General features: G+C 71.9%; 53 protein-coding genes (1 of these 53 cut by a window edge). 13 read left to right on the top strand and 40 right to left on the bottom strand.

What is annotated here, in order from left to right:
* Positions 1-231 precede the first annotated feature (231 nt).
* Genes C1N81_RS36170 through C1N81_RS36140 form a run of 7 tightly spaced genes read left to right on the top strand, consistent with a single transcriptional unit; the run spans position 232 to position 4971 of the window.
* Positions 232-1116, top strand: coding sequence for an STAS domain-containing protein (locus C1N81_RS36170; protein WP_394435579.1), 885 nt, complete (start codon positions 232-234; stop codon positions 1114-1116).
* Positions 1113-1523 carry an STAS domain-containing protein gene (locus tag C1N81_RS36165; protein ID WP_394435577.1) on the top strand — a complete coding sequence of 137 codons (411 nt, stop codon included), beginning with the start codon at positions 1113-1115 and terminating at the stop codon, positions 1521-1523. Before C1N81_RS36170 ends, C1N81_RS36165 begins: the two co-directional genes overlap by 4 nt.
* Positions 1513-1968 carry an ATP-binding protein gene (locus C1N81_RS36160; RefSeq protein WP_394438462.1) on the top strand — a complete coding sequence of 152 codons (456 nt, stop codon included), beginning with the start codon at positions 1513-1515 and terminating at the stop codon, positions 1966-1968. Before C1N81_RS36165 ends, C1N81_RS36160 begins: the two co-directional genes overlap by 11 nt.
* Positions 1965-2978, top strand: coding sequence for a SpoIIE family protein phosphatase (locus C1N81_RS36155; protein WP_394435576.1), 1014 nt, complete (start codon positions 1965-1967; stop codon positions 2976-2978). Before C1N81_RS36160 ends, C1N81_RS36155 begins: the two co-directional genes overlap by 4 nt.
* Positions 2975-4216: a PP2C family protein-serine/threonine phosphatase gene (locus C1N81_RS36150; protein WP_394435575.1), complete on the top strand. Its 1242-nt coding sequence runs from the start codon at positions 2975-2977 to the stop codon at positions 4214-4216. Before C1N81_RS36155 ends, C1N81_RS36150 begins: the two co-directional genes overlap by 4 nt.
* A complete protein-coding gene (locus C1N81_RS36145; protein WP_394435573.1) occupies positions 4213-4596 on the top strand; it encodes an STAS domain-containing protein in 384 nt (127 codons plus the stop codon). The genes C1N81_RS36150 and C1N81_RS36145 overlap by 4 nt, the downstream gene beginning before the upstream one ends.
* A 9-nt stretch (positions 4597-4605) precedes the next feature.
* Positions 4606-4971 carry an ATP-binding protein gene (locus C1N81_RS36140; RefSeq protein WP_394435572.1) on the top strand — a complete coding sequence of 122 codons (366 nt, stop codon included), beginning with the start codon at positions 4606-4608 and terminating at the stop codon, positions 4969-4971.
* A 31-nt stretch (positions 4972-5002) separates the two neighbouring features.
* On the opposite strand, the gene C1N81_RS36135 is transcribed toward C1N81_RS36140, so the two are convergent.
* The 4 genes from C1N81_RS36135 to rpe form a co-directional block, all read right to left on the bottom strand.
* Complete coding sequence (locus tag C1N81_RS36135) at positions 5003-6445, bottom strand: GuaB1 family IMP dehydrogenase-related protein (protein WP_394435571.1); 1443 nt, start codon at positions 6443-6445, stop codon at positions 5003-5005.
* A gap of 156 nt (positions 6446-6601) precedes the next feature.
* Entirely contained in the window at positions 6602-6856 is a 255-nt protein-coding gene (locus tag C1N81_RS36130) for a barstar family protein (RefSeq protein ID WP_394435570.1), read from the bottom strand.
* A complete protein-coding gene (locus tag C1N81_RS36125; protein ID WP_394438460.1) occupies positions 6849-7829 on the bottom strand; it encodes a sugar-binding transcriptional regulator in 981 nt (326 codons plus the stop codon). The genes C1N81_RS36130 and C1N81_RS36125 overlap by 8 nt, the downstream gene beginning before the upstream one ends.
* A gap of 165 nt (positions 7830-7994) precedes the next feature.
* Positions 7995-8678 (bottom strand): ribulose-phosphate 3-epimerase, encoded by a 684-nt coding sequence (rpe, locus tag C1N81_RS36120; protein ID WP_394435568.1) that lies wholly within the window; start codon positions 8676-8678, stop codon positions 7995-7997.
* Positions 8679-8859: 181 nt separating this feature from the next.
* Here rpe and C1N81_RS36115 point away from each other — a divergent pair, with 181 nt between their 5' ends.
* Positions 8860-11010 (top strand): MMPL family transporter, encoded by a 2151-nt coding sequence (locus C1N81_RS36115; RefSeq protein WP_394435567.1) that lies wholly within the window; start codon positions 8860-8862, stop codon positions 11008-11010.
* Here the strand turns inward: C1N81_RS36115 and C1N81_RS36110 are convergent.
* Both C1N81_RS36110 and fmt read right to left on the bottom strand, forming a co-directional pair.
* Complete coding sequence (locus tag C1N81_RS36110) at positions 10984-12450, bottom strand: RsmB/NOP family class I SAM-dependent RNA methyltransferase (protein WP_394435566.1); 1467 nt, start codon at positions 12448-12450, stop codon at positions 10984-10986. The genes C1N81_RS36115 and C1N81_RS36110 overlap by 27 nt on opposite strands.
* A 122-nt stretch (positions 12451-12572) precedes the next feature.
* Positions 12573-13502 (bottom strand): methionyl-tRNA formyltransferase, encoded by a 930-nt coding sequence (gene fmt / locus C1N81_RS36105; RefSeq protein ID WP_394435564.1) that lies wholly within the window; start codon positions 13500-13502, stop codon positions 12573-12575.
* 245 nt (positions 13503-13747) lie between these two features.
* Between fmt and C1N81_RS36100 the strand changes: the two genes are divergently transcribed.
* The gene (locus tag C1N81_RS36100; RefSeq protein WP_394435563.1) at positions 13748-14290 is read left to right on the top strand and encodes a hypothetical protein; all 543 of its coding nucleotides are present in this window, start codon (positions 13748-13750) and stop codon (positions 14288-14290) included.
* Positions 14291-14370: 80 nt separating this feature from the next.
* Here C1N81_RS36100 and C1N81_RS36095 read toward each other — a convergent pair whose 3' ends face one another.
* The 14 genes from C1N81_RS36095 to pyrR form a co-directional block, all read right to left on the bottom strand.
* Complete coding sequence (locus tag C1N81_RS36095) at positions 14371-16488, bottom strand: primosomal protein N' (protein ID WP_394435562.1); 2118 nt, start codon at positions 16486-16488, stop codon at positions 14371-14373.
* A 106-nt stretch (positions 16489-16594) separates the two neighbouring features.
* Positions 16595-17803 (bottom strand): methionine adenosyltransferase, encoded by a 1209-nt coding sequence (gene metK / locus C1N81_RS36090; protein ID WP_394435561.1) that lies wholly within the window; start codon positions 17801-17803, stop codon positions 16595-16597.
* Positions 17804-18014: 211 nt separating this feature from the next.
* Positions 18015-19247, bottom strand: coding sequence for a bifunctional phosphopantothenoylcysteine decarboxylase/phosphopantothenate--cysteine ligase CoaBC (gene coaBC / locus C1N81_RS36085; RefSeq protein ID WP_394435560.1), 1233 nt, complete (start codon positions 19245-19247; stop codon positions 18015-18017).
* Between the two features lie 93 nt (positions 19248-19340).
* Positions 19341-19613: a DNA-directed RNA polymerase subunit omega gene (gene rpoZ, locus C1N81_RS36080; RefSeq protein ID WP_005319902.1), complete on the bottom strand. Its 273-nt coding sequence runs from the start codon at positions 19611-19613 to the stop codon at positions 19341-19343.
* A 50-nt stretch (positions 19614-19663) separates the two neighbouring features.
* Complete coding sequence (gmk, locus tag C1N81_RS36075) at positions 19664-20221, bottom strand: guanylate kinase (RefSeq protein WP_394435558.1); 558 nt, start codon at positions 20219-20221, stop codon at positions 19664-19666.
* A gap of 61 nt (positions 20222-20282) precedes the next feature.
* Positions 20283-20606, bottom strand: coding sequence for an integration host factor (locus tag C1N81_RS36070; RefSeq protein WP_026246651.1), 324 nt, complete (start codon positions 20604-20606; stop codon positions 20283-20285).
* A gap of 236 nt (positions 20607-20842) precedes the next feature.
* Positions 20843-21688: an orotidine-5'-phosphate decarboxylase gene (gene pyrF / locus C1N81_RS36065; RefSeq protein WP_394435557.1), complete on the bottom strand. Its 846-nt coding sequence runs from the start codon at positions 21686-21688 to the stop codon at positions 20843-20845.
* Positions 21685-22797 (bottom strand): quinone-dependent dihydroorotate dehydrogenase, encoded by a 1113-nt coding sequence (locus C1N81_RS36060; RefSeq protein WP_394435555.1) that lies wholly within the window; start codon positions 22795-22797, stop codon positions 21685-21687. Before C1N81_RS36060 ends, pyrF begins: the two co-directional genes overlap by 4 nt.
* 123 nt (positions 22798-22920) lie before the next feature.
* Positions 22921-26229 carry a carbamoyl-phosphate synthase large subunit gene (gene carB, locus C1N81_RS36055; protein ID WP_394435553.1) on the bottom strand — a complete coding sequence of 1103 codons (3309 nt, stop codon included), beginning with the start codon at positions 26227-26229 and terminating at the stop codon, positions 22921-22923.
* A complete protein-coding gene (gene carA, locus C1N81_RS36050; protein WP_394435552.1) occupies positions 26222-27364 on the bottom strand; it encodes a glutamine-hydrolyzing carbamoyl-phosphate synthase small subunit in 1143 nt (380 codons plus the stop codon). The genes carB and carA overlap by 8 nt, the downstream gene beginning before the upstream one ends.
* Complete coding sequence (locus C1N81_RS36045; RefSeq protein ID WP_394438458.1) at positions 27361-27912, bottom strand: PH-like domain-containing protein; 552 nt, start codon at positions 27910-27912, stop codon at positions 27361-27363. Before C1N81_RS36045 ends, carA begins: the two co-directional genes overlap by 4 nt.
* Positions 27913-27935: 23 nt before the next feature.
* The gene (locus C1N81_RS36040; protein WP_394435550.1) at positions 27936-29225 is read right to left on the bottom strand and encodes a dihydroorotase; all 1290 of its coding nucleotides are present in this window, start codon (positions 29223-29225) and stop codon (positions 27936-27938) included.
* A 2-nt stretch (positions 29226-29227) separates the two neighbouring features.
* Positions 29228-30205 (bottom strand): aspartate carbamoyltransferase catalytic subunit, encoded by a 978-nt coding sequence (locus C1N81_RS36035; protein ID WP_394435548.1) that lies wholly within the window; start codon positions 30203-30205, stop codon positions 29228-29230.
* 106 nt (positions 30206-30311) lie between these two features.
* Entirely contained in the window at positions 30312-30884 is a 573-nt protein-coding gene (gene pyrR, locus C1N81_RS36030; RefSeq protein ID WP_394435546.1) for a bifunctional pyr operon transcriptional regulator/uracil phosphoribosyltransferase PyrR, read from the bottom strand.
* Between the two features lie 254 nt (positions 30885-31138).
* Here pyrR and bldD point away from each other — a divergent pair, with 254 nt between their 5' ends.
* Positions 31139-31639: a transcriptional regulator BldD gene (bldD, locus tag C1N81_RS36025; RefSeq protein WP_093894511.1), complete on the top strand. Its 501-nt coding sequence runs from the start codon at positions 31139-31141 to the stop codon at positions 31637-31639.
* A gap of 78 nt (positions 31640-31717) precedes the next feature.
* Here bldD and C1N81_RS36020 read toward each other — a convergent pair whose 3' ends face one another.
* The 14 genes from C1N81_RS36020 to C1N81_RS35955 all read right to left on the bottom strand — a co-directional run bounded on the left by C1N81_RS36020 (position 31718) and on the right by C1N81_RS35955 (position 46047).
* Positions 31718-33169, bottom strand: a complete 1452-nt coding sequence (locus tag C1N81_RS36020) for a pyridoxal phosphate-dependent decarboxylase family protein (RefSeq protein ID WP_394435545.1) — start codon at positions 33167-33169, stop codon at positions 31718-31720.
* A gap of 101 nt (positions 33170-33270) precedes the next feature.
* The gene (nusB, locus tag C1N81_RS36015) at positions 33271-33705 is read right to left on the bottom strand and encodes a transcription antitermination factor NusB (RefSeq protein ID WP_394435544.1); all 435 of its coding nucleotides are present in this window, start codon (positions 33703-33705) and stop codon (positions 33271-33273) included.
* Between the two features lie 2 nt (positions 33706-33707).
* Positions 33708-34274, bottom strand: a complete 567-nt coding sequence (efp, locus tag C1N81_RS36010; RefSeq protein WP_394435543.1) for an elongation factor P — start codon at positions 34272-34274, stop codon at positions 33708-33710.
* A 64-nt stretch (positions 34275-34338) separates the two neighbouring features.
* Positions 34339-35463 (bottom strand): aminopeptidase P family protein, encoded by a 1125-nt coding sequence (locus C1N81_RS36005; RefSeq protein ID WP_394435542.1) that lies wholly within the window; start codon positions 35461-35463, stop codon positions 34339-34341.
* A gap of 77 nt (positions 35464-35540) precedes the next feature.
* Positions 35541-36365 carry a Pro-rich N-terminal domain-containing protein gene (locus C1N81_RS36000; protein ID WP_394435540.1) on the bottom strand — a complete coding sequence of 275 codons (825 nt, stop codon included), beginning with the start codon at positions 36363-36365 and terminating at the stop codon, positions 35541-35543.
* A gap of 134 nt (positions 36366-36499) precedes the next feature.
* A complete protein-coding gene (gene aroB / locus C1N81_RS35995; protein ID WP_394435539.1) occupies positions 36500-37591 on the bottom strand; it encodes a 3-dehydroquinate synthase in 1092 nt (363 codons plus the stop codon).
* Entirely contained in the window at positions 37588-38103 is a 516-nt protein-coding gene (locus C1N81_RS35990) for a shikimate kinase (RefSeq protein WP_394435538.1), read from the bottom strand. The genes aroB and C1N81_RS35990 overlap by 4 nt, the downstream gene beginning before the upstream one ends.
* A complete protein-coding gene (gene aroC, locus C1N81_RS35985) occupies positions 38100-39284 on the bottom strand; it encodes a chorismate synthase (RefSeq protein ID WP_394435537.1) in 1185 nt (394 codons plus the stop codon). Before aroC ends, C1N81_RS35990 begins: the two co-directional genes overlap by 4 nt.
* A gap of 145 nt (positions 39285-39429) precedes the next feature.
* The gene (locus C1N81_RS35980; protein ID WP_394435536.1) at positions 39430-40263 is read right to left on the bottom strand and encodes a shikimate dehydrogenase; all 834 of its coding nucleotides are present in this window, start codon (positions 40261-40263) and stop codon (positions 39430-39432) included.
* Positions 40244-41974 (bottom strand): endolytic transglycosylase MltG, encoded by a 1731-nt coding sequence (mltG, locus tag C1N81_RS35975; RefSeq protein ID WP_394435534.1) that lies wholly within the window; start codon positions 41972-41974, stop codon positions 40244-40246. The genes C1N81_RS35980 and mltG overlap by 20 nt, the downstream gene beginning before the upstream one ends.
* A 143-nt stretch (positions 41975-42117) precedes the next feature.
* Entirely contained in the window at positions 42118-42582 is a 465-nt protein-coding gene (gene ruvX / locus C1N81_RS35970) for a Holliday junction resolvase RuvX (protein WP_394435533.1), read from the bottom strand.
* Positions 42582-45254 (bottom strand): alanine--tRNA ligase, encoded by a 2673-nt coding sequence (gene alaS / locus C1N81_RS35965; protein ID WP_394435532.1) that lies wholly within the window; start codon positions 45252-45254, stop codon positions 42582-42584. Before alaS ends, ruvX begins: the two co-directional genes overlap by 1 nt.
* Positions 45254-45592, bottom strand: a complete 339-nt coding sequence (locus C1N81_RS35960; RefSeq protein WP_394435531.1) for a DUF6167 family protein — start codon at positions 45590-45592, stop codon at positions 45254-45256. The genes alaS and C1N81_RS35960 overlap by 1 nt, the downstream gene beginning before the upstream one ends.
* Positions 45593-45600: 8 nt before the next feature.
* Complete coding sequence (locus tag C1N81_RS35955; RefSeq protein ID WP_394435530.1) at positions 45601-46047, bottom strand: DUF948 domain-containing protein; 447 nt, start codon at positions 46045-46047, stop codon at positions 45601-45603.
* Positions 46048-46234: 187 nt separating this feature from the next.
* Here C1N81_RS35955 and C1N81_RS35950 point away from each other — a divergent pair, with 187 nt between their 5' ends.
* Positions 46235-48445, top strand: a complete 2211-nt coding sequence (locus C1N81_RS35950) for an ATP-binding protein (RefSeq protein ID WP_394435528.1) — start codon at positions 46235-46237, stop codon at positions 48443-48445.
* 30 nt (positions 48446-48475) lie between these two features.
* Here the strand turns inward: C1N81_RS35950 and rpsD are convergent, their stop codons facing one another.
* The 5 genes from rpsD to C1N81_RS35925 form a co-directional block, all read right to left on the bottom strand.
* A complete protein-coding gene (rpsD, locus tag C1N81_RS35945; RefSeq protein WP_394435526.1) occupies positions 48476-49090 on the bottom strand; it encodes a 30S ribosomal protein S4 in 615 nt (204 codons plus the stop codon).
* A gap of 413 nt (positions 49091-49503) precedes the next feature.
* Positions 49504-50862 (bottom strand): replication-associated recombination protein A, encoded by a 1359-nt coding sequence (locus tag C1N81_RS35940; RefSeq protein WP_394435525.1) that lies wholly within the window; start codon positions 50860-50862, stop codon positions 49504-49506.
* 45 nt (positions 50863-50907) lie between these two features.
* Positions 50908-51558, bottom strand: coding sequence for a vitamin K epoxide reductase family protein (locus C1N81_RS35935; protein WP_394435524.1), 651 nt, complete (start codon positions 51556-51558; stop codon positions 50908-50910).
* 146 nt (positions 51559-51704) lie between these two features.
* The gene (gene hisS, locus C1N81_RS35930; protein WP_394435523.1) at positions 51705-52967 is read right to left on the bottom strand and encodes a histidine--tRNA ligase; all 1263 of its coding nucleotides are present in this window, start codon (positions 52965-52967) and stop codon (positions 51705-51707) included.
* A gap of 14 nt (positions 52968-52981) precedes the next feature.
* Positions 52982-53692, bottom strand: a complete 711-nt coding sequence (locus C1N81_RS35925) for an MBL fold metallo-hydrolase (RefSeq protein WP_394435522.1) — start codon at positions 53690-53692, stop codon at positions 52982-52984.
* A gap of 157 nt (positions 53693-53849) precedes the next feature.
* Here C1N81_RS35925 and C1N81_RS35920 point away from each other — a divergent pair, with 157 nt between their 5' ends.
* Entirely contained in the window at positions 53850-54707 is an 858-nt protein-coding gene (locus C1N81_RS35920) for a peptidylprolyl isomerase (RefSeq protein ID WP_394435520.1), read from the top strand.
* 136 nt (positions 54708-54843) lie between these two features.
* Positions 54844-56076: a DUF349 domain-containing protein gene (locus tag C1N81_RS35915; protein ID WP_394435519.1), complete on the top strand. Its 1233-nt coding sequence runs from the start codon at positions 54844-54846 to the stop codon at positions 56074-56076.
* Positions 56077-56241: 165 nt separating this feature from the next.
* Here C1N81_RS35915 and C1N81_RS35910 read toward each other — a convergent pair whose 3' ends face one another.
* Positions 56242-57547: the 3' portion of a RelA/SpoT family protein gene (locus C1N81_RS35910; protein ID WP_394435518.1), read on the bottom strand. It continues 1238 nt past the right edge of the window; the window shows 1306 of its 2544 coding nt (coding positions 1239-2544); the start codon falls outside the window, past its right edge; the stop codon is at positions 56242-56244.

Genomic DNA, 57547 nt, shown 5'->3' with positions numbered 1-57547 from the left:
TTCGTTGCGACGTCCGTTTCGTCTGTCGCGTACGCGGTGTGGCCGGGCTCACAGGGGATCATGGGGCGTGAACCCGTGGTTCGCGGGTACGCGGTGGGGCCGTCCCGTACGTCCGGCCGCGGGCCGGGCCGCACGGGCGGGAACGCGGTATGTGCATCATGTGCAGGGTGCACAAGCCGCACGGGAAAGACGCAGAAGGCACGGCGAGGAGAAGGGCGTGAAGAGGGGCTCGTGAGTACCAGCGACACCGACATCCGCGAGGTGCTGCTCGAGGCGCTGCGCGATCAGGAGGGGCAGATCGCCGACCGCTGGACGACGCTCCAGCTGGAGCAGGCGGACCTCGGCGCGGACCTGCCGGTGAGCGAGTTGCGCGAAGAGGCGCACCTGCTCATCGACGCCCTCACCGAGGCCCTCGCCGGTGACCTCCCCGTCGAGCGGCTCGTGTCCGACCACCACGACCTGCGGACGACGGTCACCCAGCTCTCCCTGCGCCGGGTCCGCGCCGGTGCCACCCCCACCGACACCGCGCTCGCCGTCCTCTCCCTCAAGGAGGCGCTCCTCGCGGCGGTGCGGCACACCACCCGCGACACGAGCGAGCTGTTCTCCGCGGCCGTACTGGTCAACCGCATGCTCGACGCCGCGGGCGCCCTCTCGTTCGAGACCTTCGTCGAGGGGCGCGAGGAGATCATCCAGCGGCAGAGCCGGCAGCTGACGGAGCTGTCCACGCCCGTCGTGCAGCTGTGGCGGCACGTGCTCGCCGTCCCCCTGATCGGCACGCTCGACACGGCGCGCACCCAGATCGTCATGGAGTCGCTGCTCCAGGCGATCCAGGACGACGAGGCGAAGATCGCCATCATCGACATCACCGGCGTGGCGACCGTCGACACGGCGGTCGCCCAGCACCTCATGCAGACCGTCAACGCGGTCCGGCTGATGGGCGCGGACTGCGTCATCAGCGGCATCCGGCCGCCCATCGCCCAGACCATCGCCCAGTTGGGGATCGACCTGTCCACCATCCTGACCCGCGCGACGCTGGCCGACGCGCTCGCCGACGCGATGCGCCTGACCGAGCAGCCGGCGGTCGGCCCCGCCCTGACCGGGCCGGCCCGCACGTGACGCCACAGCCGACGCCGCACCCGACCGGCGTTCCCATCCTGCGGCTCGCGGACGTCCTGGTGACCGGGCTCCTCAACGAGCTGGACGACCGCTCCGCGATCGCCTTCACCGAGGAGCTGACCGAGCGGATCGTCGCCGACCGCGCCCGCGGTGTGCTCATCGACATCTCGCGGCTCGAACTGATCGACTCGTTCGTGGCGCGCACCCTGATGGAGCTGACGCACATGGCCCGGCTCCTGGGCGCGCGGGTCATCGTCGCGGGCATGCGGCCCGCCGTCGCGATCACCCTGGTCGAGCTGGGCATCCGGCTGACCGGCGTCGAGACGGCGCTCAACGCCGAACAGGGGCTCAGCGCCCTCGGCTGGCAGCGCACCTTGGAGGGCCCGGGCCGTGACCATGTCCGATGAGCTCGCCCCGCACCCGGTGCGGCACGGCCCCGCGGCCGAGGTGACCCTCCGCCGCGACTACGAGGTCCGCTCGGAGGACGACCTCCTCACGGTGCGGCACGCCGTGCGCGCGGCCACGATCGAGTGCGGCTTCGGCCTCGTCGACCAGACCAGGGTGGTGACCGCCGCGAGCGAACTGGCCCGCAACGCCTTCATCCACGGCGGCGGCGGCACCCTCGCCGTCGAGCTGCTCAAGCGGGGCGGCGCCGTCGGCATCCGTCTCGTCATCCAGGACGAGGGGCCCGGCATCCCGGACCTCGGCGCCGCCCTGACCGACGGCTGGACCTCCGGCAACGGCCTCGGTCACGGTCTCGGCGGGGCCCGGCGGCTGATGGACGAGTTCCAGGTGGAGAGCCGCCCCGGCGCGGGCACGACGGTCACCGTGGTCCGCTGGACGGCGCGGTGACGGCCCACGTCGACGTCGCCGTGACCGCACACGTCGTCGTCGACCACCCCAGTGCCGTGCACCACGCGGCGACCCTGAGCCGGGACGCCGCGCGGGCCGCCGGTCTCGCCGAGACGGCCGTCGAGCGGGCCGTCGTGCTCACCACCGAGCTGGCCGAGAACCTGCTGCGGCACGCCGTCGAGGGCGCGGTCTACGTCCAGCGGCACGGCGAGAAGGGCGGCATCGACGTCATCGCCGCCGACCGCGGGCCCGGCATGGCGCGCCCCGACCGCGCCATGGTCGACGGCTACAGCACCACCGGCACCCTCGGCTCCGGCATGGGCGCGGCCCAGCGCCTCGCCGACGAGCTGACCCTGCGCACCCTGCCGGGCGTCGGCACGCTGATCTGCGCCCGCTTCCACGCGCCCGGCACCCCTCCGGCGGCGGCCGACCTCGGTCTGGTCTGCCTGCCGCTGCGCGGCGAGAAGCTGTGCGGGGACAGCGCGGCCGTGGTGGAGGAGCCCGGCGGCCGCACCGTGGTGGTCGTGGACGGCCTCGGGCACGGCGCCGAGGCGGCCGGGGCCAGCGCCGAGGCCGTGCGCGTGTTCCGGGCCCACCCGGACCGCCCGCTGCCCGAGCTGCTCACGACCATGGACCGCGCGCTGCGGGGCAGCCGCGGCGCCGCCGTCTCCGTGCTGCGCCTGCGGCCCGGTACGGTCGAGCACTGCGGGGTCGGCAACGTACGTCTGCTGCTCGTCGGCCACGCCGGCATCGCCGCCCGCGACACCGGGCAGCCTGGTGTCGTGGGCTGGAACATGCCAAAGCCGCGGGCTCGTACGCTGCCGATGGCCGAGGACAGCGCGGCTGTCCTGCACAGCGACGGCATCGCGCCGCGCTGGGCGGACTCCGCGCCCCCGTTCCTGCTGGGGCTGCCGCCCCGGCTGCTGGCCGCCGCCCTCGGGCACGGCCACCGCTCGGCGCGGGACGACGCGACCGCCCTGGTCTCCGGGGCGGCAAGGAGGAACACATGACCGACCGGGCAGCCGTGCCTGCTCAGCGCTCGACCCACCGCTCGGCGGCCGATCTGCGGGCCGCCGTGCGGGCGCTGGCGGTGACGTTCCGGCTCTCGGCCGAGCTGCGCACCCGGCTCACCCTCTCGGTGGCCCGCGTCGCCGACCCCGAGCTGCGCGCGGGCAGGACCGTCACCCTGGAGTCGGCGTACGAGTGCTCCGCGCACCGGCAGTCCCTGACGGTGCGGCTGCACGCCGCCGGCGCGCCCTGGGCCGCGGCGGCCGTGGAGACGCTGCCGCTGCCCGCCGCGCGCGAGGCCGACACCACGGTGTGGCAGGTGCCGCTGCCGGGCCAGCGCCGCCCCCCGGCCCTGGAGTCCGCCGAGCCCTCCCCCACCGCCCTCCTGGAGGAGGAGCTGCGGGCCGCGGTCGACCGCGCCGAGGCCCTGGAGGCCGACCGGCGCCGCCTCACCCACGAGCTGGACGAGACGAACAGCGGCGTCCTCGCCCTCTACGTCCAGCTGGAGGAGCGCGACGAGCAGCTGCGCCGCGCCCACGGCCAGATGCTGCGCGAGCTGGAGGACGCCCTGCGCCCCGGCCCGATGAAGGTCGACGGGCTCGAACTGGCCATCCACTACGCGCCCGCCGAGAGCGACGCGCCGACCGGCGGCGACCTGTACGACTGGTTCCAGCTGCCCGACGGCACCGTGCACATCACGGTCGTCGACGCGCTCGGCCACGGTCTCACCAGTACCAGCAGCGCCCTGAACGTGACGCACGCCGTGCGCACGCTCGCCCTGGAGGGCCACCCCCTCGAGACGATCGTCGCGCGGACCGACGAGATCCTGCTGCCCTACGACCGCGAGCTGATGGCGACGGTCCTGCTCGCCCGCATCGACCCGGCCACCGGCCACATCGACCTCGCCAACGGCAGCCACCCGCCACCGCTCCTCGTCTCCGACGACGGCAGCGCCCGCTTCCTGGAGGTGCGCGGCCGCGGCGTCGGCTACCCGATGGCCGGCAGCGACCGCCTCTGGCACGAACAGCTCGCCCCGGGCGACCTCCTCGTGCTCTACACGGACGGGCTCACCGAGAGCCGCCGCGACCCCTACGAGGGCGAGCGCAGACTCGTCGAGGCCGCCGTCCGCCACCGCCACCGGCCCACCGAGGACATCCCCGGCGCCCTCGCCGAGGACATGCACACCGTGATCCTGCACCCCGACGACACACTCGCCCTGACCGTACGGAGGAGCCGATGACGCACGCGGCACCCGAGTCCATACCCGACGGGCCGCGTCCGGCGCGGGCCCGTACCGTGACGGACGGTCCCGACGGGCCGGTCATCACGCTCAGCGGCGACCTCGACTACGAGACGGCGCCGGACCTGCTCGCCGAGGTGACGGCGCTCGCCCCGGCGCCCGGCACCACGGTCACCCTCGACCTGTCGGCCGTGCAGTTCTTCGACTCCGGCGGCATCAACGTGCTCCTTCGCGCCCGCGGGCAGCTCCAGGAGCGCGGCGCCGCCCTCGCGGTCAGCCGGGTCTCGCCGGTGGTCGGGCGGATCTTCCGCATCACGGGGCTCGACACCGTCCTGCCGCCCGCGGAGGGCGCGGACCATGAAGATCCGGCGGCGGGGTAGCCGACGACTATGGAGATCGTGGTGGACGGCCCCGTCACGGGGACACAGGCCCGGGGCGCGGCTGCCCGGTTCCTCGCCGAGCACTGTCCGTGGGCCGACGCCGACGCGGTCCTGCTCGTCGTCTCGGAGCTGGTCACCAACGCCTCACGGCACACCGGCACCTTCGCGCGCCTGCACCTGCGGGTCGACGAGGACGGCCTCGCGGTGACGGTGGAGGACGGCGACCCGCGCCCGCCGGTGCCGCGCACGCCCGACATGGGCGGCGGCGGCGGATTCGGCTGGCACATGGTGGAACGGCTCGCCGAGCGGCTCGCGGTGCTCCCGGCGCCCGGCGGCAAACGCATCGAGGCGGCGTGGGCGGCGCCGACCCTGTGACCGGTACCTCCCGCGCCGCCCCTTCAGGACATCAGCTCCAGCTGGCGTGCAGCGGCTTGCCCTCGGCGTAACCGGCGGCGGACTGGATCCCGACGACCGCCCGCTCCTCGAACTCCTCCAGCGAGTTGGCGCCCGCGTAGGTGCAGGACGAGCGGACGCCCGCGATGATCGAGTCGATCAGGTCCTCGACGCCCGGACGCTGCGGGTCGAGGAACATCCGGGAGGTGGAGATGCCCTCCTCGAACAGCGCCTTGCGGGCCCGGTCGTAGGCGGACTCGTCGGAGGTGCGGTTCTTCACGGCGCGCGCGGACGCCATGCCGAAGGACTCCTTGTAGGCGCGGCCCTGCGCGTCGTGCTGGAGGTCGCCCGGGGACTCGTAGGTCCCGGCGAACCAGGAGCCGATCATCACGTTGGACGCGCCCGCGGCGAGCGCCATGGCGACGTCGCGCGGGTGGCGGACACCGCCGTCGGCCCAGACGTGCTTGCCGTACTTCTTCGCCTCGGCGGCGCACTCCAGGACGGCGGAGAACTGCGGGCGGCCGACGCCGGTCATCATGCGGGTGGTGCACATGGCGCCGGGTCCGACACCGACCTTGATGATGTCGGCGCCCGCCTCGATCAGGTCCTTGACGCCCTCGGCGGCGACGATGTTGCCCGCCACGATCGGCACCTGCGGGTCGAGCGCCCGCACGGTCCTGATCGCGCTGATCATCGACTCCTGGTGGCCGTGCGCGGTGTCGATGACGAGCGTGTCGACGCCCGCGTCGAGGAGCTGCTTGGCCTTGCCCGCCACGTCGCCGTTGATGCCGACGGCGGCGGCGATGCGCAGCTTGCCCTCGGCGTCGGTGGCGGGGGTGTAGAGCGTGGCGCGCAGGGCGCCCGTGCGGGTCAGGATGCCGGCGAGCTTGCCGTCCTTGCCGACGGCCGGGGCGTAGCGGCGGTTGGCGCCGTCGAGCTTGTTGAAGGCGTCGCGCGGGTCGATGTCCGCGTCGAGCAGCAGCAGGTCGCGGGACATGACCTCGGACAGCTGGGTGAAGCGGTCGACGCCGGTCAGGTCCTCGTCGGTAACGACACCGACGGGGCGCAGCTCGTCGTCGACGACCACGCCCGCGTTGTGCGCGCGCTTGGGAAGCAGCGCGAGGGCGTCGGCGACCGTCTGGCCCGGCGCGAGGATGATCGGGGTGTCGAGCACCAGGTGGCGGGTCTTGACCCAGGAGATGACCTCGGTGACGACCTCGATCGGGATGTCCTGCGGAATGACGACGAGGCCGCCGCGGCGGGCCAGGGTCTCGGCCATGCGGCGCCCGGCGATCGCGGTCATGTTGGCGACGACCAGCGGGATCGTGGTGCCCGTACCGTCCGGCGAGGAGAGGTCCACGGCCTGGCGGGAGCCGACGGCGCTCCGGCTCGGCACCATGAAGACGTCGTCGTACGTCAGGTCGTACGCGGGCTTGATGTCATTGAGGAAACGCACGTGCGGACATCCCAGTCGGTAGAAGGGGTCCCCTGGAGGAACCCTCCGGGGCACAAAGCACGTACTTCATTTTCCCACGGGCGCGTCGAAGCCGTCTCCGGGCCGAACCTCCCAAGGTCGGCGGCCCGGCTCGGACGATCATCCAAGGTGGGCCGGTCAGCCGAGGCGCAGCTCGACGGCGGGCGCCTCGGCGAACACCGCCCGGGCCGTCGCCCAGTCCTGCGGGCACCGCTCGGCGAACGCCTCCCAGCCGGTCACGACGAGCACGAGCCGGCGCCCGCGCAACACGTCGGCCAGCGCGTCCCAGTTCCGCCCGAACCAGTCCGGCAGGGCGAGCGCGACGGCGCAGCGCTCCATGAACGCGGCCTTGTCCCCGGCCCCCTCCAGGCCGAGCACGACCCTGTCAGTCATCCGGGTCCGTGCGCTGGAGCGCGGGGCGCGGCGTGGACCCGGCGGCGAGCAGGAAGTCGGCCGCGGCGGTGTCGGTGACCAGGCTGGTCACGAGCCCCGAGCGGAGTACGGCGTCGATGGCGGCGGCCTTGCGCTGGCCGCCCGCGATGGCGACGACCTCCGGTATCCGCCGCAGCCGGTCCGCCTCGACCGTGATGCACCGCTCGCCGAGGTCCCGGCCGACGCGGCGGCCCTGGGCGTCGAAGAGGTGCGCGGACATCTCGGCGGCGACACCGAGGGACGCGTAGTGGGCGCGCTCCTCGTCGCTGAGCATGTCGTGCACGGTGGAGATGCCGGGCTCCCACGAGCCGATCGACACACAGGCGACGGTGACCTTGTCGAAGTACTCGAAGGCGCGGGCGATACCGGTCTGGTTGCGCAGCGCGGTCGCGGTGGCGGCGTCGGGGAGCAGCATGGGCGCGTAGATGGGGTGCGCGTCGCCGCCGGAGACCTGCGCGGCCCGGCGGACGGCCTCGACCGAGCCGCGCTCGGCGGTCCCGGCGTCGTACACGCCCGTGAGCTGCACGACGGTGCACGGCGGGAGCCGGTCGAGGGCGGCGGCCATGTGGATGGTGGAGCGGCCCCAGGCGAGGCCGAGGACATCGCCCTCGGTCACCAGTTCGCCGAGGAGATCGGCGGCGACCTCGCCGAGGTTCTCCGGGTCGGGCGACTCCTCGGCCTCGGCGGGCGACTCGACGACGACCGCGTGCCGCAGGCCGTAACGGGCGCGCAGCGCGTCGGAGCGCTCGGCGTCCAGCTCGGCCGGGACCCGGATCTCGATGCGTACGAGATCCCGCTCCAGGGCCGTCTCCAGGACCCGGGCCACCTTGAAGCGGCTGACGCCGAACTCCTCGGCGATCTGGATCTTGGACTTGCCCTCTAGGTAGAAGCGACGGGCCATGGCCGCCGCCTGCACCAGCTCCGCGGGTCCCATCCGCAGGGCTGACCGACCTGCCGATGATGCGGACACGGCGATCTCCTCACTGCTCTTCTGCTCTTCTGCACGACTCACTGCGTTCACAACCTGGATACGCGGCTCATCCTCGCAGATCCTTCGGGCTTGATCAGCCCTGATGACGGGCGTTCACGTATCCGTGGCTCAGTGGTCGCACGCCCAGGGCGCGGCTGCCGTGGCGCTCTCCGCCTGGGTGCGCAATGCACGTACCGCTTCCGCCGGGTCGTCGGCGCCATAGACCGCCGAGCCCGCGACGAAGACGTCCGCGCCCGCCTCGGCGCACCGCTCGATCGTCTTGGCGGAGACGCCGCCGTCGACCTGGAGCCACAGTTCGAGGCCGTGCTTGGCGATGAGCTGCCGGGTCCTGCGGATCTTGGGCAGCATGATGTCGAGGAACGCCTGGCCGCCGAAGCCCGGCTCGACCGTCATGATCAGCAGCATGTCGAGCTCGGGGAGCAGATCCTCGTACGGCTCGATCGGCGTCGCGGGCTTCAGCGCCATGGAGGCGCGGGCGCCCTTGGCGCGGATCTCGCGCGCGAGGCGGACCGGGGCCCCGGCCGCCTCCGCGTGGAAGGTGACGGAACCCGCACCCGCTTCGACGTACTGCGGCGCCCACTGATCGGGGTTCTCGATCATCAGATGGCAGTCCAGCGGGGTGTCCGTCGCCCGCGCCAGCGACTCTACGACCGGCACCCCGAGCGTGAGGTTGGGGACGAAGTGGTTGTCCATGACATCGACATGGAGCCAGTCGGCGCCCTCGACGGCCTTTGCCTCGTCGGCGAGGCGCGCGAAGTCCGCGGACAGGATGCTGGGGTTGATCTGAGCCATGCCCCCACCCTGCCATGGACCGGGCCCTCCCTCCGCCCCGGCCGGGACCCCCGGCCGGAACCGATGCCGAGCCGTGCCCTCCCGTGCCATGGTGGGCCGCCTGAGGGCCGCGACGACACGTTCGACGACACGTTCAGGGATATGGACAGATCACCGCGCACGACGCAGCGGGGGGCGCGCCATGGCGGACGTACAGACCGATGCCCGGACCACGAAGCCCGCACCGCGGCGCGGCGTCGCCTGGCTGGTGTGCGGGCGGCGCAGCAAATGGCTGGTGCTCCTGCTGTGGCTGGTGATCCTGGTCGGGGTGGCACCGCTCGCCCAGAAACTCACCGACGCGCAGGACAACGACGCCCAGTCGTGGCTGCCGGGCTCGGCCGAGTCGACCCAAGTGCTCGACCTCTCCAAGGACTTCAGGCCGGAGACCATCCCCGCGATCGTCGTCTACGCGCGCGAGGGCGGACTCACCGTGGCGGACCGGGCCCGGATCGCCGCCGACGCCCGCCGGCTCCGGCAGCTCGACGACCACGGCCTGCGCGGCGCACAGACCGTCGGCCCCGTCCTCGACAAGCGGGTGGGCCCGTCCGCCGCGCAGATCGCCGTACCCATCACGATGGACGAGAAGGGCTGGGAGCGGATCGCGCCCGCGGTCGACTCCATCCGGGACAGGACCGGCACGTCGGTGGACGGCCTCACGATCCACATCACGGGCCCCGGCGGCACGTCGGCGGACTTCTCGAAGGCGTTCGAGGGCATCGACTCGACCCTGCTGCTCTCCGCGCTCGGCATCGTCATCGTGATCCTGCTCTTCACCTACCGCAGCCCCACCTTGCTGATCGTGCCGGTGGTGAGCGTGGTGGCGGCCCTGTTCACCGCGCAGGCGCTCATCTACCTCCTCGCCACGCACGCGGGCCTGACGGTGAACGGGCAGAGCGCGGGCATCCTCACCGTCCTCGTGTTCGGCGCGGGGACGGACTACGCGCTGCTCCTGGTCGCCCGGTACCGGGAGGAGCTGCGCCGCCACGAGGACCGGCACGAGGCGATGGCGCTGGCCCTGCACCGGGCGGGCCCCGCGGTCCTCGCCTCCGGCGCGACCGTCGTCTGCAGCATGCTGGTGCTGCTCACCGCCGAGATGAACTCCACGCGCGGCCTCGGCCCGGTCGCCGCGATCGGCGTCGCCATCGGCCTCCTCGCCATGCTGACCCTGTTCCCCGCCCTGCTCGTAGTGTTCGGGCGCTGGCTGTTCTGGCCGGTCGTGCCGCACCTGGGCTCGGCCGAACCCACCGAGCGCGGCGTCTGGTCGCGGATCGGCCGGCGCATCGCGCACCGCCCGCGCCTGGTGTGGTCCGCGACGGCGATCGCCCTGGCCGTCCTCTCCCTCGGCCTGCTGCAACTGCGGGCGGAGGGCATCAGCAACGCCGACTCGTTCACGGACAAGCCGGACTCGATCAAGGGCCAGGAGATCTCCGAGAAGTACTTCCCGGCGGGCACGGGCGACCCGCTCGTCATCATCGCCAACAGCGAGCGGGGCGGGCAGGTGCGGCGCGCGGTCGCCACCACCGACGGTGTCGTGGCCCGGAGCATCACCGTCCCGCCCGGCACCGCGCGCGAGCACGACGGGCGGATCCTGTTCGAGGCGACGACCACGGCACCGTCCGACAGCCAGGCGGCAAGGGACACCGTGCAGCGGGTGCGGGACGCGGTGCACGCCGTACCGGACGCGGACGCTCGGGTGGGCGGCGGCTCGGCGACCCTGCTCGACATGGACCGCGCGACCGCCCACGACAACGAACTGGTGATCCCGCTGGTCCTGGTGGTCGTGCTGCTGATCCTCGGGCTGCTGCTGCGCGCCGTGATCGCACCCTTGCTGCTCATCGGGACGGTCGTGCTGTCCTTCGCCGCGGCGCTCGGCGTGAGCGCGCTCGCCTTCCGCCATCTCTTCGACTACGCGGGCGAGTCGACGGACTTCCCCCTGTTCGTCTTCGTGTTCCTGGTGGCGCTCGGCATCGACTACAACATCTTCCTGACCACCCGCATCCGCGAGGAGGCCGCCCGTCAGGGCACCAGGGCCGGCGTCGTCACGGGCCTGTCCGCGACCGGCGCGGTGATCACCTCGGCGGGCCTGGTCCTCGCCGGCACGTTCCTCGCCCTGGGCACGCTGCCCATGGTGGCCTTCGCCGAGATCGGCTTCGCGGTGGCGCTCGGCGTCCTCCTGGACACGTTCATCGTGCGCTCGGTCCTGGTGACGGCGCTGTTCCTGGACGCCGGGCCACGCGTGTGGTGGCCCAGCGCCCTCGCCAGGACCTCAGGCGGTGCGCCGGATCAGCGCTAGGTACATCGCGTCGGTGCCGTGCAGGTGCGGCCACAACTGCACGTCGGGCCCGTCACCCACGGCGGGCACACCCTCCAGGAAGGGCCGCGCGTCCACGAGTTCGGTCCCGCCGACGGACTTGCGCACGTCGTCGACGACGGCCCGGGTCTCCGCCAGGTGCGGCGAGCAGGTCGCGTAGCCGACGACACCGCCGACCCGCACGGACTCGAGCGCCATCCGAAGCAGCGAGCGCTGGAGCGGCGCGAACCCCTCCAGATCCTGCGGGCGGCGCCGCCAGCGCGCCTCGGGCCGCCGCCGCAGGGCGCCGAGCCCCGTGCAGGGCACGTCCACCAGGACCCGGTCGAAGGTGCCCGGCCCCCACGGCGGCCGGGTCCCGTCGGCGGCGATCACCTGGTAAGGCCCCAGGTTCCCGTGCAGCGCCTTCGCGACGAGCCCCGCGCGGTGCGGCTGCTTCTCGGCGGCGAGCAGCGTCGCCCCGCGCCCGGCGGCGAGCCCGGCGAGCATCGCTGCCTTGCCGCCGGGGCCCGCGCACCCGTCGAGCCACTTCTCGTCCCGGCCCTCCACGGGCACGTTCGCGAGTGCGAGGGCGACGAGCTGACTGCCCTCGTCCTGCACCCCGGCCCGGCCCGAGCGCACGACGTCGAGCGCGCCCGGCTCCCCGCCCTCGGTGAGCCGGACGGCGTACGGGGACCAGCGGCCCGGGAGGCCGGACTCCTCGCCGACCTCGGCCAGCACGTCATCGGCGGTGATCCGCCCGGGGCGCGCCACGAGTGTCACCTCGGGCCGCTCGTTGTCCGCCTCGAGGAGGTCCTCGATCCCGGCGCGGCCGCCGCCGAGCGAGTCCCACAGCGCGGAGACGATCCATCGCGGATGCGAATGCACCACGGAGAGATGTTCCTCGGGGTCCTCGTCGTAGGGCGGCGCGACCTTGTCGAGCCAGGTGTCGAGATCGTGCTGGGACACCTTGCGCAGCACGGCGTTGACGAACTTGGCGCGGCCGTCGCCGAGCACGACCCGGGCCAGCTCCACGGAGGCGGAGACCGCCGCGTGGGTCGGGATGCGTGTCCCGAGCAGCTGGTGCACGCCCATGTTCAGGACGTCGAGCACCGGCGGGTCGACCTCGCGCAGCGGCCGGTCGATGCAGGCCGCCACGATCGCGTCGTAGGTGCCCTGGCGGCGCAGCGTCCCGTACACCAGCTCGGTGGCGAGCGCCGCGTCCCGGCCGTCGAACTTCTCCGGGCCCTCCTTCTCCCGCGCCTTGCGCAGCAGCGGCGGCAGCACGAGGTTGGCGTAGGCGTCCCGCTCGTCGACCGCGCGCAGCGCCTCGAACGCGAGGATGCGCACCGCGTCCTTCTTCGGGCGGCGGTGGGGTCTGCCGGGCTTACCGGACCTGCCGGGCTGCTGGGGACGGCGGTTCGACGGGGTCGGCTGGTCGCTCAAAAGTGCTCCGCTGGTGGGGTCGTACATGGAGTACGCAGAGGTCGTACGGGCGTACCTGGTGCGCGTACGCCGAAAGGAACCCTCCCAGCGTACGTGCAGGCCACGGGTGTCCGGGCGGCGGCTCAGCCGAGCTGTTCGCCGGACGTGACGCGGACCCCGCGCGCCCAGTCGGCGGCGGCCATCGGCTTCTTGCCCTGGGCCTGCACCCAGAGCAGCTCGACGGCGTGCGAGCCGGTGCCCACGTACAGGTTCTTCTTGCCGACGCCCAGCTCGCCCGGGGCCAGGTCGGTGCGGTCGGGGGCGAGCACGGCGGTGCGCACCTTCAGGCGCTCGCCGCGGAACTCGGTCCACGCGCCGGGCGCGGGCGTGCAGCCGCGCACCACCCGGTCGACGCGGAGCGCGGGCGCGGCCCAGTCGATCCGGGCGTCCTCGACGGTGATCTTCGGGGCGAGGGAGACGCCGTCGGCGGGCTGCGGCACCGCCTTGAGCGCGCCGTCCTCGATGCCGTCCATCGTGGCGACGAGCAGCCCGGAGCCCGCGAAGGCGAGCCGGGTCAGCAGGTCGCCGCTGGTGTCCGTGGGGCGGACCCGCTCGGTCACCGTGCCGTAGACGGGCCCGGAGTCCAGGCCCTCCTCGATGAGGAAGGTGGAGGCGCCGGTGATCTCGTCGCCCGCCATGATCGCGTGCTGCACGGGGGCCGCGCCGCGCCAGGCGGGCAACAGGGAGAAGTGCAGGTTCACCCAGCCGTGGGCGGGCACGTCGAGCGCGACCTTCGGGAGCAGCGCGCCGTAGGCGACGACCGGGCAGCAGTCGGGGCCGATCTCGCGCAGCCGGGCGAGGAAGTCCTCGTCGCGCGGCCGGGCCGGCTTGAGCACCTCGATGCCGGCCTCCTCGGCCCGCTCGGCGACCGGGCTCGCGACGAGGCGGCGGCCACGGCCCGCGGGCGCGTCGGGCCGGGTGACGACGGCGGCGACCTCGTGCCGGTCGGAGGCGATCAGTGCGTCCAGAGCGGGAACGGCGACCTCGGGGGTGCCGGCGAAGACGAGCTTCATCGGTGGCTAACGGCCTCTCGGGGCAGGGTCACGGGCAGCGCACCAGTCTATGGGGCGCGCGCCGGAACACGCGCCCCGCACGGGAACGGATACACCGCAACAGCGTGACCCCTCACAGGATGGCGCGTTGGTCAAGAAAGAGTTGACCAGACCAGGGGTCGTGCTCACTCCATCGTCAGCGGAAGCTGTCGCTTGCTGCGTGCGCGGCCCGACCGTTCTCATTCGCCGGTTCGAGAGGCTTGTACATGGCCGACCACGCAACCCACGACGCCCAGGCACGGGCCAGCCTGCACCTGCTGGTGCGGGACATCGAGCGGGTCCGCCGGCAGGTGGACGCGTTGCGCACCCTCACCGCACAGCTCGGCAACGTCTACCGGCCGCGCCGCTCCGGCCCCGCCGCCGGCTTCGTCGTCTACGGGCGGGCGCCCGCACCGACCGTCCGCCTCGCCCAGGAGCTGCGGGACAGTGTCGAGACCCTGGTGACCGCGGCCGTGGACTTCGACCGTTCGCTGGGTTTCTCCTGGGACGCCGTGGGCTCCGCCCTCGGCGTCACCAAGCAGGCGGTCCACCGCCGGTACGGGGCCCGCAGGGCGGTCGCCCAGGCGGCTGCCGACGCCGAGCGCGCCGGCGACACGCCCACCTCGCAGCGCCCCGCCCTGCCGCTGGCCACGGGCCCGCTGCCGTCGGTGCCGGCCGCCCGCGCCATGCCGACCCAGCCGACCGCGGGCAGCCAGGGCCTGCGCGACGAGGTCCGGCCGAACGCCTTCCCCGGCCCGCGCAACGGTTGACGCCGCACGCTCCTCGCTGCCTCCCCGCACACCGGCGGGGAGGCAGCGGCGTGTTCACCCCTGCGCCGGCCGAGCCACTGTCATCCGATGTCCGGCGGGTCCACCCGCACCCGCACCGGATCCGTCCCGCCCCGGGCCATCCGCGCCGCCTGCGCCTGCTTCAGGGCGCGGGCCAGCGCGGCGCCGCTGCCCGGCGGCACCCGGACCAGATACCGCTCGCCCGGCTCCTCGGGCGGCGCCGTCCCCGTCCGCCGCGCGGGAGGCAGCGGCACCGGGCCGAGGACCTCCGCGTCCGGCGGCAGCCCCGCCGCGCCGATGAAGTCGTGCAGCGCCTCCGGCGCCCCGCTCACCGACGCCATCCGGGAGACCGGCGGAAAGCCCAGCTCGGCCCGGTCCGCCAGCTCGCGCACCGCGTGCCCGGCCGGGTCCCAGCGGACCAGGGCCTGCACGGGGCGCAGCGTCGGCTCGGCCATGACGACGACGGTGCCGCCCGCCTCCTGGGGCCTGACAAGGGCGGCCGCGGCGATCCAGCGGCGCAGCGCGTCCTCCCCCGCCCGCAGGTCGGGCCGCCCGAGCATGGCCCACCCGTCGAGGAGCAGCGCGGCGGCGTACCCGCCCTCGGCGACGGGCTCCGCCCCCGGCGTGCTCACGACCAGCGCGGGCGCCGCGGACACCGTGTCGAGCACCTGCTCACGCCCCGACGTGCGGACCGGCACCGCCGGGAAGGCGCGGCCCAGCTCCTCGGCCGTCCGCCGCGCTCCGACGACCTGGGCCCGCAGACGGGTCCCGCCGCACTCCGCGCAGTGCCAGTTCGCCTCCTCGCGGCCGCACCATCCGCAGGCCAGGACGCCGGTCGCCTCCCGCGCCTCAAGGGGGCCCGCGCAGTGCCGGCACCGGGCGGGCTCACGGCACCGCTGGCACGCGAGGCGCGGCACATAGCCGCGCCGGGGCACCTGCACGAGAACCGGGCCGTCCCGCAGCGCGGCCCGCGCCACGTCCCAGGCCAGGCTGGGCAGCCGGGCGGCCCGCGCCGCCTCGTCCCGCGCGACGTCCAGATCGCCGACGGTCCGTACGAGGGGGGCGACGCGCCGCACCGCCTCCCTGGGCGCGGCCACCGCGGCGGCCCACCCGCTGCGCACGAGCTGCGCGGCCTCGACGGTGCAGCTCCAACTCCCGGCCAGGAAGGCGCACTTGTCCCGCGTGGCCCGCAGCTCCAGGACCTCGCGCACATGCGGGAACGGCGCCCGGTCGTCGCTGTGGTGCGCGTCCCCGTCGTCCCACACCACGACGAGCCCGAGGTCGCGTACGGGGGCGAACATGGCGGCCCTCGTCCCGACCACGGCCCGCACGGCGCCCCGCCGCACGGCGAGCCACTCGGAGTACCGCCGCTGCTGGCCCGCGTCGGCGGTGAGCAGCGCGTGCTGCCCCTCCCCCAGCGCCTCCCGCAGCGCGGCATCGACCCGTGCCGCGAGACGTACGGTCGGGACGACCACGAGCGCCCCGCGCCCCGACGCGAGAGTCGCCTGCACGGCCCGCGCGATCTCCCCGGCCCACTCGGGTCCGGGCAGCGCGGTCCACACGGCGCGCGGCGCACCCCCTGCGGCCAGGGACGCGAGAAGATCGGCCCCGCGTTCGTACCGCTGCCACGACCCCGGTTCGGGAGCGGGCGGCGCGGGCGGCGGCGCCGGGAACTCCCGCGCCTCCGCCTTGCCGTGCCGGGGCGGCACCGCCAGTTGCAGCACGTCCGCGAGGCTGCCCGCGTACCGGTCGGCGACGGCCCGGGTGAGGCCCAACAGCTCGGCGTCCAGGACGGGTTCGGGCGAGAGGACCTGGGCGAGCGCGGCGAGCGGCCCCTGGTACTCGGCCTCGGCGACCCGCTCGATGAGGAACCCGTCGATCAGGCCGCCGCCCTCGCGCCGCCCGTCCCGCACGTTCTTCGACCCGGCCCCGAACCGCACCCGGACCCGCACACCCGGCTGCGCGACCTCGTCCAACTCCTCCGGCACCGCGTACTCGAAGTACCGGTCGAGGTGGAGCACGCCCTTGTCGACGAGGACCCGGGCCACCGGCAGCTCCTTGGCGAGCGCCGCCCCCCGCCATGTGCGCGGCTTCGCCTTCGGCGCCTTCGCCCTGCGCACGCTCTCCCGAATGAGCGCAAGCTGCTCCGGCTGCTCGGGGGTGTCGTTCTCGCTGCTCACAGCTGCATTCCTACCAGAGGGCACCGACAGCGCGGGGCCCGGGAAAAGCGCCGGGGCCCGGCCCTCCCGAAGGAGAGCCGGGCCCCAAGAGCCGGGAAAGCGGTGCTCAGGCGCCCGCGGCCTTGCGCAGCGCGTCCACGCGGTCCGTCTTCTCCCACGTGAAGTCGGGCAGCGGGCGGCCGAAGTGACCGTAGGCGGCCGTCTGGGAGTAGATCGGGCGCAGCAGGTCGAGGTCGCGGATGATCGCGGCCGGGCGGAGGTCGAAGACCTCGGAGATCGCGGACTCGATCTTGTCCGTGTCGACCGTGTTCGTGCCGAAGGTCTCCACGAAGAGACCGACCGGCTCGGCCTTGCCGATCGCGTAGGCGACCTGGACCTCGCAGCGCGCGGCGAGACCGGCGGCGACGACGTTCTTCGCGACCCAGCGCATCGCGTACGCGGCGGAGCGGTCGACCTTGGACGGGTCCTTGCCGGAGAAGGCGCCGCCGCCGTGGCGGGCGTAGCCCCCGTAGGTGTCGATGATGATCTTGCGGCCGGTGAGGCCCGCGTCGCCCATCGGGCCGCCGATCTCGAACCGGCCCGTCGGGTTGACGAGGAGGCGGTAGCCCTCGGTCTCCAGCTTGATGCCGTCGTCGATGAGCGCCTTCAGCTCGGGCTCGACGACGAACTCGCGGATGTCGGGGGCGAGCAGCGAGTCGAGGTCGATGTCGCTCGCGTGCTGCGAGGAGACGACGACGGTGTCGAGGCGGACGGCCTTGTCGCCGTCGTACTCGATGGTGACCTGGGTCTTGCCGTCGGGGCGCAGGTACGGGATCGTCCCGTTCTTGCGGACCTCGGACAGGCGGCGCGACAGGCGGTGCGCCAGGTGGATCGGGAGCGGCATGAGGTCCGGCGTCTCGTCGCACGCGTAGCCGAACATCAGGCCCTGGTCGCCGGCGCCCTGCTTGTCGAGCTCGTCCTCATCGCCCTCGACGCGCTTCTCGTACGCCGTGTCGACACCCTGCGCGATGTCGGGCGACTGCGAGCCGATGGAGACCGAGACGCCGCAGGAGGCGCCGTCGAAGCCCTTCTTCGAGGAGTCGTAGCCGATCTCGAGGATCTTCTCGCGCACCAGCTGCGCGATCGGCGCGTACGCCTTGGTCGTGACCTCGCCGGCCACGTGCACCAGGCCGGTGGTGATCAGCGTCTCGACGGCGACGCGGGACGTGGGGTCCTCGCGCAGCAGCGCGTCGAGAATGGTGTCGCTGATCTGGTCAGCGATCTTGTCGGGGTGACCCTCGGTCACGGACTCCGAGGTGAACAGGCGACGGGACACAACGCTCCCTGTGGTTGCAGCGGCTGCTGGCTGATCATTGTTGGACTGCCGGGAGCTGCGCCCGGCGGTGTCCGAGTTCAGTTTATCGGTCGCGCTCGGTCGCCGGACCACGAATCTCGCCCCTTGGGAGGGCTGTGACCTGCGACACGGCATTCTGCGTCACGATGAACCGTCTCCGGAAGACTACTGGGCGCCCGGAATCGGCGGGTTTTCAGACACGCCGGTCGACACGTCGGTCGACACGCGGGACGACCTCGTCCCAGATCCGGTCCGCGAGCGCCTCCTTCGGACCGTACGGGATGGGCGTCTCGCTGCCGTCGGCGCCCAGGATCACGGCCTCGTTCTCCTCGGCGCCGAAGGTCTTGCGCTCCCCGACCTCGTTGACGACGAGCAGGTCACAGCCCTTGCGGGCGAGTTTGGCGCGGCCGTTGGCGAGGACGTCGTCGGTCTCGGCGGCGAAGCCGACGACCACCTGGCCCTCGCGGGCGCGGTGGGCGGACACCTCGGCGAGGATGTCAGGATTGCGGACGAGCGCGATCGGGGCGGGCTCCTCGCCGTCCTTCTTCTTGATCTTTCCGGTCGCGTAGGTCTCGGGGCGGAAGTCGGCGACCGCCGCCGCCATCACCACCGCGTCGGCGTCCGCCGCCGCCTTCAGGACCGCCTCCCGCAGCTGCACGGCCGTGCCCACGTGGACGACGTCGACGCCCGCCGGGTCGGGCAGCGTCGCGTTCGCGGAGAGAAGAGTCACCCGGGCGCCGCGCGCGGCGGCGGTGCGGGCCAGCGCGTAGCCCTGCTTGCCCGAGGAGCGGTTGCCGAGGAAGCGGACCGGGTCGAGGGGTTCGCGGGTGCCGCCCGCGCTGACCACGACGTGCTTACCGGCCAGGTCGGAGGTGGCCGCGTCGGCGCCGCGCGCCAGGACCCGGCGTACGTACTCGAAGATCTCGACCGGGTCGGGGAAGCGGCCCTTGCCGGTGTCGACGCCGGTCAGGCGGCCGACGGCGGGCTCGATGACGAGGGCGCCGCGGCGGCGCAGCGTCGCCACGTTCTCCTGCGTCGCCGGGTGCTCCCACATCTCGGTGTGCATGGCGGGCGCGAAGACCACCGGACAGCGGGCGGTGAGCAGCGTGTTCGTGAGCAGGTCGTCGGCGAGGCCGTGGGCGGCCTTGGCGAGCATGTCGGCGGTGGCCGGGGCGACGATCACGAGGTCCGCGTGCTGGCCGATCCGCACGTGCGGCACCTCGTGGACGGACTCCCAGACCTCGGTGGAGACCGGGTTGCCGGAGAGCGCGGACCAGGTGGCGGCGCCGACGAAGTGCAGCGCGGAGTCGGTGGGGACGACGCGCACGTCATGGCCGGACTCGGTCAGGCGGCGCAGCAGCTCACACGCCTTGTAGGCGGCGATGCCACCGCTGACCCCGAGCACGACCTTGGGCTTGGACGACACCGGCTCTCCCCTGCATTTCGACGAACGTACGGCTCCATGACACACCACAGGCCCGACAGACGGGCTGTCGGGCCTGGGGAAAAGCTGACGGACTTACTGCGCCGGGCCCTCGATGGCCTCGGACGTCAGCAGACCCGCGTTGATCTCGCGAAGGGCGATCGAGAGCGGCTTCTCGTGGACGTGCGTGTCCACCAGCGGGCCGACGTACTCGAGGAGACCCTCACCGAGCTGCGAGTAGTACGCGTTGATCTGACGCGCGCGCTTGGCGGCGTAGATGACCAGGCTGTACTTCGAGTCGGTGGCTTCGAGCAGCTCATCAATCGGCGGGTTGATGATGCCCTCGGGCGCGGTGATGGAAGAGGACACTCTCTGCCTTCCGATGGGGGCCGGGACCGGGGTCCCGACTGGGGTAAAGATCAAAGAACCTTCATCAAGGCTAGCAGCTCACGCGCCACGTCCTCGACGGAGGTGTTGACCAGGGTCGTGTCGAACTCCGCCTCGGCGGCCAGCTCCACCTTCGCGGCCTCGAGGCGGCGCTCGATGACCTCCGGCGCCTCGGTGCCGCGCCCGGTGAGCCGGCGGACCAGCTCGTCCCAGCTCGGCGGGGCGAGGAAGACCAGCTGCGCCTCGGGCATCGACTCCCTGACCAGGCGAGCACCCTGGAGGTCGATCTCGAGCAGCACCGGCTCGCCCGCCTCCAGGCGGTCGAGCACGGCGCCGCGCGGGGTCCCGTAGCGGTTCCCCGCGAACTCGGCCCACTCCAGGAGCTCGCCGTTGGCGATCAGCTTGTCCATCTCCTCGTCGGTGACGAAGAAGTACTGGACCCCGTGCTTCTCGCCGGGGCGCGGCTTGCGGGTCGTCGCCGACACCGAGAGCCAGACCTCGGGGTGTTCCTTGCGCATATGAGCGACGACCGTGCTCTTGCCGACCCCCGAGGGGCCGGAGAGCACGGTCAGCCGCGGACGTTCACTCATGCAGCGATTATTCCAGTTGTTCCGGAGTGCCCCGGACCAGCCCGGGGGCCGGCCCATGGCCTCAGGCTCCGGTGCTGCCGAACTCGCGCTCCAGGGAGGCGATCTGGTTGGAACCGAGACCGCGCACCCGGCGGGATTCGGAGATCCCGAGACGCTCCATGATCTGCTTGGCGCGGACCTTGCCCACGCCCGGCAGGGACTCCAGGAGGGCGGAGACCTTCATCTTGCCGATGACGTCGTTCTCCTGGCCCTGCTTGATGACCTCGTGGAGGGAGGCGCCGGAGTGCTTGAGTCGATTCTTCACCTCGGCCCGCTCCCGGCGAGCCGCGGCGGCCTTTTCGAGCGCGGCTGCGCGCTGTTCAGGGGTAAGGGGCGGAAGAGCCACGCCTACGTCACCTCGGATGTCGAAACTGTCGGATACGGACCGGTGAGGAACCTAGTCGCCCCACACCTCTCGACGGAGACTAGCGGCCTGGGCCGCCTGAGTCAGCGAGAACGAACGAAAAGTCCTGGTCAGCCTCTATGGAGCCGCGCATTTCCGACAAAACGACCCGCAAATCGGTCAGGATTCGGACGCGGGCCGGAAAGTCGGCACCGAGTGCCACCCCGGAGCACCTGCCATCAGGCGCCCTCGACCGCCTCACGCACCTCGTCCGCGAACCGCACGGCCGCGTCCCGCAGGGCCGCGACGGAGGGTCCCGCCTTGAGGACGCCGCGGCTCACGTTCGGCACGACATTGCGCACCGCGGCGCCGAAGACCGTCGGCAGATCCGCGGCGGTGGCACCCTGCGCCCCGATGCCGGGGGCGAGGAGCGGGCCGTTGATCCCGAGCTCGTAGGACGACAGGTCGCCGAGCGTCGCGCCGACGACCGCGCCGAAGGAGCCGAGCGGGCTCTCCCCCGCGTTCTCCTCGGCAAGGTGGGCGAGCATCGTCGCGCCGACATTGCGGCCGTCGGCGCGCACCGCGTGCTGCACCTCGCCGCCCTCCGGGTTGGAGGTGAGCGCGAGGACGAAGAGGCCCGCGCCCGACGCGCGCGCGAGGTCGACGGCGGGCTTCAGCGACCCGTAGCCGAGGTACGGGGACACCGTCAGGGCGTCGGAGAACAGCGGGGAGTCCTTGTGCAGGAAGGTCTCCGCGTACGCGGCCATGGTCGAGCCGATGTCCCCGCGCTTGGCGTCCATGACGACGAGGGTGCCCGCCGCGCGCAGGTCGGCGACGGCGCGCTCCAGGACGGCGATGCCGCGCGAGCCGAACCGCTCGAAGAACGCCGCCTGGGGCTTCACCACGGCGACGGTGTCGGCCAGCGCCTCGACCGACGTGCGCGTGAAGGCCTCCAGGCCCGCGATGTCGTCGCTCAGGCCCCAGGAGGAGAGCAGGGCGGCGTGCGGGTCGATGCCGACGCAGAGCGGGCCGCGCTCGTCCATGACGCGGCGCAGCCGGGCGCCGAAGGGTTCGTCGACACTCATGCGGCCTCGGCCTTCCTCTTCTTCACATCGGCGCCGACCGCGTCGGCGAGCGTGGCGTACGGGGAGTTGTTCAGGCGCGCGGCGAGGCCCTTGTGGATCGCGCGGGCGTAGAACGGGCCCTCGTAGATGAAGGCCGAGTAGCCCTGGACCAGGGTGGCGCCGGCGAGGATGCGCAGCCAGGCGTCCTCGGCGTTCTCGACGCCGCCGACACCGACCAGGGTGAGCCGGTCGCCCACGCGCGCGTAGAGGCGCCTCAGGACCTCCAGGGAGCGCTCCTTGAGCGGCGCTCCGGACAGGCCGCCCGTCTCGTCGACGACAGCGCCCCGGGTGCGCAGTCCCTCGCGGGAGATCGTGGTGTTGGTGGCGATGACGCCGTCCAGGCCGAGTTCGACGGCGAGGTCGGCGACCGCGTCGATGTCCTCGTCGGCGAGGTCGGGCGCGATCTTCACCAGGAGCGGGACGCGGCGCGAGCGCACGGTGCGGTCGGCGGCCTCGCGCACGGCGGTGAGCAGCGGGCGCAGCGCCTCCGTGGCCTGGAGGTTGCGCAGGCCCGGGGTGTTGGGCGAGGAGACGTTGACGACGAGGTAGTCGGCGAAGGCGGCAAGGCGCTCGGTCGACTTCACGTAGTCCGACGCGGCGTCGGCCTCGGCGACCACCTTGGTCTTGCCGATGTTCACCCCGACCGTCGTCCTGAAGACCGGGTTGCGGGACGCCAGGCGGGCCGCGACGGCGAGCGAGCCCTCATTGTTGAAGCCCATGCGGTTGATGAGCGCGCGGTCCTGGACGAGCCGGAAGAGGCGCTTCTTCGGGTTGCCGGGCTGCGCCTCGCCCGTGACGGTGCCGATCTCGACGTGGTCGAAGCCGAGCATCGCCATGCCGTCGATCGCGACAGCGTTCTTGTCGAACCCTGCGGCCAGACCGAAGGGGCCGTGCATCCGCAGGCCGAGGGCCTCGGTGCGCAGCTCCTTGTAGCGCGGCGCCAGGGCGGCGGCGATGTAGGTGCGCAGGACGGGGACACGGGCGGCGCCGCGGATCCAGCGGAAGGCGGCGTAGTGGGCCTTCTCGGGGTCCATGCGCTTGAAGACGAGGTGGAAGAACAGCTTGTACATGATCAAGTCCTCTTGACGAGCCTGAGTCGGCGGCGGGCCTTGCGAAGAGCGGGCCTCATGAAGATGCGAAGAGCGGGCCTCATGAAGAGGGGGACACCGTTTCCGGTGTCCCCCTCAAGGGCGCTAGTCGCGGGCCGCGGTCAGGTGTTCCGCGTGTTCCTGCAAGGAGCGGACGCCGACGTCGCCGTGGGTGAGGGCGTCGATGCCCTGGACGGCGGCGGCGAGCGCCTGGACCGTCGTCAGGCAGGGGACGGAGCGGGCCACGGCCGCCGTGCGGATCTCGTAGCCGTCGAGGCGGCCGCCGGTGCCGTACGGGGTGTTGACGATGAGGTCGACGTCGCCGGAGTGGATCAGCTGGACGATCGTCTTCTCGCCGTTCGGGCCCTCGCCCTCGGACTGCTTGCGCACGATGGTGGCGTTGATGCCGTTGCGCTTGAGGACCTCGGCGGTGCCGGAGGTGGCGAGCAGCTCGAAGCCGTGGGCGACCAGCTCGCGCGCCGGGAAGATCATCGAGCGCTTGTCGCGGTTGGCGACCGAGATGAACGCGCGGCCCTTCGTGGGCAGCGGCCCGTAGGCGCCCGCCTGCGACTTGGCGTACGCCGTGCCGAAGACGGTGTCGATGCCCATGACCTCGCCGGTGGAGCGCATCTCCGGGCCGAGGACCGTGTCGACGCCGCGGCCCTGGATGTCGCGGAAGCGCGACCAGGGCATAACGGCCTCCTTGACGGAGATCGGCGCGTCGAGCGGGAGCGTGCCGCCGTCGCCGTGCTTCGGCAGCAGGCCCTCCGCGCGCAGCTCGGCGATGGTGGCGCCGAGCGAGATGCGGGCGGCGGCCTTGGCGAGCGGCACCGCGGTCGCCTTCGAGGTGAAGGGGACGGTGCGCGACGCGCGCGGGTTGGCCTCCAGGACGTAGAGGATGTCCCCGGCGAGGGCGAACTGGATGTTGATCAGGCCGCGTACGCCGACGCCCTTGGCGATGCCCTCGGTGGAGGCGCGCAGGCGCTTGATGTCGAAGCCGCCGAGGGTGATCGGGGGCAGGGCGCACGCCGAGTCGCCGGAGTGGATGCCGGCCTCCTCGATGTGCTCCATGACGCCGCCGAGGTAGAGCTCCTCGCCGTCGTAGAGGGCGTCGACGTCGATCTCGATGGCGTCGTCGAGGAAGCGGTCCACGAGCACGGGGCGGCTCGGGCTGATCTCGGTGGACTCCTCGATGTAGGAGGAGAGGCGGGTCTCGTCGTAGACGATCTCCATGCCGCGGCCGCCGAGCACATAGGACGGGCGGACGAGGACCGGGTAGCCGATCTCGTCGGCGATCGCCTTCGCTTCCGCGAACGTGGTGGCGGTGCCGTGCTTGGGCGCGGGGAGTCCGGCCTCGGCGAGGACGCGGCCGAAGGCGCCGCGGTCCTCGGCGGCGTGGATCGCCTCGGGCGGGGTGCCGACGACGGGGACGCCGTTGTCCTTGAGCGCCTGGGCGAGGCCCAGCGGGGTCTGGCCGCCGAGCTGGACGACGACGCCCGCGATCGGCCCGGCCAGGGACTCCGCGTGCACGATTTCGAGCACGTCTTCGAGCGTCAGCGGCTCGAAGTACAGGCGGTCGGAGGTGTCGTAGTCGGTGGAGACGGTCTCCGGATTGCAGTTGACCATCACCGTCTCGTAGCCCGCGTCGCTGAGCGCGAAGGAGGCGTGGACGCAGGAGTAGTCGAACTCGATGCCCTGGCCGATGCGGTTCGGGCCCGAGCCCAGGATGATCACCGCGGGCTTCTCGCGGGGCGCGACCTCGGACTCCTCGTCGTAGGAGGAGTAGAAGTACGGCGTCTTCGCGGCGAACTCGGCGGCGCAGGTGTCGACCGTCTTGTAGACCGGGCGGACCCCGAGCGCGTGCCGGACCTCGCGGACGACGTCCTCGCGCAGGCCGCGCAGTTCGGCGATCTGCTGGTCGGAGAAGCCGTGGCGCTTGGCCTCCGCGAGCAGGTCCGCGTCGAGGCGCTCGGCGGCGGCCAGCTCGTCGGCGACCTCCTTGATGAGGAACAGCTGGTCCACGAACCAGGGGTCGATCTTCGTGTAGTCGAAGACCTCCTCGGGCGTGGCACCGGCCCGGATCGCCTGCATGACGGTGTTGATGCGGCCGTCGGTCGGGCGGACGGAGGCTTCGAGCAGCTCCTTCTTGTCGCCGACGGGGCCGACGAAGGTGAACTGGCTGCCCTTCTTCTCCAGGGAGCGCAGCGCCTTCTGGAACGCCTCGGTGAAGTTGCGGCCGATGGCCATGGCCTCGCCGACCGACTTCATGGTGGTGGTGAGGGTGGAGTCGGCGCTCGGGAACTTCTCGAAGGCGAAGCGCGGGGCCTTCACGACCACGTAGTCGAGCGTCGGCTCGAAGGAGGCCGGGGTCTTCTCGGTGATGTCGTTCGGGATCTCGTCGAGCGTGTAGCCGACGGCCAGCTTGGCGGCGATCTTCGCGATCGGGAAGCCGGTGGCCTTCGACGCGAGCGCCGAGGAGCGGGAGACGCGCGGGTTCATCTCGATGACGATGACGCGGCCGTCTTCGGGATTGATCGCGAACTGGATGTTGCAGCCGCCGGTGTCGACGCCGACCTCGCGGATGATCGCGATGCCGATGTCGCGCAGGCGCTGGTACTCGCGGTCGGTCAGCGTCATCGCGGGCGCGACGGTGATCGAGTCGCCGGTGTGCACGCCCATCGGGTCGAAGTTCTCGATGGAGCAGACGACCACGACGTTGTCGTTCTTGTCGCGCATCAGCTCCAGCTCGTACTCCTTCCAGCCGAGGATGGACTCCTCAAGGAGCACCTCGGTGGTCGGGGAGAGCGTGAGGCCCTGACCGGCGATGCGGCGCAGCTCCTCCTCGTCGTGCGCGAAGCCGGAACCGGCGCCGCCCATCGTGAAGGAGGGGCGCACGACGACGGGGTAGCCGCCGAGCGTGTCGACGCCCTGGAGCACGTCGTCCATGGAGTGGCAGATCACCGAGCGAGCGGACTCGCCGTGCCCGATCTTCTTGCGGACCTCCTCGACGACGTCCTTGAAGAGGTCGCGGTCCTCGCCCTTGTTGATCGCCTCCACGTTGGCGCCGATCAGCTCGACGCCGTACTTGTCGAGGACACCCTGGTCGTGCATGGAGATCGCGGTGTTGAGCGCGGTCTGGCCGCCGAGGGTCGGCAGGAGCGCGTCGGGGCGCTCCTTGGCGATGATCTTCTCGACGAACTCGGGGGTGATCGGCTCGACGTACGTGGCGTCGGCGATCTCCGGGTCGGTCATGATCGTCGCCGGGTTGGAGTTGACGAGGATGACGCGCAGGCCCTCGGACTTGAGGACGCGGCACGCCTGGGTGCCGGAGTAGTCGAACTCGGCGGCCTGGCCGATGACGATCGGGCCGGAGCCGATGACCAGGACGGACTGGATATCGGAGCGCTTAGGCACGCTGGCCCTCCATCAGGGTGACGAAACGGTCGAACAGGTAGGCGGCGTCGTGCGGACCTGCCGCCGCCTCCGGGTGGTACTGGACGGAGAAGGCCGGCTGGTCGAGCAGCTGGAGACCTTCGACGACCTGGTCGTTCAGGCAGACGTGGGAGACCTCGGCGCGGCCGAAGGGCGTCTCGCTGACCTTGTCGAGCGGCGCGTCCACGGCGAAGCCGTGGTTGTGCGCGGTGACCTCGACCTTGCCGGTGGTGCGGTCCTGCACCGGCTGGTTGATGCCGCGGTGGCCGTACTTCAGCTTGTACGTGCCGAAGCCGAGGGCGCGGCCGAGGATCTGGTTGCCGAAGCAGATGCCGAACAGCGGCGTCCTGCGGGCGAGGACGGCGCGCATCAGCGCGACCGGGCCTTCGGCGGTGGACGGGTCGCCGGGCCCGTTGGAGAAGAAGACGCCGTCGGGGGCGACCGCGTAGACCTCCTCCTCGGTGGCCGTGGCGGGCAGGACGTGCACCTCGATGCCGCGCTCGGCCATGCGGTGCGGGGTCATGCCCTTGATGCCGAGGTCGATGGCGGCGACGGTGAACCGCTTCTCGCCGACCGCGGGGACGACGTAGGCCTCCTTGGTGGCGACCTCCTCGTACAGGCTCGCGCCCTTCATCTGCGGCTGCGCCTGCACCTTGGCGACCAGCTCGGCGTCGGGGGCAAGGGTCTCGCCGGAGAAGATGCCGGAGCGCATGGAGCCGCGCTCGCGCAGGTGGCGGGTGAGGGCGCGGGTGTCGATGCCGCTGATGCCGACGATGTTCTGGGCGCTCAGCTCGTCGTCCAGGCTGCGCTTGGAGCGCCAGCTGGACGGCACGCGCGCGGGGTCGCGCACGACGTAGCCGGAGACCCAGATGCGGGCCGACTCGTCGTCCTCGTCGTTCCAGCCCGTGTTGCCGATCTGCGGGGCGGTGGCGACCACGATCTGGCGGTCGTACGACGGGTCGGTGAGGGTCTCCTGGTAGCCGGTCATGCCGGTGGAGAAGACGGCCTCGCCGAAGGTCTCCCCCACGGCCCCGTAGGCGCGGCCGCGGAACACCCGGCCGTCCTCCAGGACGAGAACGGCGGGAACCTTGCTGGCTCCCCTTGTGGAGGTGGTCATCGTGCGGTGCCTTCCGTCGTGTTGATCATGTCGTTGATGGTGGTGACCCACTCGGCCTGCTCGGCGGCGTGGTCCGCGCGGAAGCCGGAGTCGATCAGCTTGTCGCCGTGGGCCCAGGTGACGATCAGGAGACCGCCCTCCGTGAGCACCTTGCCGGCGATGCCCTTGTCGAGCCTCGCCTCGCGCAGCGCGTCCGCCGGGACGAAGAAGTCGGCCGCCCCGGGACGTACGACGTCGAGTCCGGCGTCGGTCAGGGTCAGCTCGACGCGGCTGCGGGTGCCCAGGCCGTGCGCGACGATGCGGTCGAGCCACTGCCCGGCGGTGGTGGAGCCGTGGTAGCGACCGCTCATGCTCAGTTTCGGCTCACCCGGCGTCTCGGGCGACTGCGGCAGGGGCGGTACGTCGCCTTGCAGCGTGCCGCGCCACTTCCAGCCCTGGCGCATCAGCCAGTACACGAGGGCGATGAAGAGGAGCAGTCCGACGACCCAGCCGATGCGGTCGGCCCAGTCGGTCACGTCCGCCGACTTCTGTTCGGCGGCCAGGACCATCGGGCGGATGGGGTGCAGAGGTGTCACGCGAGCTTCCCGTCGGCGAGGGTGGCCTTGCCCCGCAGCCAGGTGTGGGTGACGCGCCCCGGCAGCTCACGGCCCTCGTAAGGGGTGTTGCGGCTGCGGGAGGCGAAGCCCGCGGGGTCAACGCTTCCACGGTAGTCCGCGTCGACCAGAACGAGGTTGGCGGGCTCACCTGCCGAGACGGGCCGTCCGTGCCCCTTGGCCTGCCCGATCTCCGCGGGCTTGAAGGACATGCGGTCGGCGACACCGGCCCAGTCGAGCAGCCCGGTCTCCACCATGGTCTGCTGCACGACACTGAGCGCCGTCTCCAGGCCGACCATGCCCATGGCGGCGGCGGCCCACTCGCAGTCCTTGTCCTCGTGCGGGTGCGGGGCGTGGTCGGTGGCGACGATGTCGATCGTGCCGTCGGCGAGCGCCTCGCGCAGCGCCATGACGTCCTTCTCGGTGCGCAGCGGCGGGTTCACCTTGTAGACCGGGTTGTACGAGCGCACCAGCTCGTCGGTGAGGAGCAGGTGGTGCGGGGTCACCTCGGCGGTCACGTCGATGCCGCGGGACTTGGCCCAGCGGACGATCTCCACGGACCCGGCGGTCGAGAGGTGGCAGATGTGGACGCGGGAGCCGACGTGCTCGGCGAGCAGCACGTCCCGGGCGATGATCGACTCCTCGGCGACGGCGGGCCAGCCGCCGAGGCCCAGCTCGGCGGAGACGGTGCCCTCGTTCATCTGGGCGCCCTCGGTGAGGCGGGGCTCCTGCGCATGCTGGGCGACGACGCCGCCGAACGCCTTCACGTACTCCAGGGCGCGGCGCATGATCACGGCGTCGTGGACGCACTTGCCGTCGTCGGAGAAGACGGTGACGCCCGCGGTGGAGTCGTGCATGGCGCCCAGCTCGGCGAGCTTCTGGCCCTCAAGGCCCACGGTGACGGCGCCGATCGGCTGCACGTCGCAGTAGCCGTGCTGCTGGCCGAGCCGGTACACCTGCTCGACGACGCCGGCGGTGTCGGCCACGGGGAAGGTGTTGGCCATGGCGAACACGGCGGTGTAGCCACCGGAGGCGGCGGCCCGGGTGCCGGTGAGGACGGTCTCGGAGTCCTCACGGCCGGGCTCGCGCAGGTGCGTGTGCAGGTCGACGAGGCCCGGAAGCAGCACCTTGCCGTCGGCCTCGACGACCTGGTCGACGCCTTCCGTGCCGAGGCCGCTGCCGACCTCGGCAATGACGGCCCCGTCGATCAGGACGTCCTGCGGCTCGCCGCCGAGCACCTTCGCACCGCGGATCAGGATCTTGCTCATGGTTACTTCTCCTCGGTACGCGAGTGGGTGACGGCGGGCTCGGCGCCGCCGAGCAGCAGGTAGAGGACGGCCATCCGGGTGTGGACGCCGTTGGCGACCTGCTCGATGGCGGTGCAGCGGTCGGAGTCGGCGACCTCGGCGGTGATCTCCATGCCGCGGACCATCGGCCCTGGGTGCATGACGATGGCGTGCTCCGGCATCTTCGCCATGCGGTCGCCGTCCAGGCCGTAGCGGCGCGAGTACTCGCGCTCGGTCGGGAAGAACGCGGCGTTCATGCGCTCGCGCTGCACGCGCAGCATCATCACGGCGTCGGACTTGGGGAGCGTGGAGTCGAGGTCGTACGAGACCTCGCAGGGCCAGGTCTCCACGCCGACGGGGAGCAGGGTGGGCGGCGCGACGAGCGTGACCTCGGCGCCGAGCGTGTGCAGCAGGTCGACGTTGGAGCGGGCGACGCGGCTGTGCAGGACGTCGCCGACGAGCGTGACGCGCTTGCCGTCGAGGCCCTTGCCGATCCCCGTGTCCGCGCCGACCAGGCGGCGGCGCATCGTGAAGGCGTCCAGGAGCGCCTGCGTGGGGTGCTGGTGGGTGCCGTCCCCGGCGTTGATCACCGGGGCGTCGATCCAGCCGGAGTTGGCGAGCCGGTACGGGGCGCCGGACGCGCCGTGCCGGATGACGACGGCGTCGACGCCCATCGCCTCCAGGGTCTGCGCGGTGTCCTTCAGGGACTCGCCCTTGGAGACGCTGGAGCCCTTGGCGGCGAAGTTGATGACGTCCGCGGACAGCCGCTTCTCCGCGGCCTCGAAGGAGATCCGGGTCCGGGTCGAGTCCTCGAAGAAGAGGTTGCAGACGGTCCGTCCGCGCAGGGCGGGCAGCTTCTTGATGGGCCGGTCGGCGACGCGGGCCATCTCCTCGGTGGTGTCGAGGATGAGGACGGCGTCGTCGCGGCTGAGGTCGGCGGCCGAGATGAGGTGTCGCATCATCGGGGTGCTCCGTAGGGAAGATCAGAACATAAGGGGCATACGGGCGCGCGAGGGCACACCTGCGGGGGCGTACGGCCCGGTACGGGCGCGCACGCGCGCGGGGTGGCTACTGCTCGGCCGCCTTGGTGTCCGGCTTGGCACCGAGCAGCACGGCGTCGCGGCCGTCCTCCTCGGCGAGCTGGACCTTGACCGTCTCGCGCAGCGACGTGGGGAGGTTCTTGCCGACGTAGTCGGCGCGGATCGGGAGTTCGCGGTGGCCCCGGTCGACGAGGACCGCGAGCTGCACGGCGCGCGGGCGCCCGATGTCGTTCAGGGCGTCGAGGGCGGCGCGGATGGTGCGGCCGGAGAAGAGCACGTCATCGACGAGGACCACGAGGCGGCCGTCGATCCCCTCACCGGGGATGTCGGTGCGGGCGAGCGCGCGCGGCGGGTGCATGCGCAGGTCGTCGCGGTACATCGTGATGTCGAGGGAGCCGACGGGAACGGCGCGGCCGGTGATCTCCTCGAGCTTCTCGGCCAGGCGGCGGGCGAGGAAGACGCCTCGCGTGGGGATGCCCAGGAGGACCACGTCCTCCGCGCCCTTGGCGCGCTCGACGATCTCGTGGGCGATACGGGTCAGCACCCGGGCGATGTCAGGACCTTCGAGGACGGACCGGGCATCGGAATTCTGCGTGTCCATACGAAACGGACCCCCTTCTCCGCCTCACGGGACGGATCTTAAAGGACGTCGGAATTGCGCCATCCACACTACCAGCCGCCGAACACCGCTGATCACCCCCCTGGCGGAGCGCACGAGGTGCGAGATCGCCCGATTTGGGAGAAGGTCGGTACGGACCATTCGGCTTGACGCGGCCAAGTAACGCTGCGTAACCTCACAGTGAGTTACCAGCCACGCGGCGCAGCCGCACAGTGATGCAGTGTCCGGGGAGCTATATGTCCAGCGAATACGCCAAACAGCTCGGGGCCAAGCTCCGTGCGATCCGTACCCAGCAGGGCCTTTCCCTTCACGGTGTCGAGGAGAAGTCCCAGGGACGCTGGAAGGCGGTCGTGGTCGGGTCGTACGAGCGCGGCGACCGCGCCGTGACCGTGCAGCGCCTTGCCGAGCTGGCGGACTTCTACGGGGTTCCGGTGCAGGAGCTGCTGCCGGGCACGACCCCGGGCGGGGCCGCCGAGCCGCCGCCGAAGCTCGTCCTGGACCTTGAGCGCCTGGCCCACGTGCCGCCGGAGAAGGCGGGCCCGCTGCAGCGGTACGCCGCCACGATCCAGTCGCAGCGCGGTGACTACAACGGCAAGGTGCTCTCGATCCGCCAGGACGACCTGCGCACTCTTGCGGTCATCTACGACCAGTCGCCCTCGGTCCTGACCGAGCAGCTGATCAGCTGGGGCGTCCTGGACGCGGACGCGCGGCGTGCGGTGGCGCACGAAGAGGCCTGATCGGCCCTTTTACTGACGTACCGAAGAAACGTCACACCCTGAGGGGCGGAGCCGGCCGGCTCCGCCCCTCAGCCGTTCTCACCCTCCATAGAGGCGGCCGATGACCTCGGGCAGCAGTCGCTCGCTCAGCCTCGGCGGCAGCGCCTGGAGGACCGCGAGCACCGGCGCCATCCGCTCCGGGAGCCGTCCGTCCGCGCCGACGCCCGCGAGGGCCAGCGCCACCTCGACCTCCTCCGGGGTGAGCGCGTCCGGGTCGAGCGCCGCGGCGGCCTCGGCGATCGCCGGGTCCACCCGCACCGGACCGGCCCCGCGCGCCCGCGCCACCGCCTTCTCCAGATCGGCGAGCAGCAGCCGTACGGTCTCCTCGTCGGCGACCGCGGCGGTCACCGTCAGATGCAGGTTGGCCGGGGAGGCGCCGAAGGCGGGCTGCGGCTGGAGGTACCAGCCGCTCCCCCGGATCTCGTCGGCGACCACGAACACGTCGATGTCCGGATCATCGGCGGTGACCGCGAGCAGTGACGCGTCCGGCCGCGCGAGCAGTCTCAGCCCCGCGATTCCTTCGATGCCCCGGGCGAGGGCCAGGGTCGCCCTGTGCACGCGAGCCGACAACGCGGCGTAACCCTCGGTTCCGACGCGCTCGGTCACGGTCCAGGCCGCGGCGAGCGGTCCGGCCGCCTTGGTGCCCTGGAGCGTCGCGTTGACCACGGGGTAGCCGGGCCAGGAGGCGTGCGCGAACCAGCCATGGCGGCGCAGCCCGGCGTCCCGGAAGAGGAGGAGCGAGGCGCCCTTCGGGGTGTAGGCGTACTTGTGCAGGTCCACGGAGAGGGACGTGACGCCGGGGACCCGCAGGTCGAACGGCGTGACCCCGGGCCCGCCCGGCACCCCGCGCAGATGGCCCAGGTACCAGCCCCCGATGCAGGCGTCCACGTGGCAGAGCGCCCCGCGGCGCGCCGCCTCGGCCGCCACCTCCGTCACCGGGTCGATGACACCGTGCGCGTACGAGGGCGCGGAGACCACGACCAGGGCGGTGCGGTCGGTGATCGCGGCCGCCATGTCCGCCGCGCGCACCCGGAACGTGTGCGGGTCGACGGGCGCGCTCACCACCCGCAGCCCGAACAGCTCGGCGGCCTTGTGGAACGCGGCGTGCGCCGTCTCGGGAAGGACCAGCTCGGGCTCGGTCACGCCCCGCGTGCGGCGGGCGTGCTGCCGGGCGGTCAGGACGGCGAGCAGGCAGCTCTCGGTGCCGCCGCTGGTGAAGGTGCCCGCGGCGCCGCCGAGGAGGGTGGTGGCGCGGCGCACCAGGTCGTTCTCCAGCTCGACGACGCTGGGGAAGGCCGTCATGTCGAGCCCGTTGACCCCGGCGAAGGCGGCGTGCGCGGCGTGCGCGAGCTCCTCCAGGCCGTCGAGCCCGGAGTCGTAGACGTAGGCCATGGTGCGCCCGCCGCGCACGGGGAGGTCGCCCGCGCGCAGTGCGGCGAGGCGCGCCAGGAGCGGATCGGTCGACGTCGGGGGCTCACTCGGCTGAGGCATGGCCAGAACCTAGTGAGGGGCGGGAGAACGCACCAGGCCCGAAGCAGAACATTGTTCAGGTTCTGCTTCGGGCCTGCGGTGGTACGTGCGCTTCGCGGCGGTTATGCCTGGTCGCGGCGGAGCGAGGGCTTCAGGTCCTTGAAGCGGCCCAGAAGCCCGTTGATGAACGCCGGGGACTCGTCGGTGGAGAACTCCTTGGCCAGCGAGACGGCCTCGTCGAGCACCACGGCGTCCGGGGTCCCGTCGACCCAGACCAGCTCGTAGGCACCGAGCCGCACGATGTTGCGGTCGACGACCGGCATCCGGTCCAGCGTCCACCCGACGGCGTACTGCGCGATCAGCTCGTCGATCCGGGCCGCGTACTGCGCGTACCCCTCGACCAGCTCCATCGTGTACTCGCTGACGGGCGGCTGCCGCGTGTCGGTGCGGGAGTGCCGGATCCAGTCCGCGAGGACCGTCGTGACGGAGTCGCCGCGCTGGTCCGCCTCGAAGAGGATCTGGAAGGCGCGCTTACGGGCCGTGTTACGGGCAGCCACGGTTAGCTGTTCACCCGGCCGAGGTAGCCGCTGTCACGGGTGTCGACCTTGATCTTCTCGCCCTGCGTGATGAAGAGCGGGACCTGGATCTGGTGGCCGGTCTCCAGGATGGCGGGCTTGGTGCCACCGGTGGAACGGTCGCCCTGGACGCCCGGCTCCGTCTCCTTGATGGTCAGCTCGACGGCGGCCGGCAGCTCGACGAAGAGCACCTCGCCCTCGTGCTGCGCGACCGAGGCGTTGAAGCCCTCGATCAGGAAGTTGGCGGCGTCGCCGACGGCCTTGCGGTCGACGTGCAGCTGGTCGTAGGTCTCCATGTCCATGAAGACGAAGTAGTCGCCGTCCATGTACGAGAACTGCATGTCGCGCTTGTCGATCGTGGCCGTCTCGACCTTGACGCCGGCGTTGAACGTCTTGTCGACGACCTTGCCGGAGAGCACGTTCTTGAGCTTGGTGCGCACGAAGGCCGGGCCCTTGCCGGGCTTGACGTGCTGGAACTCGACGACGGACCAGAGCTGGCCGCCTTCGAGCTTGAGCACCAGGCCGTTCTTGAGGTCGTTCGTGGAAGCCACGGTTGCGGAATCTCCTGGACTGACGTGGACGACCCCGGGGCACGGCACGGCGCGCAGCCTTCGGCTACAGCGCGAGCAGCTCCTTGGTCGTGATGGTGAGTAGCTCGGGTCCGCCGTCCGCCTCGGGGCGGACGACGAGCGTGTCATCGATCCGGACACCGCCCCGGCCCGGGAGGTGGACCCCCGGTTCGACGGTGACCGGCACACAAGCGTCCAGTTTACCCATGGCCGCGGGGGCCAATTGCGGGTCCTCGTCGATTTCGAGTCCGACCCCGTGTCCGGTCAGCCGCGGGAGACCCGCGCCGTGGCCCGCCGCGTCCAGTACCTGGCGGGCGGCCCGGTCCACCTCACGGCACTCGACGCCGGGCAGCAGGGACTCCCTGCCCTGCCGCTGAGCGGCGAAGACGAGGTCGTACAGCTCGATCTGCCAGTCGGCGGGCGAGGTCCCGATGACGAAGGTCCGGCCGACCTCGCAGCGGTAGCCGCGGTAGGTGGCGCCCAGGCAGACGGAGAGGAAATCACCCTCCTCGACCCGGCGGTCGCCGGGGCGGTGGGCACCGAGCCCCGAGTGCGGTCCCGTGCCGACGCTCGTCGGGAAGGCGGGGCCGTCGGCGCCATGGTCGACAAGTCGACGTTCCAGTTCGAGGGCGAGGTGGCGCTCGGTGCGGCCGACGAGGATCGACTCCAGGAGTTCGCCGAGCGCCTGGTCGGCGATCTCGGCGGCGATCCGCAGACAGGAGATCTCCTCCTCGTCCTTGACCAGCCGCAACTGCTCGACGGCCTTGTGCAGGTCGGTGAGCGGCAGCCCCGGCGCGACCGAGCCGATCGCGCGGTGCCTGGCCATCGTCAGATGGTGCTCCTCGACGGCGAGCGAGTCGGCGCCCTGCGCGAGCGCGACGTCGGCGGCGGCCACGGCCGGGTCCCCGCCGGACGCCGCGAGGAGCCGCACCCGCAGCCGCTCGTCGGTCCGGCCCTCGGCGGGCTGCCCGCTGGGCGGAAACGCGCAGATCAGGGCGTCGCCGCTGCCGTCGCTGTCCGCGCCGACGAGCAGCACGGCGCCGGGCGGGGCCGCCCCGGTGAGGTAGCGGACGTTGGCGGGGCGCGACACCAGGGCGGACGCGCTGCCGCCCGCCCCCGCTGTAGCGCGCTGTCTGAGCCGGTCCCGTCGTGCCGCGTACGCCTCTGCCATGAGGCCAACGTACGAGCGGGCGGGCGGGGCGGCCGGTTCAGCGCGTCCGGACGGGCGGCGCCGCTAGCTGTACGGGGTCACCACTGGGGCGGGCTCGCGATGGCGCGGGCCAGGACCTCGTCCAGGACCTGCGCCGTGCCCGCCACGTCGAGCTGCGAATTGTCGATGATCGGCAGCCCTGAGCCGTACCAGCCCGCCATCCGGCCGTGGATCGCGGCGACCTCCTCGTCGCTGAGGCGGCGGTTGCCGCTGCGCTGCGCGTTGCGCTCCAGGACGATCTCCAGGCCCGGCAGCAGGACGACGGGGAGCAGCCCCGGGCCGACGTGCCGCTTCCAGCCACCGAGGCCGACGACGGGCCGGTCCGGGAAGACGGCGTCGTCGAGGATGCAGGAGATTCCGTTCGCCAGGAAGTTACGGGCGGCGAAGCCGCAGGTGCGGCGGGCGAGACGGTACTGCGCCTCGCTGTTGTCGTTCCACCCCGTCTGCGGGTCGGCGAACCCCGAGCGCACCCATTCGCGTACGTCGTCGAGGCTGATGTGGGCCGTGGGGACACGGCGCTGATCCGCCCAGTACTTGGCGACGCTGGTCTTGCCCGCGCCCGCGGGGCCGATCAGGAGCACCGCGAGGGTGGTCGCCGCCGGGTCGGCGGGGGCCTGGGCGGGCGGCGGGCTCGGCACGGCGACGGGAGCGCCGGGCGGGAGCTGGACGTGCCCGGTGGTGTCGCGCGGCGGCGCCTGCGGGTGCGGCGCCTGCGCGGGCGGCGGGCCCTGCGGGGGCGGGGCGCCGGTGAACCCGGGCGCGCCGGGGTGCTGCTGCGCCTGCTGCGGCGCCGGCCAGGGGCCGGCCGGTCCGTGCCCCGGCCGGTGGGGCGGTGGCAGCGGAGATCCCACTGCGTGCTGCATCCGGTGCCACTCCGTCTCGTACGACCGTCATTGGGGCGCCGGCGATCAGGGCGCTACCGAAAGGTACCGTCCCCGGCCGCCGTTGTGTGAACGGCCGGGGAGGTCACGACGTGCCTTGACCGCAACCAGCGGAACTATTCGGCCACTTCGCCGTAGGCGGCGAGGAGGACGGCCGGGTCCGGGCCCTCCAGGACGGTCGGCTTGCCGAGGCCGTCGAGGACGATGAAGCGCAGCAGGTCGCCGCGGGACTTCTTGTCGACCTTCATGTTCTCCAGGAGCTTGAGCCACTGGTCGTAGCGGTAGCTCAGCGGGAGGCCGACGGACTCCAGGACGGCGCGGTGCCGGTCGGCGGTCGCGTCGTCCAGACGCCCGGCGAGACGGCCGAGTTCGGCGGCGAAGAGCATGCCGACGGAGACGGCCGCGCCGTGGCGCCACTTGTAGCGCTCGTTCTTCTCGATCGCGTGGCCGAGGGTGTGCCCGTAGTTGAGGATCTCGCGCAGGCCCGACTCCTTCAGGTCGCTGGAGACGACCTCGGCCTTGACCTTGATGGAGCGCTCGATCAGCTCGGCGGTGTGCGGGCCCGCCGGGGTGCGCGCCGCCTGCGGGTCCTCCTCGATCAGCTCCAGGATCCGCTCGTCGGCGATGAAACCGGCCTTGATGATCTCGGCAAGCCCGGACACGTAGTCGTGGACCGGGAGGGAGTCGAGGGCGGCGAGGTCGCAGAGCACGCCGACCGGCGGGTGGAAGGCACCGACGAGGTTCTTGCCCTCGGCGGTGTTGATGCCGGTCTTGCCGCCGACCGCCGCGTCCACCATGGCGAGCACCGTGGTGGGGACGGCGATCCAGCGTACGCCGCGCAGCCAGGTCGCCGCGACGAACCCGGCGAGGTCCGTGGTGGCGCCGCCGCCGACACCGACGACGACGTCGGAGCGGGTGAAGTTGGACTGCCCGAGCGCCTTCCAGCAGTAGGCGGCGACCTCGGCGGTCTTGGCCTCCTCGGCGTTGGGCACCTGGATGGCGACGGCCTCGTAGCCCTGCTCGGCGAGGTCGGCGCGGAGCGCGTCGCCGGTGTCGGCCAGCGCCTCCGGGTGGATGATGGCGACCCGCTTGGCCCGGTCACCGATCAACGAGCCCAGTTCGCCGAGGAGTTGGCGGCCGATCAGGACCTCGTACGGGTCGGTCCCCGCGGTGCCGCCGACCTGGATCCGGGTCACTTCGTCAGTCATGCCTGCTTCAACTCCAGTGCGTCGAGGACGGCCTCGGCGACCTCCTCGGGGTCACGGCCGTCGGTGGCCACGACGACCGCGGCCACCTCGGTGTACAGATGGCGCCGCGCCTCCATCAGCTCGCGCCACTGCTTGCGCGGGTTGACGGCGAGCAGCGGCCGGGCCACGTTCAGGCCGGTCCGCTTGGCCGCCTCCTCGACGTCCATCGAGAGGTAGACGACGGGGTGCCCGGCGAGCAGCGCGCGCGTGCCGTCGTCGAGGATCGCGCCGCCGCCCAGGGCGAGGACGCCGGTGTGCTCGGTGAGCGCGGCCGCGACGGCGGCCTTCTCCAGGGCGCGGAAGTGCGCCTCGCCCTCGTCGACGAAGATGTCGGCGATGGCGCGGCCCTGCGCGGCCACGATGTCGTCGTCGGTGTCCCGGAAGGCGGCGCCGAGCCGCTCGGCGAGCAGTCCGCCCACCGTCGACTTGCCCACGCCCATCGGTCCGACGAGGACGACGGTCGGGCCGCTCACCGGATCTGCAGGTGGTCGAGGTAGGACGTGACATTGCGGCGCGTCTCGGTGACGCTGTCGCCGCCGAACTTCTCGGCCACGGCGTCCGCGAGGACGAGCGCGACCATGGCCTCGGCGACGATCCCGGCCGCGGGCACGGCGGAGACGTCGGAGCGCTGGTGGTGGGCCTGCGTGGCCTCACCGGTGGCGACGTCGACGGTCTTCAGCGCGCGCGGCACGGTCGCGATCGGCTTCATCGCGGCGCGCACGCGGAGCAGTTCACCGGTGGACAGGCCGCCCTCGGTGCCGCCCGCGCGCCCGGAGACGCGGCGGATGCCCTCGTCCGTCTTCACGATCTCGTCGTGCGCCTTGGAGCCCGGTACGCGCGCGAGGTCGAAGCCGTCGCCGATCTCGACGCCCTTGATGGCCTGGATGCCCATGAGCGCACCGGCCAGGCGGGCGTCGAGCTTGCGGTCCCAGTGCACGTGCGAGCCGAGACCGACGGGCACGCCGTAGGCGAGGACCTCGACGACGCCGCCGAGGGTGTCGCCGTCCTTGTGGGCCTGGTCGACCTCGGCCACCATCGCCTTCGACGCGTCGGCGTCCAGGCAGCGCAGCGGGTCGGCGTCCAGCCTCTCCACGTCGGCCGGGGTCGGGTACACGCCCTGCGGCGCCTTCACCGAACACAGCTCGACGACGTGGGAGACGATCTCGATCCCGGCCGTCTCCTTCAGGTACGACCGGGCGATGGCGCCGAGCGCGACCCGCGCGGCGGTCTCGCGCGCGGAGGCCCGCTCCAGGATCGGCCGCGCCTCGTCGAACCCGTACTTCTGCATGCCCGCGAGGTCCGCGTGGCCGGGCCGGGGCCGGGTCAGCGGGGCGTTTCGCGCGAGGCCCGCGAGGATCTCGGGGTCGACCGGGTCGGCCGCCATGACCTGTTCCCACTTGGGCCACTCGGTGTTGCCGACCATCACCGCGACCGGCGAGCCGAGGGACAGGCCGTGCCGGACGCCGCCCAGGAAGGTGATCTCGTCCTGCTCGAACTTCATCCGGGCGCCGCGCCCATAGCCGAGCCGCCGCCTGGCCAGGTGGTCCGCCACCATCTCCGTGGTGATCGGAACGCCGGCGGGAAGCCCCTCCAGCGTCGCGACAAGTGCGGGTCCGTGCGACTCCCCCGCGGTCAGCCAGCGCAACCTGCTCAACGGTGCTCCTCATGCTCGCGCTCTGCGTTACGGCTCGTAGGGCGGGCACCGAGCGCGGCCCGGCCCGACCGTGTGTTCCCGAATCCTCCCATGCCGCGCCGACACACCGTCGCCCTGTCCGTCCTCCGGACCATGTACGGCAAGGTCAGCCGAGCGCGCGCAGGCCCGCCTCGCGCATGGCGGCGAGCACCGGCCGGGTCTCGCCCGTGAACTGCTCGAACTGGAAGACCGCCTGGTGCACGAGGAGGTCGAGGCCACTGAGCACGGCGCCGCCGCGCTGCTGCCAGGCCGCCGCGAGCGGGGTCGGCCAGGGGTCGTAGACCACGTCGAACAGCGTGCCCACGCGCGCGGGCAGCTTCTCCGTGAGGTGGTCGGTGCCGCCCTTGGGTGTCGTGGAGATCACGAGCGGCGCCTCGAACGCGTCCGCCGCGTCGGCCCAGTCGGCGGTGCGCACCGCTACGCCGAGCCGCTCGCCCCAGCCGCGCATCTCCTCGGCCCGCCGCTCACTGCGGACGTAGGCGACGACTTCGCCGGAGCAGATCCGGGAGAGCGCGGCGAGCGCGGAGGACGCGGTGGCGCCGGCGCCCAGGATCGCGGCGGAGGCGACCTTGTCGACGCCCTGTTCGCGCAGCGCGGCCACGAGCCCGGGGATGTCGGTGTTGTCGCCGGTCCTGCGCCCGTCGGCGTGGAACACGACGGTGTTCACGGCCTCGACGGACGCCGCCGTGTCGGTGACGCCGTCGAGCAGGGGTATGACGGCCCGCTTGAGCGGCATGGTCAGCGAGAGCCCGGCCCACTCGGGGCCGAGCCCGGCGAAGAACTCCGCGATCCCCGCCTCGTCGACGTCGAAGCGGTCGTACGTCCAGTCGTCCAGGCCGAGCGCCGCGTACGCCGCCGTGTGCAGCTGCGGGGAGAGGGAGTGGGCGATGGGCGATCCGAGGACGGCCGCCCGGCGGCGGTCAGTTGTCCTGGCTGGCATTGAACTTGTCTCGCAGCTTCTCGAACTCGGTGTGCGTCTTCGCGAACTCGGTCTTGTCCATGCCGTCGGTGGCGACGAAGTACATCCAGCCGTCGGTCGTCGGGTCGAGGGTCGCGAGGAACGCCTCGTCGCCGGGGTTGTCGATCGGTCCGGGCGGCAGGCCCTTGGTCGTATAGGTGTTGTACGGGTCCTTGTCCTTGTTGATCTCGGACGTCCCGATATTGATCTTGCTCTGCCCCTTGAGGTAGTTGTACGTCGAGTCGAACTGCAGGAGCTGGTTGGTCTCCGTGTTCGTCGGCTTGAGGCGGTTGTAGACCACCTCGGCCATGCGCCGGAAGTCGTCGTGGGTCTTGCCCTCGGCCTGGACGAGGCTGGCCACGGTGAGGACCTGCCAGGGGCCCTCGAGGCCGAGGCTGTCCGCCTTCCCCTCGAGGTCCAGCTTCCGGTACCGGTCGTTGGCCTGTTCGACCATCTGCTTCAGCACTTCCTCGGGCTTCATGCCCTTGGCGGCCGCGTAGCTCGACGGGAAGAGGAAGCCCTCCAGCGGGTCCTTCACGTCGGGGTGGTTCAGCGCCCAGCCGGGCAGGCCGAGACTCTTGTAGTCGCTCTTCGCGACCTTCGCCGTGGTGCCCTTGGCCAGCTTGAGCTTCTCGTCGATCTTCTCGTAGACGACGACGTTGCGCGTGCCCTCGGGGATCGTGAGGTTCGCGCGGCCCTCCGGGCTGAGCATCATGTCGACCGCGCTCGCCGCCGACATCTGCTTCTGCAACAGGTAGGCACCGGCCTGGATCGTCTGGCCCTTGGGGTCGGCGGACTGCGCGGCGACGAACGCGTCGACGCTCTGCACGACCCCGGCGTCCTTGAGCGCCTGGCCGATGGCGTAGCCGCCCGCGCCCTTGGGGATGACGACGCTGACCGTCTCGCCGTTGCCCTCGCCCGCGTAGTCCGGGGCCGCGCCGAAACGGTCCTGGTAGAACTGGTAGCCGAAGTAGCCGACGCCGCCGACACCGGCCGCGAAGATCACGGTCAGGACCAGGCAGGCGCAGCCGCTGCGGCGCTTCTTCGGCTTCTTCTCCCCGCGGCCACGGCGGCTTCCCCGGCCCGCGCCCTCGTCGTCCTCGTCCTCGTCGTCACCGCCGCTGAAGAACGCGTGCTCGCCCTGGTCGGGGCCCGCGTCCCACTCCGTCTCCGCCGGCGCGGCCTCGGGCGCGCCGCGGCGGCCCGGCGGCTCGGGCGGGGGGTAGGCGCCGGGGGTGTCGTAGTAGTCGGGCTGCTCCGCGCCGAAGGCGGCGCTGCGCCCGGTGTTGTAGGGGTCGGTCGGGTCGGCGACGTACGGGGTCTGGCCGTGCGCGGCGGCGGGGTCCCAGCCGCCCTGCTGCTGCGGCCCGCCGTACGCCTGCTGCCCGTAGCCGGAGTCCTGGCCGTAGCCCTGGTTCTGCGGATACCCGTATCCGGCGTCCTGGCCGTAGCCCTGCTGCTGCCCGTAGCCGGTGTCCTGGCCGTAGCCGGGCTGCTGTCCCTGCTGTGCGTGCTGACCCGTCGCCCAGTCGCCTTCGTACGGCTGCTGCGGCTGCTGCTGCGGGTCGTAACCGCCCTGGCCGCCGTAGGCAGGCTGGCCGTGTCCGGCCTGCTGCCCCCACCCCTGGTCCCCGTACAGGGGATCCTCGGGGTGCCACGGTTCGGAGCCTTGGCCCCGGCCATACTCAGTCATCGATCCCCTACAAGCCGCGAGGCGGGGGGAACTCATGTCCGATCCCAAGTCCGATCGGTCACGAGGGCAACCGTTCCGCCTCTTGATGCTGTGCGGCAGCTGTTCGAACGCCGCCGCTCGCGCGGAACGTTACCGTATCGCGATCAGACAACCACTTCGACGCCCTCGCCCGGAGCAGTTCCTGACGCCCGTTCGGACTCGAGGGCCTGCTGCAGGATGATGACCGCGGCCGCCTGGTCGATGACAGAGCGGCCCTTCTTGGACTTCACGCCCGAGGCGCGCAGCCCCTGGCTCGCCGTCACCGTGGTCATCCTCTCGTCGATCAGGCGTACGGGGACGGGCGCGATGCCCCGCGCCAGCTCGGCCGTGAAGGCGCGGACCTTGGTGGCCGCCGGGCCCTCGCCCCCCTTGAGGGAGCGGGGCAGGCCGACGACGACCTCGATCGGCTCGTACTCCTCGACGAGCGCGCGCAGCCGCCGGTGGGCGGCCGGGACGTCACGCCCCGGCACCGTCTCGACGGGGGTGGCGAGGATCCCGTCGGGGTCGCAGGACGCGACCCCGATCCGGGCGTCCCCGACGTCGATCGCCAGCCGGCGGCCTCTGCGCATCAGTTGGCCGTCTCCGCGACCATGCGCTCCACGGCGTCGATGGCGTCGCCGATCGCGGCCGGGTTCTGGCCGCCGCCCTGGGCGACGTCGGGCTTGCCGCCGCCACCGCCGCCGAGCGTCTTGGCGGCGGTGCGGACCAGGTCACCGGCCTTGAGGCCGCGGTCGCGCGCGGCGTCGTTGGTGGCGATGACGGTGAGCGGCTTGCCGTTGACCGTGGTGAACAGGGCGACGACCGCGGCGCGGCCGCCCTGGATGCGGCCCCGCACGTCGAGGACCAGCTTGCGCAGGTCGTCGGCGGTGGTGCCGTCCGGGACCTGGCCGGTGACGAGCGCGACCCCGCGGACGTCCTTGGCGGAGTCGGCGAGCCCGCCCGCGGCCTGGAGGACCTTCTCCGCGCGGAACTTCTCGATCTCCTTCTCGGCGTCCTTCAGCTTGCCGAGCATCGCGGAGATCTTCTCCGGCAGCTCCTCGCTGCGGCCCTTGACCAGCTCCTGGAGCTGGGCGACGACCGTGTGCTCCTTGGCGAGGAAGTTGTACGCGTCGACGCCGACCAGCGCCTCGATACGGCGCACGCCGGAACCGATCGACGACTCGCCGAGCAGCTTGACGAGGCCGAGCTGGGCGGTGTTGTGCACGTGCGTGCCGCCGCACAGCTCCTTGGAGAAGTCGCCGATGGTGACGACGCGGACGCGCTCGCCGTACTTCTCGCCGAACTCGGCGATGGCGCCCTGCTTCTTGGCGTCGTCGATCGACATGACCTCGGCCTGCACGTCGAGCTCGCGGGTGAGGACCTCGTTGATCTTCTGCTCGACGTCCGTCATCACGGCCGTGGGCACGGCGGACGGCGAACCGAAGTCGAAGCGGAAGCGGCCCGGCTGGTTCTCCGAACCGGCCTGGGCGGCCGTCGGGCCGAGCGCGTCGCGCAGCGCCTGGTGGGTCAGGTGCGTCGCCGAGTGCGCGCGGGCGATGGCCCGGCGCCGGGTCACGTCGATGACGGCCTGCGCCGGAGCGCCGACGGTCACCTCGCCGACCTGCACGACGCCCTTGTGGACGTAGACGCCGGGAACCGGCTTCTGGCAGTCGCGGACCTCGATGACCGCGCCGCTGTCCAGCTTGATGCGGCCGGTGTCACCGATCTGGCCGCCGCCCTCGGCGTAGAACGGGGTGCGGTCCAGGACGACCTCGACCTCGTCGCCCTCGGTGGCGGCGGGCGAGGAGACGCCGTTGACCAGGAGGCCGACGATGGTCGACTCGCCGGAGGTCGAGGAGTAGCCGATGAAGTCCGTGGCACCGGCGGCGTCCGCGATCTCGCGGTAGGCGCCCATGTCGGCGTGGCCGGTCTTCTTGGCCTGCGCGTCGGCCTTGGCCCGGTCGCGCTGCTCCTTCATCAGCCGCCGGAAGCCGTCCTCGTCCACCGAGAGGCCCTGTTCGGCGGCCATCTCCAGGGTGAGGTCGATCGGGAAGCCCCAGGTGTCGTGGAGCAGGAACGCCTGGTCACCGGCGAGGACCGACTTGCCGGCCGCCTTGGTTTCGGAGACGGCCGTGTCCAGGATGTTCGTGCCGCCCTTGAGCGCCTTGAGGAACGCGGCCTCCTCGGCGAGCGCGACCGTCTCGATGCGCTTGCGGTCGGTGATCAGCTCCGGGTACTGCAGACCCATCGTGTCGATGACGACGCCGATCAGGTCGTTCACGACCGGACCCGTGGCGCCGAGGATGCGCATGTTGCGGATGGCGCGGCGCATGATGCGGCGCAGGACGTAGCCACGCCCCTCGTTGCCCGGCGTCACACCGTCGCCGATGAGCATGGCGGACGTACGGATGTGGTCGGCGACGACGCGCAGCGAGACGTCGGTGTCGTGCTTGGCGCCGTAGCGGACGCCGGTCAGCTCGGTGGCCTTGTCCATGACGACGCGCAGGGTGTCGGTCTCGTACATGTTCTGCACGCCCTGCAGGATCATGGCGAGACGCTCGAGGCCGAGCCCCGTGTCGATGTTCTTCGACGGCAGCTCGCCGAGGATCTCGAAGTCGTCCTTGCCGGTGCCCGCACCGCGCACGTACTGCATGAAGACCAGGTTCCAGATCTCCACGTACCGCTCGTCGTTGACCGCGGGGCCGCCCTCTTCGCCGAACTCGGGGCCGCGGTCGTAGTTGATCTCGGAGCAGGGGCCGCAGGGTCCGGGGACGCCCATGGACCAGAAGTTGTCCTTCTTGCCCAGGCGCTGGATGCGCTCCTTCGGCACACCGACGACCTCGTGCCAGATGCGCTCGGCCTCGTCGTCGTCCAGGTAGACGGTGATCCAGAGCTTCTCCGGCTCCAGGCCGTAGCCACCCTTGTCCTGGGGCGTCGTGAGCAGCTCCCAGGCGTACTTGATGGCGCCTTCCTTGAAGTAGTCGCCGAAGGAGAAGTTGCCGCACATCTGGAAGAACGTGCCGTGCCGGGTCGTCTTGCCGACCTCTTCGATGTCCGGCGTACGCACGCACTTCTGCACGCTGGTGGCGCGCGGCGCGGGCGGCTTGACCTCACCCAGGAAGTAGGGCTTGAAGGGCACCATGCCCGCCGGGACGAGCAGCAGAGTCGGGTCGTCCGCGATGAGCGACGCCGAGGGCACGACCTTGTGGCCACGCTCCTCGAAGAAGCTCAGCCAGCGGCGACGGATTTCTGCCGACTCCATCAGTGGTCCTCATTCCGGTTGGTGTAGTGCGTGTTCTCTAGGTGCTTGGGTGCTGCCCCGGCGCGCTTGTCGAGGATCGCGTAGCGGCGCTCGGGCAGTTCGTCCGCGGCCGGTCCGGTCAGGCCGAGCGCGTCGCCGAGCTCGGCCTCGCGGTCGGCCATGTTGGCGCGGACGTCGAGGGCGAAGTCCTTCAGCCGGTGACCGGTCTCGACCGCCTTGTTGGCGGCCTGGACGGCGAGGCTCTCCGGCGACAGCTGCTTGAGCTTGCGGTTGACCTTGGTGGTGGCCCACACACCGGCGGCGGCGCCCGTGGTGAACCAGAAGGTACGGCGGAACATCGCTTGGGTCAGTCCCTCTTATTCCGGTCGGCCCGCCGGGAGCGGCGCGCCTCGGGTACCGGGCGCCCCACGATCACGGTGCGGCGGGCCTGCTTGACGGGGGCGTCCTTGGTGCGCCCCCCGATGGCCCGGCGTACCCCGTATCCGAACGCGGCCACCTTCACGAGCGGCCCGCCGAAGGTCGAGGCCACGGTGGAGGAGAGCGCCGACGCGTTCGACGTGACCTCCTGGACGTCCGAGGCGATGGCGTCCACCCGGTCGATCTGGGTCTGCGCCGAGCGCACCGCGGTGGAGGCGTCGGCGAGCAGCGGTACGGCCTGGTCGGTCACGTCCGCGACCAGCTTGGTGGTCGCCCTGAGCGTCTGGGCCAGCCTCGCGAGGGCCACCGCGAGGAAGGAGACCAGGATCGCCCAGAAGACGGCCACCAGGATCCCGGCCACCTCTCCACCGGACACTCGGCACCGCTCCCTAGTCGTTCGAAGAGTTCGTCGTCAGTCGTTCGAAGAGTTCGTCGTCGAAAAGTCGTCCCCCGAGCCTATCGCGCCCCGCGCCGCACTCCGTACCGCATTCCGGCGACGCCGGGGGCCGTTTCCGCAGATGCGATTGTACGGAACGCGTACGGATGGGTACGCTCCGTACCTCATGCGACGCCTTCCGCGCCCCGGTGATCTGCCCGCCGGACCTCCCCGCCCCGGCAATCTGCCCCACGAGATGAACCGATTCGTCGGCCGCGCGGCCGAACTCGGCGCCCTGCGCGAGACGTTGGGGTCCGCGCGGCTGGTGACGGTCACCGGCGCCGGCGGGGTCGGCAAGTCCCGGTTCGCCGCGCACGCCGTCCCGCACACGCCCCCCGCCCTGCGCCAGGACGGCGTGTGGCGCGTCGAACTGGCCACGGTCCGCGACCCCGACCTGGTCGAGTACACGCTCGTCGAGGCGCTCGGCCTCACCGACCACACCACCCGCGCGCCGCGCCGCGTCCTCGTCGACCACCTCGCCGAGCGCCGTCTCCTGCTCGTCGTCGACGGCTTCGAACACCTCGTGGATCCCTGCGCGACGCTCGTACGGGATCTGCTGCGGGCCGCGCCGGGGCTTCGGGTCCTCGCGGTGGGCCGCAGGCCGCTGTCGCTCGAGGGCGAGCACCTGTTCCCGCTGGCGCCGCTGACCCCGCAGGACGCGGTGGAGCTGTTCGCCGACCGGGCGCAGGCCCTCCTGCCCGGCTTCACCCTCGACGACGGGCAGGGCGCCGACGTCCTGGAGGTGTGTCGGCGCCTGGACTGCCTGCCGCTCGCGGTGGAGCTGGCGGCCGGGCGGCTGCGGGCGCTCTCCCCCGCGCAGCTGACGGAGCGGCTCGACGATCGGTTCCGGCTGCTCACGGGCGGCGGGCGGGACGCGCTGCCGCGCCACCAGACGCTGCGCACGGCGATCGGCTGGAGCCACGAGCTGTGCACGGCGCAGGAGCGGCTCCTGTGGGCACGACTCTCGGTCTTCGCCGGCCAGTTCGACCTGGAGGCCGCCGAGTACATCTGCTCCGGCGAGGGGCTGCCCGCGGAGACGGTCCTGGACTCACTGCACGAACTGCTCTCCCAGTCCGTCGTCATCCGCGAGGAGTCACCGGCCGGGGTCCGCTACCGGATGCTGGACACGGTGCGCGCGTACGGCGCCGACTGGCTGGAGCAGATCGGCGACACGGGGCGGATGCGGCGCCGCCACCGCGACTGGTACCTGGGCCTCGCCACCTGGTGCGAGCTGGACTGGTTCTCGCCGCGCCAGAGCGAGGTGGCCGCGCGCGTCGACGTGGAGCTGCCGAACCTGCGCGCGGCCCTGGAGTTCTGCCTCACCGAACCCGGCGAGACGCATCTGGGCCAGTACCTGGCGAGCACGCTGTGGTTCTACTGGGCGGGCTGCGGGCGGCTCATGGAGGGCCGGCACTGGCTGGACCGCAGCATCGAGCTGGACGACCCGGTCGACGGGGAGGACCTCCCGGACCACGGCCCCTCCCGCCTCAAGGCCCTCTGGGTGCTCGGTTACGTGGCGGTCCTCCAGGGCGACACCGTGCCGGCGCTCGCGGCGCTCCAGGAGTGCCACGACGAGGCGGAGGTCCGCGGTGACGCCACCGCGCTCGCCTACGCCGTGCACCGCACCGGCTGCCTGGCGCTGATCTCGGACGACCTGCCGCGCGCCGAACAGCTGCTGCGGGCGGCGCTCACCAGCTATCGCGAGATCGGCGAGCTGAACAGCAATGTGCTGATGGGCCAGGTCGAGCTGGCGATGGCGGTGGCGTTCCAGGGCGATCTGGAGCAGGCCGTCGCGCTGTGCGAGGACGTCCGCCAGGTCTGCGAGGACCACGGCGAGCGCTGGACGCTGTCGTACGCGCTCTACGTCCTGGCCTACGAAGCCTGGCACCAGAGCGATCTGCCGCGGGCCCGGCGGCTTCTGGAGGAGTGCCTGGCCATCGACCACGAGTTCCACGATCTGCTCGGCACGGTGCTCTCGATCGAGCTGCTTGCGCTGGTCACGCTCGCGGAGGGGGACGCCGCCGAGGCGGCGGTCCTCCAGGGCGCGGCGGGCGGAATCTGGCCGTCGGTCGGGCTTCCGCTGTTCGGCTCCGACCACTACAACGAGCCGCACCAGCTGTGCGAGACGCGGGCCCGCGCCGCCCTGGGCGACGTCCGCTTCGACGAGCTGGCCCGGTCGGGCGAGCGCCTCGGCCACGACGAGGCCGTGGCCCGCGCGCTCGGCCAGGGCGAGCACAAGCGGCTCGCGGCGACGCTGCGTCCCGCGCTCGCCAAGGCCCTGGAAAAGCGTGAACCCGCCGCCTCCCCGTACGTGAACGACGGGGAGACGACGGGCTGAAACGCAGGGTGAGCTACGTCCGCCGGTCGGTCAGCGGGCGTAGTACTCGACGACGAGCTGCTCGTCGCAGATCACGGGGATCTCCTTGCGGTTCGGGTCACGGTCCAGGCGGAAGGCCAGGGCCTTCAGGTTGACCTGGAGGTAACGCGGGGTCTCGCCGTCGGCGGCGAAGCCACCCTCACGCGCGACCTGGAACAGCGGCTTCTCGCGGCTGCGCTCGCGGACCATCACGACGTCGTCGGGACGGACACGGAACGACGGCTTGTCGACCTTGCCACCGTTGACCTCGATGTGGCCGTGGACGACCATCTGACGGGCCTGGTAGATCGTGCGGGCGATGCCCGAACGCAGAACCAGGGCGTCCAGACGACGCTCGAGCTCGATGACCAGGGCCTCGCCGGTCTTGCCCTCGGCCTTCTTGGCGCGGTCGTAGGCGCGGGCCATCTGCTTCTCGCTGATGTCGTACTGCGCGCGCAGACGCTGCTTCTCGAGCAGACGGACCTTGTAGTCCGAGTTCTGCTTGCGGCCGCGGCCGTGCTCACCCGGCGGGTAGGGACGGGCCTCGAAGTACTTGACGGCCTTCGGGGTCAGCGCGATGCCGAGGGCACGCGACTTCTTGACCTTGGGGCGGGACTGGTTCGTCATGAACCAAACACCTCATGTTTCTGATGCGAATACGGCTTCACCAGGGTTTGGGGAGGTCGCATCCGCAGTCCGGGAAACCCTTCACGTCACAAGGACGGGCAGGGCAGCCGCTCCCGGGGCTGGGCACATACGTGCAGCACGCGAGTGGCCCACCGACCTGGTCCCGGAACCGGGGGGTGGTGGGCTGCCCGCGACACCTTCAACGGTGCGCGACGCTCCTGGATCCCCTTGCCTTGCGGTGTGGGGGACCCGGCTGCATGCCCCGCTCTGGTGGTGCCGGTCTCCCTTTCGGGACACCGGGCGCGGGACGCAGCACTTCGCAGGAGTCTACCGGATGGCGCGGCACCGGATCACCGGGCACGGAACCATCGAGGGCGGGATCACAGGGCGCCGGGCCGGGGCGGCGCCGCGGGTCATCCGCTGGATTCGCCGCGCAGCCGCTCCCTGACCCGCTCCACCACGTCCGCGTAGCGCGCCTCCGCCCCGTACCGCGTCGGCTCGTAGTAGCGCCGCCCCGCGATGGCGTCCGGGGCGTACTGCTGGGCCGCGATGCCACCGGGCACGTCGTGCGGGTACACGTAGCCCTGCGCGTGACCGAGCTTGGCGGCGCCCTTGTAGTGACCGTCGCGCAGGTGCGGCGGGACGGGGCCGGCGAGGCCCTTGCGGACGTCCTCCATGGCGGCGCCGATCGCGGTCGTCGCCGCGTTGGACTTCGGGGCGAGCGCGAGGGCGATGGTGGCGTGGCTGAGGGTGAGGGCGGCCTCGGGGAAGCCGATCATGGCGACGGCCTGGGCGGCGGCGACCGCGGTGGGCAGCGCCGTCGGATCGGCCAGGCCGATGTCCTCGCTGGCGGAGATCATGAGGCGGCGGGCGATGAAGCGCGGGTCCTCGCCCGCCTCGATCATGCGGGCCAGGTAGTGCAGGGCCGCGTCCACGTCCGAGCCGCGGATCGACTTGATCAGGGCGCTCGCCACGTCGTAGTGCTGGTCGCCGTCGCGGTCGTACTTCACCGCCGCGCGGTTGACCGTCTCCTCGACGCTCTCCAGGGTGATCGCCGTCTCGCCCTTGTCGAGCGCCGCGCCCGCCGCCGCCTCCAGGGCGGTCAGCGCGCGGCGCGCGTCCCCGCCCGCGACCCGCAGCAGGTGTTCCTCGGCGTCCTCGTCGAGCGTCAGGGCTTCGCCGAGGCCGCGCTCCTCGGTCAGCGCCCTGGCGAGGAGGCCGCGCAGGTCGTCGTCGGTGAGCGGTTCCAGGGTCAGCAGGAGGGAGCGGGACAGAAGCGGGGAGATCACCGAGAAGTACGGGTTCTCCGTCGTCGCCGCGATCAGGGTGACCCAGCGGTTCTCCACGGCAGGGAGCAGCGAGTCCTGCTGGGCCTTGCTGAAGCGGTGGATCTCGTCGAGGAAGAGGACGGTCTCCTTGCCGTGGCCGCCCATCGCGCGCCGGGCGCCCTCGATGACGGCGCGGACCTCCTTGACGCCCGCGGTGATCGCGGACAGCTCCACGAACCGCTTGTTGGTGGCCTTGGAGACCACGTACGCCAGGGTCGTCTTTCCGGTGCCGGGCGGGCCCCACAGGATCACCGACGACACCCCGGCCGGGCCCGAGCCGCCCTCGCCGACCAGGCGGCGCAGCGGCGAGCCCTGCTTCAGGAGGTGCTGCTGGCCGACCACCTCGTCGAGGGTGCGCGGGCGCATCCGGACGGCCAGGGGGCTCGCGGACGGGTCCCTCTCCTGGCGGTCTTCGGCTGCGGCGGTGAACAGGTCGGGCTCCACGACGAAAACCCTATGTCACCGCACTGACAACCCGGCCGACGGCCGTCAGGCCCAGAGCTTGTCGCCCCACCGCGTGAAGATCAGGACGGCGATGATGCCGATGTGCACGACGGGCAGCGCCCAGGTGAAGTCCGTGAAGAACGACTTGAGCCAGCGCGGCGCCGGCAGGAAGTCGTTGCGGACGTTGAGCGACGTGACGTACCAGAACATCAGGATCGTGGCGACCCAGGCGAGGCAGCACCACAGGCACAGCGCGTTGATCCGGTACAGGGACTGGAACTGCAGCCAGGTGACGAAGCCGACACCGAAGAGGCAGCCCGCGTTGAAGGTGAGCCAGTACCAGCGCGGGAAGCGGGCCCCGGCGAGCAGGCTCACGCCGACGCAGATCACGATGCCGTACGTGACCAGGCCGAGCATCGGGTTCGGGAAGCCGAAGACCGACGCCTGGTCGCTCTTCATGATGGAGCCGCAGGAGATGACCGGGTTGATGGAGCAGCCCGGCGTGAAGTTCGGGTCCTCCAGGAGCTTGAACTTGTCGAGCGTGATGACCCACGCGGCGAGCACGCCCGCCGCCCCGGTGAGCACCAGGAGCAGCGCGAGGGCGCGGCTGCCGCCGACCGAGCGCGGGGCGGGAACGGCTCCGCTGTCGTGGGAGACGCTGTCGCTTGCTGTGGCGGTCCTGGTCGTCTTGCTCATCACGCCGATCCGTAGGTGAGGGGTGGGCCTCGGGCAGGGTCATTGTGCCGTACGGGCGCCGCTGTTCACCGTTGGATCGGCATAAGCACCGGTACGGGAACGGGGTCCGAAGGGGCGCACCCCTTCGGACCCCGCCGGCACCCGGCTCAGCCGAGCTTGCCCCGCAGGACGGCCACGATCTCGTCGACCGGGACCGCGCTCTGCTCGCCGGACTCCATGTCCTTGAGCTGGACGACGCCCTCGGTGAGGTCCCGCTCGCCCGCGACGAGCGTGTAGCGGGCGCCCGAGCGGTTGGCGTTCTTCATGGCGCCCTTGAGCCCCTTGCCGCCGAACGAGAAGTCCGCCGAGATGCCCGCCTTGCGCAACTCGGTCACCTTGGTGAAGAGGACGCGCCGCGCCTCGTCGCCGAGCGGCACCGCGAAGACGCTGGTGGTGGCGGGCAGCTCCAGCTCGATGCCCTCCGCCTCCAGGGCGAGGACCGTGCGGTCGACGCCGAGGGCCCAGCCGACGGACGGCAGCGAGGGGCCGCCGATCATCTCGGACAGACCGTCGTAGCGGCCGCCGCCGCCCACCGCCGACTGCGAGCCGAGGCCGTCGTGGACGAACTCGAACGTCGTACGGGTGTAGTAGTCCAGGCCGCGGACGAGCTTCTCGTCGTCCTCGAAGGCGACGCCCTCGGCGAGCAGCAGCTCGCGCACCTGCTCGTGGTACGCCTTGCACGCGTCGCACAGGTAGTCGCGCAGCGAGGGCGCGCCCACGAGCTGCTTCTGCACGTCGGCCCGCTTGTCGTCGAGGACGCGCAGCGGGTTGATCTCCGCGCGGCGCAGCGTCTCCTCGTCGAGGTCGAGGCCGCGCAGGAAGTCCTGGAGGGCGGCCCGGTAGACGGGGCGGCACTCCTTGTCGCCCAGCGAGTTCAGCAGGATGCGGAAGTCGCTGAGCCCGAGCGAGCGGTACGCCTGGTCGGCCAGGATGATCAGCTCGGCGTCGAGCGCCGGGTCCTCCGCGCCGATCGCCTCGGCGCCGACCTGCGAGAAGTGGCGGTAGCGGCCCTTCTGCGGGCGCTCGTAGCGGTAGTAGGAGCCGGAGTACCAGAGCTTGACCGGCAGGTTGCCCGCCTTGTGCAGGTTGGCCTCCAGGGCCGCGCGCAGCACGGACGCGGTGCCCTCGGGGCGCAGGGCGAGCTTGTCGCCGCCCTTGGTCTCGAAGGCGTACATCTCCTTGGTGACGATGTCGGTGGACTCGCCGACACCGCGCGCGAACAGCTCGACGTTCTCAAAGCCGGGCGTCTCGATGTAGCCGTAGCCGGAGTTGCGCAGCGGCCCGGAGATCGCCTCGCGCACCGCGAGGTACTTCGCGGAGTCCGGCGGGATCAGGTCGTAGGTGCCCTTGGGGGCCTGAAAGGTGCTCACGGGAGGTCTTCTCGTCACATTCCTCGTCGGGGAGCCTCGGTGGAGGGTCCCTGGCCGGCGGCCACCTGCCGCAGATACGGGTTGGTGGCGCGCTCCTGGCCGATGGTGGTCTGGGAGCCGTGCCCGGAGAGGACCACGGTCGAGTCGTCGAGCGGCAGGCACACGCGGGCCAGCGATTCGAGCATGTCGTCCATGGAGCCACCGGGCAGGTCGGTGCGTCCGACGGAGCCGGCGAACAGCAGGTCGCCCGAGAAGAACACGGACGGGATCTCCGCGGTCTCGGGCATCCTGAACGCCACCGACCCCTTGGTATGGCCGGGCGCGTGCGCGACGGTGAACTCGAGCCCGGCGAGCTTCAGGGCGGCGCCGTCGGACAGCTCGCGCACGTCGTCGGGCTCCCCCACGGTCAGCTCGCCCATCAGCGGCATCCCGATGGAGCGGCCGATGCCCGCCTCCGGGTCGCTCATCATGTAGCGGTCGGCGGGGTGGATCCACGCGGGGACGTCGTGCGCCCCGCAGACCGGGACGACCGAGGCGACGTGGTCGATGTGGCCATGGGTGAGGACCACCGCGACCGGCTTCAGCCGGTGTTTCCCGAGCGCTTCCTCGACGCCCTGGGCCGCCTGGTGGCCCGGGTCGATGATCACGCACTCCTCTCCCGCGGCGGGGGCGACCAGGTAACAGTTGGTGCCCCAGGCCCCTGCGGGGAACCCGGCAATCAGCACGATCGTCCTTCGTATGTCGTCGGAAACCACGGAATGCGGCAGATCAGAGCCTACCGGCGCTGCCGATTCCACAGCGAACCCATATACGGTACGGGGCACCAACCGACGGCCCGGCCCGCACACAACAAGGTCACTAGACGTACGAGGAGAACACCCGGTGGTCAGCAAGGATCAGCGGCAGCGTCAGCTCGCCCGGGAGAAGTTCCTGCGCCAGCAGCAGCGGCGCGAGACCGCGCGGCGCAAGGCGCGCACCCGCAACACCGTGATCGCCGCGGTCCTCGCGGTGGCCGTCCTCGGCACGGGTGGCGCGTACGCCGCCGGCGCCTTCAAGGGCGACGACGACAAGAAGACGACGGCCGACTCCGCGCCGAGCGCGAGCCCGTCGGCGTCGAAGGCGCCGGACCCGTGCGAGAAGCCCGCCGGGGGCAAGGCGAAGACGGCGACCTGGAAGAAGGAGCCGGCGATGTCCATCGACAAGTCGGCCACGTACGCGATGAAGCTCGCGACGACCTGCGGCGACATCGGCATCGACCTGAAGGCGTCGGCCGCCCCGCACACGGTGAACTCGTTCAACTACCTGGCGGAGAAGGGCTTCTTCGACCACACCAAGTGCCACCGCCTGACCACCGAGGGCATCTACGTCCTGCAGTGCGGCGACCCGACGGGCACCGGCCAGGGCGGCCCGGGGTACACGATCCCGGACGAGAACCTCAAGGACGCCTCGCTGAAGAAGGCAGAGAAGCAGCAGGGCACGCAGCTGTACACGTTCCCCGCGGGCACCGTCGCGATGGCGAACACCGGGCAGAAGCACACCGGCGGCAGCCAGTTCTTCCTCGTCTACAAGGACAGCAAGCTCCCGGCGACGTACACCCCGTTCGGCACGATCTCCGACTCCGGGATGAAGATCCTGGACAAGATCGCGAAGGCGGGTGCGCAGCCTGCCGACCAGACCACGGGCAACACCGCGCCGAACGCGACCGTGGTGATCGACAAGGGGACTGTGACCAAGTCCTGACCTGCCAGCTGCCAAAGTTCGGTCGCGCGGGATGCGGACAGCCGCCCCGCCGGTCGCCTATGTTGGCGGGGACGAAACTGTGGACGATGCCCGGGGGCCCGCGAGACCTCCGCAGGCATCATGTGGAGGAGGCGCTGTGAGCAGCGACCCGTGGGGCCGCGTCGACGAGACGGGGACCGTGTACGTGCGTTCGGCCGACGGCAGTGAGCGAGTCGTCGGCTCGTGGCAGGCAGGCTCCCCTGATGAGGCGCTGGCCTACTTCAAACGCAAGTACGACGGCCTGGTCGTCGAGATCGGGCTCCTCGAGCGCCGGGTACAGACGACCGACCTGTCGGCCAAGGACGCCACGACCGCGATCGAGCACCTGCGCGAGCAGGTCACCGACGCGCACGCCATCGGCGACCTGGAGGCGCTGGGCAAGCGCCTCGACAAGCTGGTCGCATCGGTCGAGTCGCGCCGCGAGGAGCGCAAGGTCCAGAAGGCCAAGCAGTCCGACGAGGCGCGGCACGCCAAGGAGGAGCTGGTCGCCGAGGCCGAGCAGCTGGCCCAGTCCGAGCAGTGGCGGGCCGCCGGTGAGCGGCTGCGCGCCCTGGTGGACATCTGGAAGGGGCTGCCCCGCCTCGACCGCAAGTCGGACGACGAGCTGTGGCACCGCTTCTCGCACGCCCGGTCGGCGTTCTCCAAGCGCCGCAAGGCGCACTTCGCGTCCCTGGACGCGCAGCGCGAGGACGCCCGCAAGGCCAAGGAGCAGCTGGTCGCCGAGGCCGAGGCGCTGTCGAACTCGCAGGACTGGGGCGCCACGGCGGCCCGGTACCGCGAGCTGATGACGGACTGGAAGGCGGCGGGCCGGGCCCAGCGCGAGCACGAGGACGACCTGTGGAACCGCTTCCGCGGCGCCCAGGACGTGTTCTTCGCGGCGCGCAGCGCGGTCTTCGCCGAGCGCGACGCCGAGCAGGGCGAGAACCTCACGCTCAAGGAGGAGCTGGCCGCGGAGGCGGAGAAGCTCCTTCCGGTCGGCGACCTGAAGGCGGCCCGTGCCGCGTTCCGTTCGATCAACGAGCGCTGGGAGGCCATCGGCCACGTACCGCGTGACGCACGGCCCAAGGTCGAGGGCCGGATGCACGCCGTGGAGCGGGCCCTCCAGGAGTCCGAGGAGGCCGAGTGGCGCCGGACCAACCCGGAGGCGCGAGCGCGTGCGGCGGGTCTGACCGGTCAGCTCCAGGCGGCCGTCGACAAGCTGACGGGGCAGATCGAGCAGGCTCGTGCGCAGGGCAACACGGCGAAGGCCGACAAGTTGCAGCGTGAGCTCGACGGGCGCCAGGCGCTGCTGGATCAGGCGCTGAAGGGGCTTCAGGAGTTCGGCGGCTGAGAGTTGGCCGTAAAAGAGCGGGCCCGGACTTCTCGAAGTCCGGGCCCGCTCTTTTACGCCTTCGCGTCTGCCTTGATCCGTTCGTCGTGCGTCTGACCGCCGTCGTGGCTTCTCGTGCAGTTCCCCGCGCCCCTGGCGGGGCACATCCCGACCCGCACCAAAGAGTTACGGCCTCCGCGCCGACGTGACCCGGTAGACGTCGTAGACGCCCTCCACCCCCCTGACCGCCTTCAGGACGTGGCCCAGGTGCTTCGGGTCGCCCATCTCGAAGGTGAAGCGGGACGTCGCCACCCGGTCGCGGGACGTCTGGACCGCCGCCGACAGGATGTTGACGTGCTGGTCCGAGAGGACGCGGGTGACGTCCGACAGGAGGCGCGAGCGGTCCAGGGCCTCGACCTGGATGGCCACCAGGAAGACCGAGGACTGCGTGGGCGCCCATTCCACGTCGAGGATGCGCTCGGGCTCGCGGGAGAGCGAGTCCACGTTGACGCAGTCGCTGCGGTGGACCGAGACGCCGCTGCCGCGCGTGACGAAGCCGATGATGGGGTCGCCGGGCACGGGCGTGCAGCAGCGCGCCAGCTTCACCCAGACGTCGTCGACGCCCTTGACCACCACGCCCGGGTCGGCGTTCGACCGGCGCTTGGAGCGGCCCCGCGACGGCGGCGCGCTCTCCGCGATGTCCTCGTTGGCCGCTTCCTCGCCGCCCAGCGCCTGGACGAGCTTCTGCACGACCGACTGGGCCGTGACATGGCCCTCGCCGATGGCCGCGTAGAGCGACGAGATGTCCGGGTAGCGCATCTCGTGCGCGAGCGTGACCAGGGAGTCGCCGGTGAGGATGCGCTGGATCGGCAGGTTCTGCTTGCGCATCGCGCGCGCGATGGCATCCTTGCCCTGCTCGATCGCCTCGTCGCGGCGCTCCTTGGAGAACCAGGCGCGGATCTTGTTGCGCGCGCGGGGCGACTTGACGAAGCCGAGCCAGTCGCGGGACGGGCCCGCGCCGGCCGCCTTGGAGGTGAAGACCTCCACCAGGTCGCCGTTGTCCAGGGTCGATTCGAGCGGCACGAGCCGCCCGTTGACCCGCGCCCCTATGGTGCGGTGCCCGACCTCGGTGTGGACCGCGTAGGAGAAGTCGACCGGGGTGGCGCCCGCGGGGAGCGCTATGACGTCGCCCTTCGGCGTGAACACGAACACCTCGTTGCGCGACAGGTCGAAGCGCAGGGACTCCAGGAACTCGCCCGGGTCCTCGGTCTCCTTCTGCCAGTCGAGCAACTGGCGCAGCCACGCCATGTCGTTGAGGTGGTCGTCCTTGCCGGAGGTGCGGGGCGCGTCACTGCGCACCTTGGAGGCGCCGGCGACGGCCTCCTGCTTGTACTTCCAGTGCGCGGCGATGCCGTACTCGGCGCGGCGGTGCATGTCGAACGTGCGGATCTGCAGCTCGACGGGCTTGCCGTTCGGGCCGATGACCGTCGTG

The organism is Streptomyces sp. SGAir0957 (genome assembly GCF_043523415.1).
Note: the sequence above shows the minus strand (reverse complement) of the source record. Positions and strands in the feature narration are given on the sequence as shown.

What these genes read in the sequence shown, in the direction of transcription:
- C1N81_RS36160 (WP_394438462.1), top strand. Translation starts at nt 1,513, where the DNA reads ATGTCCGATGAGCTCGCCCCGCACCCGGTGCGGCACGGCCCCGCGGCC.
- C1N81_RS36150 (WP_394435575.1), top strand. Translation starts at nt 2,975, where the DNA reads ATGACCGACCGGGCAGCCGTGCCTGCTCAGCGCTCGACCCACCGCTCG.
- C1N81_RS36145 (WP_394435573.1), top strand. Translation starts at nt 4,213, where the DNA reads ATGACGCACGCGGCACCCGAGTCCATACCCGACGGGCCGCGTCCGGCG.
- C1N81_RS36140 (WP_394435572.1), top strand. Translation starts at nt 4,606, where the DNA reads ATGGAGATCGTGGTGGACGGCCCCGTCACGGGGACACAGGCCCGGGGC.
- C1N81_RS36130 (WP_394435570.1), bottom strand. Translation starts at nt 6,856, where the DNA reads ATGACTGACAGGGTCGTGCTCGGCCTGGAGGGGGCCGGGGACAAGGCC.
- C1N81_RS36125 (WP_394438460.1), bottom strand. Translation starts at nt 7,829, where the DNA reads ATGGGACCCGCGGAGCTGGTGCAGGCGGCGGCCATGGCCCGTCGCTTC.
- rpe (WP_394435568.1), bottom strand. Translation starts at nt 8,678, where the DNA reads ATGGCTCAGATCAACCCCAGCATCCTGTCCGCGGACTTCGCGCGCCTC.
- C1N81_RS36115 (WP_394435567.1), top strand. Translation starts at nt 8,860, where the DNA reads ATGGCGGACGTACAGACCGATGCCCGGACCACGAAGCCCGCACCGCGG.
- fmt (WP_394435564.1), bottom strand. Translation starts at nt 13,502, where the DNA reads ATGAAGCTCGTCTTCGCCGGCACCCCCGAGGTCGCCGTTCCCGCTCTG.
- C1N81_RS36100 (WP_394435563.1), top strand. Translation starts at nt 13,748, where the DNA reads ATGGCCGACCACGCAACCCACGACGCCCAGGCACGGGCCAGCCTGCAC.
- gmk (WP_394435558.1), bottom strand. Translation starts at nt 20,221, where the DNA reads ATGAGTGAACGTCCGCGGCTGACCGTGCTCTCCGGCCCCTCGGGGGTC.
- pyrF (WP_394435557.1), bottom strand. Translation starts at nt 21,688, where the DNA reads ATGAGTGTCGACGAACCCTTCGGCGCCCGGCTGCGCCGCGTCATGGAC.
- C1N81_RS36060 (WP_394435555.1), bottom strand. Translation starts at nt 22,797, where the DNA reads ATGTACAAGCTGTTCTTCCACCTCGTCTTCAAGCGCATGGACCCCGAG.
- carA (WP_394435552.1), bottom strand. Translation starts at nt 27,364, where the DNA reads ATGACCACCTCCACAAGGGGAGCCAGCAAGGTTCCCGCCGTTCTCGTC.
- C1N81_RS36045 (WP_394438458.1), bottom strand. Translation starts at nt 27,912, where the DNA reads ATGGTCCTGGCCGCCGAACAGAAGTCGGCGGACGTGACCGACTGGGCC.
- C1N81_RS36040 (WP_394435550.1), bottom strand. Translation starts at nt 29,225, where the DNA reads ATGAGCAAGATCCTGATCCGCGGTGCGAAGGTGCTCGGCGGCGAGCCG.
- C1N81_RS36035 (WP_394435548.1), bottom strand. Translation starts at nt 30,205, where the DNA reads ATGATGCGACACCTCATCTCGGCCGCCGACCTCAGCCGCGACGACGCC.
- pyrR (WP_394435546.1), bottom strand. Translation starts at nt 30,884, where the DNA reads ATGGACACGCAGAATTCCGATGCCCGGTCCGTCCTCGAAGGTCCTGAC.
- bldD (WP_093894511.1), top strand. Translation starts at nt 31,139, where the DNA reads ATGTCCAGCGAATACGCCAAACAGCTCGGGGCCAAGCTCCGTGCGATC.
- C1N81_RS36020 (WP_394435545.1), bottom strand. Translation starts at nt 33,169, where the DNA reads ATGCCTCAGCCGAGTGAGCCCCCGACGTCGACCGATCCGCTCCTGGCG.
- C1N81_RS36005 (WP_394435542.1), bottom strand. Translation starts at nt 35,463, where the DNA reads ATGGCAGAGGCGTACGCGGCACGACGGGACCGGCTCAGACAGCGCGCT.
- C1N81_RS36000 (WP_394435540.1), bottom strand. Translation starts at nt 36,365, where the DNA reads ATGCAGCACGCAGTGGGATCTCCGCTGCCACCGCCCCACCGGCCGGGG.
- aroB (WP_394435539.1), bottom strand. Translation starts at nt 37,591, where the DNA reads ATGACTGACGAAGTGACCCGGATCCAGGTCGGCGGCACCGCGGGGACC.
- C1N81_RS35980 (WP_394435536.1), bottom strand. Translation starts at nt 40,263, where the DNA reads ATGCCAGCCAGGACAACTGACCGCCGCCGGGCGGCCGTCCTCGGATCG.
- mltG (WP_394435534.1), bottom strand. Translation starts at nt 41,974, where the DNA reads ATGACTGAGTATGGCCGGGGCCAAGGCTCCGAACCGTGGCACCCCGAG.
- ruvX (WP_394435533.1), bottom strand. Translation starts at nt 42,582, where the DNA reads ATGCGCAGAGGCCGCCGGCTGGCGATCGACGTCGGGGACGCCCGGATC.
- alaS (WP_394435532.1), bottom strand. Translation starts at nt 45,254, where the DNA reads ATGGAGTCGGCAGAAATCCGTCGCCGCTGGCTGAGCTTCTTCGAGGAG.
- C1N81_RS35960 (WP_394435531.1), bottom strand. Translation starts at nt 45,592, where the DNA reads ATGTTCCGCCGTACCTTCTGGTTCACCACGGGCGCCGCCGCCGGTGTG.
- C1N81_RS35950 (WP_394435528.1), top strand. Translation starts at nt 46,235, where the DNA reads ATGCGACGCCTTCCGCGCCCCGGTGATCTGCCCGCCGGACCTCCCCGC.
- rpsD (WP_394435526.1), bottom strand. Translation starts at nt 49,090, where the DNA reads ATGACGAACCAGTCCCGCCCCAAGGTCAAGAAGTCGCGTGCCCTCGGC.
- C1N81_RS35935 (WP_394435524.1), bottom strand. Translation starts at nt 51,558, where the DNA reads ATGAGCAAGACGACCAGGACCGCCACAGCAAGCGACAGCGTCTCCCAC.